This window comes from Anaerolineales bacterium (assembly GCA_015075625.1).
In the GTDB taxonomy this organism is placed as follows: Bacteria; Chloroflexota; Anaerolineae; order Aggregatilineales; family UBA2796; genus UBA2796.
The window spans coordinates 519,044-576,714 of the sequence record JABTTZ010000002.1 but is presented as its reverse complement, the minus strand read 5'-3'; the positions used below and the strand labels follow the sequence as shown (position 1 = coordinate 576,714).

Here is a 57,671-nt window from a genome sequence, read left to right as displayed (position 1 = left end):
GCTGAGGCAAGATGCTCAGATTGACCAGCGTCCGGGGGGGGGGGCGCTGCCGCCCGGGAACTGGCTGCCCGGTGGGTTTACGGAAACTTATCAGCGGAGACTGCCCTCCTCCATCGCGCCGGGGGTGTACCGCGTTGCCATTGGGATGTATGATCCGCTGAGGGGGCGGCTGCCTTTAGAAGGCGAGGGGGTGGACACCGATCTGCGGCTATGGGTTGGGACGATTACAGTAGAGTGATGGGATGACGATGAACGAACAGGCAGTCTTTCGAGCGTTGGCAGAGGCGGAAGGGAGCGGAATCCCCGTCGCACTTGCTACCGTGATTCGCGTTACAGGGTCGATTCCGCGCCATCCGGGGAGCAAGATGGTGATCTACCCTGAGGGGCGGATTGTTGGCACGGTGGGCGGTGGGGCGATGGAAGCGCGGGTGATTGCCGATGGGCAAGCGGTGATCGATTCGGGGACGGCGCGAATCGTCAGTTACACCCTGAACAACTTGCAAGATGGCGATCCCGGCGTGTGCGGCGGGACGGTGGAGATTTTCATTGAAGCGGTGGGCGTCCGTCCGACGCTCGTCGTGATCGGCTGTGGACATGTGGGGAAGGCGCTGGCAGAGCTAGGCAAGTGGGCGAATTTTCGGGTGATCGCCTGCGATGACCGTTCACAGTTTTGCAACCCAGACTACCTCCCCAACATGGACGATTACCTTGTCTGCCCGCCAGGGGAGGTTGGCGCCCGCCTGAGGATCACGCCGCTGACGTACATTGCAGCGGTAACGCGAGGCGTCCCCGTTGATGAGGCGCTCTTTCCGCCCCTCTTGGCGGCAAACCCGCCCTACATTGGCTTGATCGGAAGCCGGCGGCGGTGGCTGCTGACGGTGAAGGCATTGGAGGAAAAAGGCATCTCGCGGGAGGCGCTGCGCCGCGTCCATGCGCCGATTGGCTTGGAGCTGAACGCCGAGACGCCGCAGGAGATCGCCCTGAGCATCCTTGCCGAGATCATCATGATCCGGCGCGGCGGGACGGGGCAGCCGATGCAGTGGATGGGAGAGTAATCGGCAATAAGGAGATCAGCCGCTTCGCTCTAGGGTTAAAGCGCAAGGCACAACTTAAGTCCTCCGAAAATTGTTGTTCGTTTGGCACTCCAGCATCGGGATCATGGGGAATGCAGTACCACTGCAAGTCGAGTTTCCGGTACCACCCCCCGGATGGGCAATTGCTCAGAGGCATTGCCACAACTACAATAGATTGATAGACAATATGGATTGCTGCTTTCTACTGGCAATGAGTTAGGATGATGCATGACCGACCAATCACTACTCCCCGCCGCCGCCGAGAACACCCTTCTCGATAGCACGATTGCCGAATGGCGCGAGCGGGCAATCCGCTTGCTGACGGAGGCGGCAGGGGCAATTGCCCCTATTCCCCCTGATGGGGCGGCAGATCGCGGGCGACTCCTTGACGCGGCAGCCGACTTGCGCGAGATGTTCCTTCTGGTGACGATCATTGGCGAATTCAACGCCGGGAAAAGTACCTTCACGAACGCCTTGTTGGGGGAAGCACTCTTGCCGATGGGGATCACCCCCACCACTGATATGATTGAGGTCATTCGCTACGCCCCAACGCGGGTGACAACCCCCACCATCCGCGACAACGCCATCCGCGAATGGGGACACCCCAACACGGGCGGGGCGGGCGTTGCCATTGTCGATACGCCCGGCACAGGGTCAGTCTTTCAAAAACATGAGACGATAGCAAAATCCTACCTCCATCGTTCCGATCTCGTCATTTTCCTGCTCTCAGCAAAACACGCCTTTGCCGATACAGACCGTCTTTACCTTGAACTGGCGAAAAGCTACGGCAAAAAGATCATCCTCGTCATCAATCAGGCAGATTTGCTGGAAGAACGCGAACGCGCCGAGGTGCGGAAATTTGTCCAGCGGCAGATTGACGAACTGCTGAACATCCGCCCGCCACTCTTTATGGTCTCTGGCAAGAAGGCGCTCAGCGAACCGCGCACCGGCGGCATCAACCCACCCCCGCTGGAGGACGGCTTAGCGGAGACAGTGGTTTTGAACGCCGACAATGAGTATGGGATGCGCCCCCTTCGCGCCCACTTACGCACGGTGTTCGCCCAGATTCCCCCCGCCAAGCAAAAGCTGATCACCCGTTTGGCGCTGCTGAAATCAATCCTCGCCCGCTATCAGACCGTTGTCGGGGATCGTCTTGCCCTCATTGGCGAGGACACCAACGCGGCAGAGGCGCTCCAAACCGAGATCCAGAATCAGGCGGCAAATCTCGAAAAACAAATGACCGCCGCCCTAAACGCTATTCAGGGCATCTTAAAAGGGATTCAAGAGCGAGGCAACCGCTTCATAGAGGAAAATGTGAAGGTCTTTCGCGCCACTGTACGCGGCTTTGACAAAGAGGCATTCGCCCGCGATTTTGAACGGAATGTCATTGGCGACGCCGTAACCGAACTGAGCAGCGCCCAAGATCATTACGTGAACGCCCTCGTGGATGGCTCACGGGATTATTGGCGCGGAGTCATTGACCGCTTGGGAAAGTTGGATGCCCTGCTTCGCCAAGAATCGGTAACGATGGACGCCGCCTCTTACGCCGATCAGCGGGCGGCACTCCAAGCGGCGCTAACGCTTGCTGATGTCGAACTGCGGGCATATTCGGATAAGCGCGTGGCGGCGGATATTCAAGAGGAATTCGATGAGAATGTGCGCAACTTCACCTATGGATTGATCGGCGGCACAGGTGGGGCGTTCGCGGTCTTGCTCAGTCTGATTGGTGGGCTTGCCGTGCCGGGGGCGGCGCTCCCCCCCCTCGCCGTGATTGGGCTGATCCTCGGCGTGCCGGCGATGCTCGGTGGCAGCGCCATCGCCATGCGGCAAAGCCGGAAGGCGGTTCAGGATGCCCGCGATCAGTTGGCAAAACGGCTGCAAGGTCTAGAGGACAACTACCGAGGGGCGCTCGTCCGCCTGACGACGGACGAACGCAACCGCCTTGTCCAATATGGCGGGCGGATTCTCTCCCCGGTGTTCAGCCAATTACAGGTCTTGGCAGGGCGCTACAAAGATCAAAAGGCGCAGCTTGATTCCTTTGTGACACGGGCGGATGAAATTGAACAGGCGATGGGGTGATCGACACACTCACTTCGCCAAATCGCTGATCAAGCCCTCCATAAGGGCAATCTCTGCCGTCTGATCAGTCAAAATTGCCTCAGCCAATGCTCGCAGTTCGGGGTGACCGCTGCCCTCTGTTTGGCGCAGAATCCGCGTCGCCATATGGAGGGCATCATCGTGATGATCGATCATCGATTCCAGCCAAGCGATCTCGTAGTCACCCCCCTGCAAACGCGCTAAGCCCGCCATCATGCCCATCATCATGACGGGGTCGCTGTTGGGCATTCCCATCCCGCTGTGATCCATCTCCATCATACTGGTGTCGGTCATGCTCATCATGGAGATGGGCTGATAGGCGACGGCGTACCATGCCAAAAGCCACCCCTGCATCGTCTCAATCTCAGCGGTTTGCGCCGTGATGATGTTTTGACAGAGCGTTTTCACCGCATCGCTGGTGGCTTTGGCAAGGCAATCGTTCGCCATGTCCAGCGCCATTTGGTGATGATCGATCATCCCTTCCAAAAAGCGGACTTCAGCCCGTCCCGCCCGCCCCTCAGTGGGCGAATCGGCGTGGACAACGGACAACGCGCCAGCAGCGAACACAAGGCAGATCAATAGTAAGGTGCGGACTAGAAAACGGTACATAGGCGTGATTCCTCATGATTGGTAGAGCCTTAGCCGAGCTAAATGGGGGCAGCCCTCGTGTTTCCGATGGGAGAATGCCTGAGGGTATAGCCCCTAAAAGAGTCTACCCCACCCCCTCCGGGATGGGGTAAAGCGTATGATGAGAAAAATCACTATCTGACGTTACGCAGTAGTCCTTCCCCCTAGCCCCCTCAGCCTCAGCCTTCATGGGAGAGGGGGAAGCACCTCATCCTCACATCGCCCGCCGCAAGGCTAAAACACATGATAAACGATTACCTCAACGCAGCGTGGCGATCTCCCGATCCCGAAGGAGGACTGTCCCTGAGGTCATATCGGTCACCGTGACGAACAAACGCCGTCCCTCATCGACCCAAAAGGCGGCGCGAAGGCGGTCTTTCCCCACCATTCCGGGCGGGTTGAGGGCTGCCAAAATGGGAGGGGCAGCGCTGTTCAGGGCAATGGCGGCGGTCTGATCGGAATTCGTCAGGTCGGGTTGGGCAAGAAAGACCGGCTGCCCATCCTCATAGCGCACCCGCAAGTTCCCTACTGATTCGCTGTTTAGCAGCCCTACGATAATTTCCACCGCGTCTTGTTCGGGGTGTGCCACGCCGAGGATCACCTCCACCGCTTTGGGCATCGGGTAGCGTGTCCCCTGTGGGATGATCTCATCATAAGCGTGTGTGCCTGTTTCGGGGTGAAGGTGACGCAGCCCGTAGCTGTTTACCAAATAGTCCTCCAGCGCCACCCCAGAAGCGGCAAGCAGCGCTCCCTCAGCAACGGCAGTAAACGGTTTGTCGCCGCGTATATCCGCTTTGGGGAAAATCCCCCGAAGGATGCTCTGGACGATGGGCAGCAGCGATGTTCCACCCGTGAGTAGAACATACGCCACATCCTCCTTCTGAATGCCTTCCCGCCGCGCCACATGGAGCAGGCGATCCACAGTGCTGCGCAAATCATCCATGAACCCGTGCTGTTCTAAGACCTTTCGCATCTCTAAGCGCGTCAAGGGGAGTGTTCTTGATTCGCCGCCGAGGGTGATGGTTAGACGAGTTTCTTCGCTTGTGGCAAGGGCGATCTTCGCTGTCTCGCAGGCGGTCAGCAGGGGGGTGTACTCCTCGCCAAGCGAGGCGGGATCAACGTTTAAGCGGGCGCAGACCTCTGCCAGCAGCCAGCGATCAATATCGCCGCCGCCAAGCGTCCGTCCCGCTTTGGCATAGACTCGCGCTGTATGCGTTTCTGCCCCCCGTCCCCGCCGCAGCCTACTCAAGACGCCGCCCGTTTGTTCGCGGTGCGCGGGCAGTTGGACAAGCGAGAGATCGAGCGTCCCCCCGCCAAAATCAACGACGAGGACGAACGCCTCTGGCATCTGCACGGCATACCCAAGCGCCGCCGCTGTTGACTCATCCACAATATGGAGTTTTTCGCCCACCTCCCGCTCAAGAGTTTGGCTGACCCACGCAAGGTAAAACTCCAGTGCGGCGACGGGCGCGGTCAATACAAGCGGATCGATCAGGGCGATGGGTGTTGGCAGGGACGCGATGAGTCGCCGGAGGAAGGCTTGCCCCACCTCGTGATCGCGCCACTCACGCCCATCAATAAAGCGGCTTTGGGCGGTTTTGGGATTCACGATTCCCCGTTTGAAATCACGAAAGAGGCGCTTCGTCGGCTGTTGATCGTAGCCCTCGCTCCGCACCATCGCCCCGCTCAGCAGCCTATCGGGGGTGATATAGACAAGGGAAGGAATCAGCGGCGGAAGTCCACTAGCGGCGGGCAGGCTTAATTCCGGCAGGGCGACGATTTCAGCACCACCGTCCTCTGTTTGCCGCGCAATGACCGTGTTTGTTGTACCAAAATCAATGCTGTAGATGGGCATGGCGTTCCTTATGGGGTTTTGTCCTCACCTTTAGCAAATTCAAGTGTATTGAGGCAAGGAATTTGAGACAAGTTCTCGTGGGTTGCCCGCAAAATGGACTTCCATTAGACTACCTCTCGGATACATTCAGAAAGGATGCCCCTGTATGCCCACGAATGACTACCATTTCATCACCCATTGGCGGATGGAAGCAGCCCTTGAGGAAATCACCGCCATTCTCCGCGAGGCGAAGGATTTGCCTCGTTGGTGGTCGTCGGTCTACCTTGCCGTGAAAGAACTTGCTCCTGGTGATGCCGACGGCATTGGCAAACGGATCGACCTTTACACAAAAGGGTGGCTGCCCTACACCCTGCGCTGGACATTCACCGTCACTGAGGCGCACCCACTTGGCTTTAGCCTGACCGCCGAGGGTGATTTCGTCGGGCGCGGGGTGTGGACGTTCAAACCCGATGGAAATTTCGTAGACATCACCTACGATTGGCACATTCGCGCCGAAAAACCGCTCCTGAAACGGCTTTCCTTTTTGCTAAAGCCAATCTTCAAGATGAATCACCTTTGGGCAATGGCACGGGGCGAGGAAAGCCTGCGTTTGGAACTGCGCCGTGTGCGGGCGAAAACCTCGGCGGAACGGGAGGCTGTCCCCCCGCCGCCGCCGCCAACGCCGAATAATCCCTTCTCGTGGCTGGTCGCCGTCCTCTTTCAGCGGAAACGCTTCAGCCTGTGATGCGCGCCCCTACTCCCCGTAGGGCGTCCAGATATTCTTTACCTGTGTGGCGTGGCGGAGCAGTTCCGCCGCCCGCCCCGCTGCAAACCAATCGCGGGGTTTTGCCACCGCCCATGTCCGCTTCATGTTGCTCACCGAGGCGGCTTCTACCGCCGCCGCCCCTTCCGAACTGCCAAAATACCACACGGAATCAACGTTTTCATGCTCTGCCAAGACCTTCACCAAGCCTTCGCGCTTGCCCGTGATGATGTTGATCACGCCGGCTGGCATATCGGAGGTCTCAAAGACCTGATACAAATCCGTCGCCGCAAGGGGGTGGCGCTCAGAGGGGATGGCGACCACCGTATTACCCATTGCCACCGCACCAATGACCGTATCCACGAACGCCAACAGCGGCGCATCGTCTGGGCAGGCAATGCCGATCACGCCAATCGGTTCGGGGATCGCCATGACAACTCCGCGCAGCGGTGTGTTATGGACGACGCCTTCATATTTATCTGCCCACGCCGCCCATGTAAAGAGCCGCTCAATGCTTGCCTCTACCTCAGCACGCCCCGCCGCCCCCGTCATATGCTCCAAACGGGCGGCAAATTCGGCGGCACGGATGGCGAGATTCTCGGCAGTGTAGTAGAGGATTTGCGCCCGTTGATGCCCATGCGTGAACCCCCATGTGGCTGCCGCTTTTGCTGCCGCTTCAACAGCGTTCCGAATGTCTTTTCGATTGCCCTCGCCAACCTCTCCTACCAGCGCACCAGAGGCGTTCCGAATGAGCAGCGAGTAGCCGGAGTCAGGGCGTGCCTGTTTGCCATCGATGAACTGTTTCGCTGTGCGGTCAAGGGGGACTGGCGTCCCACCAGAAGTGCTACCAAGAGCGGTGGGTATTTGATCGGGGTTTGGTTGTGAATTGCCGCCAGATGGGGGGGTATGGGGGGGGAGCGTCATGTATTCATACAGCCCCTCGCGCCCGCCCTCGCGCCCGTAGCCGCTCTCCCGATAGCCGCCGAAACCAGACGCCGCATCAAAAAGGTTTGTGGCGTTGATCCAGACCGTCCCCGCCTTCACCTTTCGCGCCACATCAAGGGAGAGGTTCAGATTATCCGACCACACCGACGCCGCCAAGCCAAAGGGTGTGTTGTTGGCGAGGGCAACCGCTTCTTCCGGGGTGCGGAAGGTCATTGTGACGAGGACGGGACCAAAAATTTCGACTTGGGCAATCGTCGCGGCGGGGGCGACATTCGTAAAGAGTGTTGGCGGGAAGAAGTAACCCTCTTTGGGGACTGCCCACGAGGGTTGCCAACAGGTCGCCCCTTCCTGAATCCCTTGTTCCACAAGCTGCGCGATCTTTGCCAACTGGATAGGGGCGACAATCGCCCCAATATCCACCGCCTTATCCAGCGGGTCGCCCACACGGAGCGTTTCCATGCGCGTGCGGAGCTTGCTGATCAACCGTTCGGCAATGTTTTCTTGGACAAGCAGCCGCGATCCGGCGCAGCAGACCTGTCCCTGATTGAACCAGATCGCATCGACAACGCCCTCTACCGCGCTGTCAAGGTCGGCATCCTCAAAGACGATGAAGGGGGACTTCCCACCCAATTCAAGCGAGAGCTTTTTCCCGCTGCCCGCCGTCGTTTTGCGAATGATCCGCCCCACCTCAGTGGAGCCCGTGAAGGCAATTTTGTCGATTCCCCGATGGGCGGTGAGCAGCGCCCCCACCTTGCCATCCCCCGTCAGAATGTTCACCACCCCGTGCGGCAAACCGACCTCATGGCAAAGCTCGGCAAAGCGGATCGCTGTGAGCGAGGTGAACTCGGCAGGTTTGAGGATCACCGTGTTGCCCATCGCCAGCGCCGGGGCAATCTTCCACGCCAGCATCAGCAAGGGGAAGTTCCAGGGGATGATTTGCCCCACGACGCCGTGCGGCACAAACTCTGGGAATTCCGTTGCCATAAGCTGCGCCCACCCCGCATGGTGGTAGAAATGCCGCGCCACAAGAGGAATATCAATATCCCGCGTCTCGCGGATCGGCTTGCCGTTGTCCAGCGTCTCCAAAACGGCGAACATCCGCGAGTGCTTTTGTATTCCCCGCGCCAGCGCATAGAGGTAGCGGGCGCGGACATGTCCCGGTGTTTTCCCCCACGACTCAAAAGCGGCGCGGGCGGCGCTCACCGCCTGATTCACCTGATCGTCGCTCGCTTGTGCAATGTGTGCTAGGAGCTTTCCGGTGGCGGGATTGATGCTCTCGAAATGCGCTGCCCCAACGACGAACGCCCCATCAATATAAAGGGGCATCTTGTTCCCATCGCCGCGCCCTGCCAGCCATGCGCGGGCGGGGGTGTCGGCTTCGGGGGCGGGTCCGTAGTCCAGCGAGTCAAAAATGGCGGGGATGGTGGGTGGGGTGGTCATTATTGCAGTACCCTCACTGGTTGGGCTGCAACCAGCCTTCTTACAAGAAGGGCGGGCGTCGTTCGGTTACGCTTTAGATCAGCACCGCCTAGCCCATTGGTAAGTATATCGTGATAAGCGGGACTGTCAACCACTAAGGGGTCAATCTCCTTGAAAAATCCTGTAGGTGTGCTTTCATCTGGGATTGTTTTGAACGAATGCTTCTTTTCAATTCTGACTCCATAAGGATACCTGCGCCACAACTCACCCACTACCCGCCCGGCAGCCAGCCAAAGGGCGGTTCATCCTCAGCGCCCTCAGTGCGCACAACGCGGATGGGCGGCGCGTGGCGCGTGGGGACAATCTGCCGTTCGGCGCGGCGTCCGATCTGGCGCAGTTCACCCGCCCGAATAAGACGGTTCGTGTGTGAATCGCCAGTGAGCGCCAAGACCGCAATCCCCCGCGCCATCCGCAGGGCGGAAAGCGGCGCGTAAGGGCGGAAGGGCATTCCCAGTAGGGGGATGCGGGCAAGCAGCGAGGCAACAGCATAGAGCGGGCTGCGCTGCCCACCGGGGATATAGAGCGGCGGCGCACGGAGGATTGTCCATGCCAAGCCGGATTTCTGAAGGTAACGCTCAGCTTCGCGCTTGCTCTCGATGTAGTCGATGGGCAGACCGGGCGGGTTGGCGGCGGCGCTCAGAAAGACCATGTGGGGGACGCCATCGTTGACCGCCATCGCCGTGACATTGCGTGCCGAGACGAAATTCAACTGGCGAAAGGTGAGTCCGCGTTTGGGGTCGGGCTTCACTCCGCCCATCAGGTGGACGACAGCGGCATGTCCCCGCGCCCGCCCCCGCAAACTGCCCGGATTCCAGACATCCGCCGTGACAACTTCAATCTGATCGCGCAGCGCCGCAAGGCGTTCTTCGGTGTCGGGGCGCACCAAGAGGGTTACCGCCGCCCCGGCGTCAAGAAGTGCCTCGGCAACGCGAAGGGCAAGAAAGCCGGTACCGCCCGTGAGGAAGATGCGCCCTGAATTGCGAATCGGGACGAAGGAATCCCCCCGCCTGCGTTTTTCCTGATCGCTCATGAGGGAGGCTACAACCCCCATCCTTTCAGGGTGTCCATCATCGTATGTGCCGTCATGTCCAAGTGGATGGGCGTTACCGAAACATAGCCATGATGAACAGCCCAAATGTCCGTGCCTTCTTGGGAGATGTCGCCCGTTGGGGCTTCCCCGCCAATCCAGTAATAGGGGCGTCCAGAGGGGTCAAGGCGGGTGACCAACTCATCATGGTAGATGCTCGTCCCCTGGCGGGTGACCTGCACTCCTTTGATTTCAGCCAGAGACAAATGGGGGATGTTCACATTCAGCAGCGTCATACGGGGAAGTCCCTGTTGAATGACATGGGTGACGATTCGTTTCGCCCATTCCGCCGCCGCCGTGTAATCAGCTTCTAGAGAGCGATCTTGGTAGGAAAAAGCGACGGATGGTTTGCCGTGAATCGTTCCCTCAAAGGCGGCGGCAACCGTCCCGCTGTAGGTGAGGTCTTGCCCCAAATTCGTCCCCCGATTAATTCCTGAAACAATCATATCCACCGGCGTGCTGATCAACCCCAAAAATGCCAGCGAGACACAATCTGCCGGAGCGCCGTCGATGCTGTAGGCGTCAAAGCCCACCCCTAACTTCACAGGCGTGGCGCGGAGTGGTTTTGTCAGGGTTTTGCGGTGTCCATTCGCGCTTTGGTTTTCTTCGGGACCAATCACTGTGACGCGCCCAAATTCCTGCATGATGGTTGCCAGCGCCAGTAAACCGGGGGCAAAAATGCCATCGTCGTTTGAGACTAAAATATGCAAGGGAATATCCTTTTTGTTGATCGCTTACCATTGGCGGTGATTCTAGCGCGGGGGAGGAAAGAGGAACACCTCATTAACCATTCATGGTTGATGAAGGTCTGTTGACATTGTAATTCCCGTAGGGGCGCAATGCATTGCGCCTATCGCCCTGCGTGAGCGCCCGATGTTAAAACGTCGGGCGCTCACGCAGCTACCCCTTCGGGACTTGGAAACCCTAACCCCCACTCTGTAAACAGAGAAGACTCTCTCCCCCTTTCCCTGTCTACGGGGAAAGGGGGCAGGGGGGATAGGGGTTCTGCACCAAAACCGTCAACAGAACCGAGGTATCGGAAATTCAGCGTGACTTACGCCCAACGGATCAGGTTTTGCAAGAAGGGAGTCGGCAAATCCTCGTGGTTGGGGAGAATACGCACGGAAAGTCCTTGCTGTCCCGTGCTGTCGTAGGCAATCTCGGTGACGAATTCATAGACGGGCGAACCATCGCCATTACGGGCGTTCGTCGCCGTCATGTCCTTTGCCGTCCCCGAAAGCAGCAGCCCTTGTGTATCGAGCGTCCCATGATACGCCTGTACGCGAACATCTTTCGGGGTCAGACGCCCCAGATCAACAAGCGCCTTTACCTCTTGCAAATCCCCGATTTTTAGGTCGTTGGCGTTCGTTGTCACATGGAGGACTTTCACCTGTTCCCACAAGGCGTAGGTTTGCGTCAGCCATTGCGAGTAGGCGATTCCCCGCTTTAGGTCGGGGCTGGTCAGCCGTAGATAGCGTTCCTTCGCCGGCATGTAGAATTTCTCGGTGTATTCACGCACCATCCGATAGGTGTTGAAGAAGGGCGCCAAGTCGCGGATGCTGTTCTTCATTTTGGCAATCCACTCACGCGGCAAGCCGTCACGAGTCCGTTCATAAAACAGGGGGACGACATCCGTTTCCAAAATGGTGAGCAGCGCTTGTGACTCCACCATATCTTGCAAGGCGTAGGCGCTTTCGGGATATTCCTCGCCGCGCCCAATCTCCCAACCAACCTCGGCGCTGTAGCCTTCGTCCCACCAGCCATCCAGCGTGCTGAGGTTCAAGCCGCCGTTGTAGATTGCCTTCATGCCGCTTGTGCCGCTTGCTTCTTCGGGGCGGCGTGGGTTGTTCAGCCACACATCAATCCCTTGCAGCATCATCCGTGCCACCGCCATATCGTAGTTCTCTAGGAACACGATGCTGTTGCGGAATTCCGGCAGGCGGGAAAGGTTCACAATCTCGCGGATCAGTTCTTTGCCGGGGGTGTCGTGTGGGTGTGCCTTGCCCGCAAAGATCAATTGGACAGGGCGTTCGGAGTTGTTCAGCAAGCGTGCCAAGCGCTCCCGATCTCGGAAGATCATCGTCGCCCGTTTGTAGGTGGCAAAGCGACGGGCAAAGCCGATGGTCAACGCTTCTGGATTCAAGACCTCATCGGCATAGGCAATCTCAGAGGGAGACGCCCCGCGCTTTTGCAGTTGTTTGCGCAAGCGCTCACGACAGAAAGCAATCGAGCGTTCGCGGCGGCGTTCGTGCGTCCGCCATAGTTCAGCGTCAGGAATCTTCTCCACATCTTTCCAGACGTTCTTGTTTGTGGGGTCGGTGCGCCATTCGGGACCGAGGTAGCGATCATAAAGCTGCATCATCTCGCGGCTGAGCCATGTTTCGACGTGAATCCCGTTCGTCACATGGCTGATCGGCACATCGTCTTGGGGCAGGTTGGGGTAAATCCACCGCCACAGGTAACGGCTGACCTCGCCGTGAAGCCGCGCCACCCCATTTGCCACGCTAGAGAGCTTGAGCGCCAAAACGGGCATGGCAAAGAGATCATAGCCGCCCATGCTCTCCCGTCCGAGGTCGTGGAACTGCTCCCGCGTTAAGCCAAGCTCGCTCCACATCGCGCCGAAATGCTCATCGATTAGATCGAAGCCGAAACGCTCCAAGCCAGCGGGGACGGGCGTGTGCGTCGTAAAGACGTTTCCGGCGGCGCAAATATCCTTTGCTTGGATGAAGTTTAGCCCCGGATTTTCCTTCATCAGAAGGCGAATCCGCTCCAAGCCCATGAACGTGCTGTGTCCTTCGTTCATGTGATAGACAATCGGTTTATAGCCCATCAGCGAAAGTGCCTGAATACCGCCAATGCCCATCAGGATTTCTTGGCGAATACGCTGGCGGCGATCCCCCCCATAGAGCCGGTCTGTCAGGTTGCGATCCTCTTGGAGGGTGTTTTCGGGAATATTCGTATCAAGTAGGTAGAGCGGCACACGCCCGACCTTCACCCGCCAAATTTGGGCGTGAAGCATCCGCCCGGGCAGGGCAACCTTGACCAACAGGGGGCGTTTATCCTCACCGAGGACGCGGCTGACGGGCTGGTTGGCGTAATCGTTGATCGGGTATTCTTCTTGCTGATAGCCATCGGCGTTCAGGTATTGGGCGAAATACCCTTCCTGATAGAGCAAGCCCACGCCCACTAAAGGCAGCCCCAAATCGGAGGCGCTTTTCAGGTGATCGCCAGAGAGAATCCCCAGACCGCCGGAATAGTTCCGCAGACATTCGGTCAGCCCAAATTCCATCGAGAAGTAGGCGATCTCCGGTTTTTCGGGCGGCGCCCCAACGTTTTTGGTGTACCACGTTGATTTCTCGTTCATGTAGCGGTCAAAGGCGGCGCAGACGCGATCCAAGTGGGCGAGGAAGGCTTCATCCTCTGCCGCTTCTTGGAGCTTCGCCTGGCTGACTCTGCCCAGCAGCAGGACGGGGTTGTGAACGGTTTCTTCCCAAAGATCGCGGTCTAAACGCTGAAAGAGCAGCCGCGCCTCCACATCCCACGACCAATGAAGGTTATATGCCAATTCTAAGAGCCGTTCGAGGCTTGGCGGAAGATTGGGCGCCACCGACACAGTGGCGACAGGTTTAATCATGCCCATAGGTTCAGGTGATCCTGTGTAGATTGACCAACAACCGACATAAAACCCCATCCATCGATGGGGGATATAGTACGGTTACAGCAAGAGCAAAAGTTTTTCTCATCTTGTTTGGTAGTGTTTGGCAGCCCCTCGTATGATCCTTGTCATCTTTTGCCAAGCGGGGCGGATACCATCCCCTTAGGCGCTCAACAGTTGAACGGCTGCCTCGCACACTTGTTGAGGGATGCGATCTTCGCGCAGGAAATCTTCGCGCATCACCGGCAACAGGGTGCGAATATCGGCAAAGGGGATGCGTGGGTTGCTGGCAGAAAGCTGTACATCAGGATTGATGAAAATGACAATGCCATACACGGGAATGCTGGTCAAGCCATGTTTACCCAAATATTCGCGCAGAGAAAGAACATCTTGCAGGCACTCTAGACTGAATTTGTGACCGCTGAGGATGGGCGGTTTTCCGTTGCGGCTTTCCAACCAATCAAGGTCTTCGTTGCGAAATGTGCCGCTTTGCTTGCTCACCCGCATGACGAGCGCCCCCGGCGGACCGACCAAGACGGCATCAATATAATTCAAGCCGCGCTGCTTTACATTACCCACTAGTGTATAGCGGGCATCCAGAACAACCTTTAAGATTCCGGCGACGCTATCGGCTTCTTCGTTATCTTTCCGAAGGGTGACCCCACGAATCATGAGACCAATGCCAGCGAGGAAAACAAGACCGCCAAAGACGATGATCAACGAGCCAAAAAAGCCGCTCCCAAAAATGAGGGAGATAACAAAACCAAGCGCGGCGACCAAAACGCCGGACATCAACACCAACGCGCCAATGACCATCAATTGACGACCCCGACGTTGAACGCTGCGTCTGGGTTGCGTGGTCGTCATTTCGTTGGATTTCTGATTTTCCATAGGGTTAGCTCACTCTGCTGAGAAGGTGTAGGGCAAGGAAAGGGGCGTAAAGCTCAACACACAACATGGCATGATCGGGCATTAGGACGATGAACGTGGGGTGGGCGTCCCCCCCTCTGGCTTGATCGGTGTTGATGGTGCAGCCGAGGTTGTCGGGGAAGACGTTCCGGCCTTTGTCCCGTCTTTCGCCGTGTCTGCGGCGCTCTCTAATGGCGGCGCGGCGGGTTGTCCCAGGGTGGGGGCGGTGGGCGCTTTGCTGGTGGCAGCAGCGGCAGTGTTGTTCGTCGTTGGTACAGACAGTCCTGCCCCCGCTGGCGGTGTTTTTCGTTTCAGGATAATGGTATCAAGAATTTTACGTAGTTCCGGCATGGCGGGGAGCGGTTTATAGAGCAGCGCATCGGCTTGCGAAACCGCTTTGACTTCTTCTTCTTGATCACGGTTGAGGCGGTGGGCGGTGATCAGCACAACGGCGATCTGCCCCAGACGTGGACTGCGGCGAATCCGCGCCCCTACTTCCGGTCCCGGCACATCGGGAACGCGAATATCCAACAGCGCTAATTCGGGAAGTTCCCCCGTCACCGTTCCCCGATCTACATCATCGATCCAAGCGACGGCTTCGCCGCCATCGACAAAAGCAATGCCCTCGATCCCCCAAAGATCGAACATTGCCAACAGCACATCGTAAATATCGGGTTCGTCTTCGACCACGATCCACGTTGTCAACGGTAGCCCCTCGCTGTGTCTCGACATGCACCCTGAGGAGTGTACATCGAAATTGTTGTTTTCCCAACCGCCCCCTTTGACTTGGCACAAATGTTGGCACACTGGCGACAAATTGACGTAGGGGCATCATGCATGATGCCCCTACTACCTGACGCCCCGACAGGGAAACACATTGACAGCGCGGGATGTAGGTGCGACCCTACCGCACAACCTTGAAGTTAAACATGGGCGTTTGCAGCGCACCAAAGAGACTCAACCAAATCGGCAGCATCATCTCCGCACCGCGTGCTGTCTGAATATCCCCCAAATCAATGACGGATTTCCAACCGAAATTGTCCTTGAGAAATGCCGCCACCTGCGCTTTTGCCTCGGCGTCGTTTCCGCTGACGAACACATCATGCTCGGCTGGCAAAAGCGCCGGGTTGACCATCAGATAGGCATTCATCGTGTTGAGCGATTTCACCACCTTAAGCTGCGGGTAGGCGCGTTGAATTTGTTCGGCAAGGGAATCCGTGTTGGCAACGGAGAGCGTGGGGGGCATCCCCCGCGAGAAATCAAGCGTGTTGGCAATGTCAATCAGAATTTTACCATTCAGGTTGCTTTCGCCCACCGCCTTCAGCACCTCAAGAGAAACGCCGCCTGCGGTACAGTTGAAAAGAAGCTCCCCAAAAGCGCCCGCCTCGGCAAACGTTCCCAGTTTGATCTGCGAGTGCTGCTCATACCACACGTGAAAGGGTGGATTGCCCATCCCGTCTGGCTCGTTGTGAGCCAACGTCTTGCTGACCTCACGAGTGCCTAACATCACCTCATGCCCACATTCGGTCAGTTTTGCGCTGATTGCCCGTCCGACCATCCCTGTGCCAAGAACTGCGATTTTCATGTACGTTGTTCCTTTGGTTGGTTTTTGCTAGTTGTTTCTAAACTGTTCATTCCCTCAGCCCATGCAAGTGGAGCAAGGGGACACATACTCTGGGCGGCTGTGCATCCCAGAGCTGCCCTAGTGTTCCCGCTGTTCTAGGGTCTGTCTGCGACAAAATGCCTTACCCCCCGTGCTAAAGCACGGAGCTGAGACCAGCGGAAACCCCAAACCCTGCTTCCAGTCCGGCGCTTCAGCGCCGAGAACACTTTGCAGACACGCCCTAGTCCTCGCCATCCGTCTTTAGCCCCGCTTGGGCAGCGACGCTTGGCTAAGCGCTGCCACTTCCTCAGCGGTCAACGAGAATTTCAAGGTCTCGGCGTTCTCCATCGCCTGTTTGCCATTCTTTGCGCCCGGAATAGGAAGGACGAGCGGGTTTTCTACCAGCCAGCGCAAAGCGATTTGGCTAGGGGTCTTTCCATAGCGCTCCCCAATGTCACGCAGAAGCTGTATCAAGGGTTGTATGGCATCCAATGCGCGGCGGCTGTATTGGGGCAGAACGCGCCGGAAGAAGCCCCCCGCCCGCTTTTGCGCCGAATACTTACCGGTTAACCTGCCGCCCGCCAATGGCGAATATGCGATAAGGGTGATCCCCAACTCCCGACAGGCATCTAGAATCCCATTCGTCTCTGGTTGGCGGTGAAGGAGCGAATATTCAACCTGATTCGATGCCAGCGGAATACCCCGTTTGGCAAGCGCCGCGTGCGCTTCCCGCATTTGTTGGGCGGAATAGTTACTGACGCCCACTGCCCGGATTTTGCCCGCTTCAACTGCATCCGCCATGTGATTCATCAAGTCTGGAATGGACACGCTCCGCATCGGAAAGTGATGCTGGTAGAGGTCAATCGTCTCTCGTCCCAGATGGGCAAGACTTGCCTCTAATGCGCTTGGAAACCCTTCGGCGCGGAACGAAAACCCCGCTGGAAACTTGGAGGCGATCAGCGCATCTTGTCCGCGTACCAATTCTCCTATGCGACGCTCCGATGCGCCGCCGCTGTACATGGCAGCCGTATCAAACAAATTGACGCCCGCCGCTAGGCTTAACTCGAAGGCACGCTTTTCCTCCTCAGCGCCGTGTGCGCCGCCATAAGCGGTCTTGGCGGGGTGAAAACGGGAAAGCCCTTTGGCGTCCCCCCAGGTCATTGCCCCAACGCCTAGACGAGGCACTTTCAGGCTGCTGCTCCCTAAGGATGTGCTGTGTTCCACAACTTATGTTCCTTTCTCATCGGTGTGTGCCGATAACGCTACCCCTCGGCACTCTGTCATGGAGTGCGCCAGCGTCGTCGTATTGGATGCCCATCAATTCCGTATACAGTTGAAAATGCACCCTCAACATGTAATTCGAAAAGAATGAACGTCTCGTTACGGGGGTAGGCGGTGGCGGCATTGGCTATCTGATACATGGCGGGGTCATTTACGAGTATTCCCCGACCCTCGACATAGAACTCGTAGAATTCCCACGGCCCCCCATCGGGGTTGGTAATTGTGCCGTGCAGAACATACCGCCCGTCTCGAACCATATCGTGCTGTTTGGGTGAGGTCGATCCCATGAAGACGAAAAGATGCTTGTCGCTAACAATTGGTCTGACCGGATGTAAGCGCGGTGAGCCGTCCTTGCGAATCGTGGCAAGATAAGCACCCCGGTCATGTAACCGTTCTTTGCCAAAGGCTGCTAATTCAGGATCAGCTATAGCTAATCGGTGCCAACTCATGAGTACCTCTTTGAGTGTTATCTAAATTCTGCAACTGCCGGGATGATCTCGCGCCCGATCAACTCCAACGGTGTCAGGTTGTGGACGTTGGAGACGCCGGAAAAAATGACGTGCTGAATACCAATAGCGGCTAAGCCTCGGCATTTCTCAATCACGCTGGCAACATCCGTACCCCCTTCGCCGGCGTTAAAAGAGGTAAGGACGGTGCGTTCAATGTCCTCATAATTGCGCCCTACCTCATCACAATGGCGTTTCAAAACATCCAGTTTTTGGACGAGGGCTTGGCTATCGCCAAAGGCAAACAGATTACAGGCATCAGCGTACTGGGCGACCAAGCGCAGCCCTTTCTTTTCGCCTGAACTCCCAATCAAAATAGGGGGGTGGGGTTTTGTCAGGGGTTGGGGGGTGTTGATCGGTTCGGCAAGCTGATAATGCACTCCGTTGTATGGGGACACATCGCCCGACCACATCTGTTTAGCAATCTGAAGGGTTTCTTCCAGACGCTCAAACCGTTCTTTCAAAGGCGGGAAGGGCAGCCCAAGCCCCACTGCTTCACGCTCATACCAGCCTGCCCCAATACCTAGCCAAGCGCGTCCACCGGAAAGGACATCAAGGGTGGAGACCTGCTTGACTAAAAAGCCCGGCTGACGGTAATTGACGCCTGTCACCATCGTGCCAAGCCGTACCTGCTTTGTCACCCCCGCCAGAAAACTGAGGGTGGCATAGCCTTCTAGCATCGGGTCTTCGGCGTGACCCATACCCCCGCCGTCAATTTGGAAAAAGTGATCCATCACCCACAGGCTGGCAAACCCCACTTCATCAGCGGTGCGGGCGATTTCAGCCAAACGTGCGCCAATATTTTGCGGGCTGCCTTGCCAATCAAAGCGAACGACCTGTAACCCGATTTTCATAGAAATGTCCCTTTTGTGGTCGATAGTTGCGTTCCGCACATCATTCTTGTAGAATGATACAGATCTGTCTACCTTAATTGATCATAATCATACAGACAGGTCTGTATACTGTCAACTGGCTCTTTTGCACAAACCCGTTTTTGGCGGCAGCGTAAGGGAAGCCGCCGATTAACCATCAAAACCAACACGAAATTAGGGCAGACACACAGGCGACCTGTGGGGAGCAAACCGGCATGGGTACAAAGGGTGAGGGGAAGAAGTCCGCACGCGAATTGATCTTGGAAAGTGCCGCCGCCCTCTTTTTTCGGGATGGCTTTCGGGCAGTAGGAGTCGATACGATCATTGAGCGTTCCAACGTCGCTAAAATGACCTTGTATCGCCACTTCCCCTCCAAAGATGATTTGATCGTTGCCTATCTGAAGCAAACCGACGAATTATTCTGGGTGTGGTTTGAGGAATCGGCGGCGAAGGGGGGCGACGACCCGCGTGAACAGTTGATCGCCTTCTTCAAGGCACTGGAAAAACTGGTGACAAGTCCGCAGTGTTATGGCTGTCCCTTCTTGAATGCCGCTGTTGATTTTCCCAACGAGAGCCATCCGGGGCATCAAGTGGCGCTGGAACACAAGGGCGTTGTGCGTACTCGGTTCGCTGATCTGGCGCGGGGGGCGGGCGCTCGTGCGCCAGAGACGTTAGGTGACCAACTGCTGCTGCTGATGGACGGGGCGTTCATGGCGGTGCGCATGTTTGGGGCGAATAACCCCGCTGCGCATGTCGCTGAGGCAGCGGCAGCGCTCATTGCCGCTCAGCTAACGGAATAAGCGTAAAACGGCGCTAGGCGTTTTGGTGGGGGAATTCTGTGGAACTGCCCGCCAAAACGGTATACTCATTCGTGTTTCCCCACACAGGTGAGATCATTAGAAGGACAGTAGGCTTTGTGGGACGACCCTGTGAGGTTGCCCCGTCAGCAGCGCATGAACACACGCATATCTCCCTTGCCGATACGCCTTCATACAGCAATCGCCCTCGCCCTTATGGGCGCTGCCTTCATCGCCTCAGCGCTGATCAGCGCCGCCACCTTTGAGCGGCTGCCACACCTTGAAGATGAATTTGCCTACCTTTACCAAGCGAAAATCTTCGCTGGCAGGCGGGTGTGGCTGGATCGCGGCAACGACCCGCCAAAATATTTTTGGCAGCCCTTCATGCTGCAAGAAAAAGCGCCCGATGGCGATTACCAGCGCCAATATAGCAAATACACGCCGGGGTGGTCGCTCGCCCTTGCGCTTGGTGTCCTTGTTGGGCAGCCATGGCTGATCAATGCGCTGCTTGCCGCGCTCAATGTGGGGCTTACCTACCGTCTGGGACGGGAGGTCTTTGATCCGACGGTGGGCGTTGTGGGAGCGCTCTTGCTGGCGATCAGCCCGATGGCGCTGCTCTTAAACGCCTCCCTGATGAGCCACACATGGGCGATGGCGTGTACGCTCCTTTTTGTCTATGGCTATTGGCGGACGCTCCCCCGTAACTCTCCCCCTTCAGAGTCTCCCAACGCCCGCCCCTTCGCAATTCCCGTATGGCTGTTCGCCGTCATGGGCGGCTTGGCATGGGGGGCATTGGCGGCAACCAGGCCGCTGACGGCGGTGGCAATGGCGCTCCCCGTCGCCGCCCATATGCTGTTTCGACTGTGGGCGCTGCGGGGAGAGCGCACGGCACAAGGGGCGCTCCTCCGTATGGGTGTATTCATGGCGCTAGGGGCGCTGCCCACAGCAGCGCTTTACCCTCTCTACAATTACGCCACAACGGGCGATCCGCGCACAAACACCTACGCCCTGCTCTGGAGCTATGATGTGATCGGTTTTGGCGAGGGAATCGGGCTGAACAAGGGGGGACATTCCCTCTACTATGGCTTTCGGAACGCCCGTGCCGATCTTGCCGCGTGGTTTCGTGATCTCTACGGTGTCGTCATGCCTCCCCCCGCCGCCGACTATCTGCGGCTTACGGTGGGCTGGGGAGCGGGGGCAGGGCTAAGTTGGCTGATTCTGGGTATGGGCTGGTGGTATGGACGAAAACACGAATGGGTATGGTTTTTCACCCTGTTCCTGATCGCCCTCATCGCCTCTGGGCTGCTCTATTGGATCGGCTCAGTGGTCAATGGGGCTGCCGCCTACAGCACACGCTACTACTACGAGGCAACCTTTGCCGTCTGTCTGGTAAGTGCCTATGGGGTTGTGACGTTGGCGCGGACGCTGAAAATCCGACCTTTATGGGGACGCTTTCCCATTCACCCTGTCTATCTTGGGCTGTGGGCGGTGTGCGTCGCCAGTGTCGTGTTTTATACGCCAGCACGCCTGCGCGAGCCGCTCCCGCCCGATTGGATGAACGGCTTATGGCGCTACAACAAGGCAGGCGTTGACCAAATTGAGCGGCTAAACGCCATGCGCGGGGATGATCCGCGTCCGGTGACAGTGATCATCTTGCGCAGCCCGCTGCCAGATGTCCGCGATAACTGGCGTGATTATGCCGGACTGTTAGGAGTCAGCGATCCGTACCCTGAACATGGTGCTATAATAGTTGTCAGGGTCTTTGATTCAGAGGAAGTTCCTGCCATTGTGCAACGCTTTTCCAACCGTTTGGTGTTATACCAAATAGGCGAGCGACTCTACCGTACAATGGAGGATGCCCTGCAAGGTGCAGCCGAATCTGGCGGGTAGCAGCAACTCCAGCCTGTTCACTCTCGTAATCACCTTAAACGCTGTTTGTTGCTGCACAGGCGGAAAGAATTCAGCATGAGTGCTATCTCGGTACAGCAGGAAAAGCGCGATGCCGCACCTCCTGTCTATATTCTTAAAGTGCATAATTCGCCCTATACACTCGATCCGTACCGAGACCGCTTGGAATCGCAAGGGTTTAAAGTCGTTGATGCCGACACCTACGATGCGGGGCTGAATCTTGCCGGGCGGTATCGCCCATCCCTTGTGCTGGTCAATGATGATCCTGATACGGGGATCAACGCCTTACGCTGGTTGGAAATGCAGCACACCTCGCGTTATGGCTGGTTGGCGACAACCCCATTGATCATCCTTGCTGATGAAACCCGCTTACCATTCTTGCGCCCCGAACAACTGCCGGATCGGGTTGTTGTGCTGCAACGCCGTGCCGACACGCTGAATCGTTTGGCGCAAACGGCACGCTATTTGATGCATGTGTGGGGTTTGGCACGCCCATAGGCGGCGTTTCGTACCCAAATTAACGGACAAAACCCGCATAAGGATACGCCACACGATGACCCTGAAGGGCAATACACTGCTTCGCCTAGCCCTGTTCATTCTTATTCTGACTGCGATGGGATGTTCATCGGGTGGGGGGGCAAGGCAGCCTGTCCCCACAGCGCAGGTCTTTGTCACTCAGATTGTCACTCGCGTACCACGCTCTACCCCTACCCCAACGTCACCTCCCTTGCCAACATTGCCGACAACCGCTGTTGCTGAAGGGGTGAGCGTTACCCCCGCCCCCTCACAAACACCCCTTGCCGAAGGCGACGCGCTCACCTTTGATTCGCTGACCTCCAAATACGCCGCCAAACGAATCACCTTTGTAGCGCGGGTGACCCCCCGCACACAGAAAATCACCGGAATCCAGCTTCGTTATACCTTCCCCCAAAGCAACACAGGCGGCGAGGTGAAAGCGGCAGTCCCCGTCCAGACGATTGGCGAACCCCTCCGCCAGCCGATCCAATATACGATGGGCGTTGATAAAATGCCCACCCACGAAGATCGCGTCCTTTACCGCTGGCGGCTAACGCTGGCGGATGGCTCTGTGGTGGAAAGCGCCGAACAGACCTTCAAGGTGACTGAGGCGGTCACCGCCGAACGGCGCGACGATCTCCCCCTCATGGTAGCCGAGCAATCGTTTGAGAGTGATTTTCCGACAGAAGCGATTTTTCGGGTGAGTCTGACTCCCGATGTTCCCATTCAGGACGCACGCTTTTACCTGACCCAGAACAATGGCATTTTGCAATACGATTACCGCGTTCGGGTGGCAACAAAAAAAGTGGGCGAACCGCTGGACTTGGAATTCCGCTGGAATCGCCAGATGGGGCTGCAAATCCCCTGGCAGCAGTTCGCCAGTTGGTGGGTGTTTACAGATCGCAACGGGCGGCAGTGGCGGACGGACATCGCCTACAACGAATATACCGACGCGAAATTCCATCAATGGACGCGCACCGCAACGAAACGAGCCGTTCTGTTTACCTATGACCAGTCAGCGGCGAACATTGCGGCGCTGGCAAAGGCGACGGACGATAGCTTTGCCATTTTGGAGAAGGCATTTGGTTACAGGCTCCTTTACGAGCCGCGTATTGTCGTTTATAACCGTCAACGGGACTTTGACGATTGGTCGCCGCCGGAATTCAGCGATGAATTTATTGGTTTGGCAAGTGGGCAGTGGGGCGGGGCAGTAGTCATGATCTATGATTCGATTGCCTTCACGGGGCAGTCAATCATCCGCCACGAATTGACGCACCTCTTTCAATACCAAAGTGTGCGCGAACACGCCCCAAAATTTTGGATGGAGGGAAGCGCCCGCTTTTTTGAGGGCATCCCCGAAAGCGACCCCGAAACATTGGTTAGATCGTTTATGATCGCTTACGATCCGCCCGATCTCGCTTTTGGCGTCCCGCCGCTGCCCCCTGATGGAAGTGGCTATCCGTATCCCTATTATGTGGGGGCGACCTTCATCAATTGGCTAAAACTGACCTATGGCGACGAGGCGTTTATCCGTGTGCATACCGCCCTCGCCCGCGATCATGATTTTCCGAAGGCGCTGGAAATTGCCACTGGCAAAAATCTGAAGACACTCAGCAAGGAATGGGGGGGGTGGATCAAGAAGTAGGGGCGCGCTATAGGGCGTCCGCACCACCGCCCGTAAACGGCTGAGGGAGAGTGAGTTCTCCCCCTTTCTTCGCGTGCGGGGAAAGGGAGCAGGGGGGATAGGAGGTCTTTGACTCACCGTCCCATCAACCACCCCCAACGAATCGTTTGCTTGTACTTAGTTGCACCAAACGGCTATTTCTGTACAATCTAAAGCATTGTGTAAACACGCTCAAAAGCCTATATTGATTCATCCGCAAGCAGAGGCAAGAACACAGTGCAGCGACATCCCACAACCGGCGAACCCTTGATCTGTTTGCGCTGCAATACCTTAAACAGTGCCGATGCGCATGTCTGTGAAGCATGTGGCGCACCGTTGATCATCCCCGATGACGATTTTGGGATCATGGCGCGGGCGGGCGCTCACACAACGGTGGGGCAAGTGCGCACGAACAACGAGGACAACGTAGGGGTTTTTGCCTACAATGGCGTGGTTATTGGCTTGGTGGCGGATGGGATGGGCGGGGCGGCGGCGGGAGAGGTTGCCAGCCAACTGACCGTTGATGCCGTGCGCACCTTCTTTCATCAGGAGTCCGATGGGGAGGAAAACAGCGCCGTTGATCTTCAGGCGCTTCCCGAAGATGAACTACACACGAAGCTGCGCGATGCCATTTTGTTGGCGAATCGCTCTGTCTTTGAGGCGCAAAAAGACACCGCCAAAAAAGGGATGGGGACAACCTCAACGGTTGCCCTTGTGCGGGGAAACCGCGTCCTTCTTGCCCATGTGGGGGACAGCCGCGCCTACCTTGTTGCTCATATCGACGGGACGATTGCCCAAGTAACCGTCGATCACTCCTTTGTCGAAGCGCTGGTTGCCTCAGGACACATCACCCGCGCCCAAGCGAAACATCACCCGATGGGACATGTTTTGTATCGGGCGTTGGGGCAGGGTTTGGATGTTGATATTGATCTCTATGCCCGCACGATTCGCCCCGGAGATCGCCTCGTCCTCTGTTCGGATGGGCTAACCCGCCATATCTCACCCGAAGAAATTGCCGAGATCGTCTTGCAAACGCCTGACCCCGACGAAGCAAGCCGTGAGTTGATCACTCTTGTCAATGCACGCGGGGCGGAAGACAATGCAACGGTGGTTGTCATCGCCGTGCAGCCCACTGATCTCCCCGCCTAGACCAACCTGTCCTCTCGGGATCGCTCGCTCAAGCAAAAGGGGCGGGCGGTTGCGCCTCCTTCAATCCCGATCTATGATCGAGGCTGTGCCTCTAGAATGGACGATGCCCACAGGGTGGGAAGGAAATCGCCATGTCTCGTAAAGTGATTCTCTTAAGTGTTTTTGCCTTTCTTGTTGCCCTCGGCGTGGCGGCTTTTCCCTCACCAGCGGCAGCGGTTGGTCCGGTGAGCGTCAGGGCAACGGTGAACGTCCCCGAACTGCATATCCGGCGGGGACCCTACGCCATTGGGACAATTCTTGGCGTGTTGACAAAAGGGGAGACGGTCAACGCGGTGGGGCGTGATCTGCGGGCAACCTGGTTGCAAGTGCGCACCGCCTATGGCGTCGGTTGGATCAATACCCGCTTTGTCACGCTCAGCGGGGATGCCCGCGACCTGTCAAACACCGAAAACGATGCCCCGATTCTCGCCTTTTTTCTAGAGGCGACAGCGTACATCCGCTTGGGTCCAGATAAGGCATACCCGCTCGTCTACACTGCCACCGATGGCGAAGTGATGGATGTGATCGGCGTGGATAGGCAGCGCGGGTGGTATGAAGTGCGCCTACCAAAAGGGGCGGAGACGGTGTATGGGTGGACAAATTTCAAGAACATTCGCCTTTACGGACCCTATCTGAAACTCCCTGATACGGGAACAGCCTTCCCACCCTTTGCGCGGATCAACAACTACCGCGTGAATCTGCGCAGCGCCCCAATGGAAGACGCCCAGAGCGTCCTTCTTGCCGAACTAGGGCAGCTTTATGTGATCATCGGGCGCAACAAAGCATCGACGTGGTATTTCGTCCACGCCTATGAGACGAAAGCCATTCAGGGCTGGATGCGTGCCGATTTAGTCAAAACCATAGGGCGCGGCGCGATACCGGTAATTCCGTAGCCACAGCTAAGCCACCGATCACTCTACCTATCACAGACGGGCGCATCTCCATGCGCCCCTACACAAAGACTCAGCACTATTTATCATGCCCAAACTTTTCCTAAAAAACGCCCTCCTCCTCGCCACTTTTGACGATGCCGAACGGGAAATCCCTGATGGGGCGCTCATCCTCCGCGATCACCTCATTGAGGCGGTGGGAACAACAGCCGACTTGATCCCGCTTGCCCATGATGCCGATCAGGTCATTGATCTTCGTGATCATGTTGTCTTGCCCGGATTGGTGAACACCCACCACCACATGTACCAAAGCCTGACGCGAGTCACTGCCCAAAACGCCGAACTGTTTGATTGGCTACGGACGCTCTACCCCATGTGGGCGCGGCTCACTCCCCCCATGATCACCACCTCGGCGCTGGTGGCAATGGCGGAATTGATCCTTTCTGGCTGCACCACAACAACCGATCACCTTTACATTTACCCCAACGGTGTCCGCTTGGATGATGCGATTCAAGCGGCGCAGCAGATTGGTATCCGCTTTCACCCCACACGCGGCAGCATGAGCGTTGGCGAGAGTCAAGGCGGGCTACCACCGGATCGCGTTGTCGAAGCTGAGCCAGCCATTCTGCGCGAAACACAACGGCTGATCGAGACCTACCACGATGCCGATCCCTTTGCCATGCTGAAGATCGCCGTCGCCCCTTGTTCGCCGTTCACCGTCAGCGAAGGCTTGATGCGCGAGGCAGCAGTGCTGGCGCGGAGCTATGGCGTCCGCCTGCACACCCACCTTGCCGAGACGGTGGGCGATGTTGCCTATAGTCTTGAACGGTTCGGGAAAGACCCTGCCCACTATGCCGAATCGTTGGGGTGGGTGGGGGAGGATGTGTGGCACGCTCATTGTGTATGCCTCTCTACGGAGGGGATTGCTCTCTTTGGACAGACGGGGACGGGTGTTGCCCACTGTCCGGGGAGCAACCTTCGCTTGGCGTCGGGGATCGCGCCGATTCGGGCGATGCTTAAGGCGGGCGTGCGCGTCGGCTTGGGGGTGGATGGCTCTGCCTCGAACGACGCCGCCCACCTGATCAACGAGGCACGGCTGGCGATGCTTGTGGCGCGGGTCAAAGAGACCCCGGGTGATCCAGCCGCGCTGAGCGCACGGAACGCCCTGCGAATTGCCACGCGGGGTGGGGCGGCAGCGCTTGGCTATACGAAGATTGGGCAGCTTGCCCCCGGCATGGCGGCGGATGTCGTCGCCTTTGACCTCAACCAGATCGGCTATACGGGGGCGCTTCACGATCCGCTGGCAGCGCTTGTTTTTTGCGCCCCAACACAGGTTAGCTACAGCCTGATTCACGGGCGGGTGATCGTGGCAAAGGGCGTCCTCACGACGCTTGATCTGCCACCCATCATTGAGGCACATCAGGCATTTGCGCGGCAACTAGCACGCGGCGAATAGGTAAATAACTCACCTTACGCAGTTGGATTTGTTCACCTCGTATTCATCGAAAGGGGAAGTTTGAGGGGAAGCCCCCTCAAAAAATGGATTCCCCCTTCTCCCAGTGGGAGCGGATACACGCCGAAGGCGGGTCGCAGGGGGTGAGGGTTTGCCCTAAACGTTACCTATAATTTACGGATAGATACTAACTACATAAAGGGGGGTGGTTATGATGCGTGTGGGTTATATTGGTTTGGGGTTGATGGGTGCGCCAATGGTGCGCAATCTCTTAAAAGCGGGCTTTGAGGTAGTTGTTCACAACCGCAGCCGAGCCATTGTGAACGAGCTTGTGGCAGCGGGGGCAGCCGAAGCCCATTCCCCCGCCGAGCTTGCCGCGCAGGTGGATATTGTCTGCACAAATTTGCCCGATTCGCCCGACGTGGAAGCCGTTGTGTTGGGCGAAGGGGGAATCATCACGGCGGCACGTCCGGGGATGATCGTCATGGATAACAGCACGATCAAGCCGGAAACAGCGCGACACATTGCGGCGGCGTTGGCAGCACGCGGCGTTGATGCCCTTGATGCGCCCGTGAGCGGCGGTCAGCTTGGGGCGGTGAATGGGACGCTCGTCTTTATGGTGGGCGGCACAGAGGGGGCGTTTCAGCAAACGATTCCGCTCTTTGAGGCGATGGGCAAAAGCTGGACATTGGTCGGCGGGGCGGGGGCGGGGCAGATTGCCAAAGCCTGTAACCAGATTATGGTTGCCGCCCAGATGGTGGCAATGGGTGAACTGCTCGTTCTTGCCGAAAAAGCGGGCGTCGATCCCTTCCGCGTGGTGGAGGCGATCAAAGGTGGCGCGGCGCAGTGTTGGACGCTGGATGTCAAGCCGCAGCGCTTGCAAGAGGGCAACCGTGAGCCGGGCTTTAAGGCACGGATGCAGTTGAAAGATTTGCGGATTATTGGCGAGACGGCAGCCGCTTACGATGTCCCGCTGCCGCTGAGCGCCGTAACCCAAGACCTTTTTCAGGCGATGATTGAGGCGGGCGAAGGGGAACTCGATAATTCCGCTGTGCTAAGTGTCTTAGAGCGCCGCGCTGGAGTGCGGGTGGGGAAGTAAGGTCATCGGTGGGGGCGCGTGGTATGCGCCAGCCGTACCGCGTCTTTTGTCTTCTAAGCCCCGTAGGGGTGGTTATCTTTAGCCCGCCGCTTTCGCGGTGGGCGGGGATCGGTGCGGACGTCCTACAGGGGCGAGGTATACAGCCCTAAGGCGAATTTGCGCCAATAGTTACTAAGCGCCTATCCATAAATTCGGCAGAGAGGGGTGAGGGAGGGGCAGCGCCCCTCCCGAAAAAGACGTTATCCCCCTCTCCCACGCAGCGGGAGAGGGGGATAGGGGGTGAGGGCTTGCCCCTATGGTTAACCAGTTAATTTATGGCTAGATACTGAGGTGAGCCTATAAGATCATCTGATGGGCGTGGCGGACACCATCCAGTTTGCGAAAATCGTCCAACTGCGCTTCGCTAAAAGGTTGATCAAGAGTCAAGACGGTCAGTGTTTGCCCGCCCTTTTCGGCACGCCCCGTGCGCCAATCGGCAATATTAATGCCCAATTCGGCAACATGCGTGCCAATCCGCCCAATCACGCCTGGGCGGTCATACCCCCCGAAAATGAGCAGCACCCCAGAGGGGATAAAATCGGAACGGTAGCTGTTGATCTGGACGATGTGTGGCTCACGGCGGTTGAACAGCGCCCCACTGATCACCTGCTGCCCGCTCCCTTCCCAATGCGTTTGACAACTCACCAGATTCGTGTAATCCATCACATCCAAGCCCTTTGTTTGGGTGACATGAATCCCGCGTTCCATCGCCACAAGGGGGGCATTGATGTAATTTACAGCGTCGCCTAAGACAGGGGAGAGCAAGCCCTTTAGCAAGGCGACGGTGAGCGGCTTCACCAGCCCCTCAATCTCATCCCCTTTGTATTCCACCGCCACGCGCCGGATGCGCCCTTTGGCAAGGTGATGGTGAAGTGTCCCGATGCGCTCTGCCAAAATCAGATAGGGGGCAACGCCCTCAAAATCCCGTCCGGGGATGAAGGGCATGTTCACCGCGTTTCGGTAATCCGTGCCGTTTAGGGCATCGATCACTTGGCGGACGATCTGCATACTGAGATCGTGCTGTGCCTCGACGGTGGAATCCCCCATATGGGGAGTGTGAATGACATGGGGCAAGCCGATGAGGGGGGAATCAGTCGGCGGCTCATGGGCAAAGACATCCACCGCCGCCCCCGCCACATGCCCACTCTTGAGCGCCGCCGCCAATGCCTTCTCGTCAAGGATGCTGCCATGCGCGGCGTTGATGATCCGCGCCCCGGACTTGACCATGCGCAGCGTTTCTTCATTTAGAAGGTGATAGGTCTCTGGGGTGACGGCGCAGTGAAGCGAAATCCAATCGCTGCGGGAGAGGACTTCATCCAGCCCAACGAGTTTCAGGCGCGGGTCGGTGATTTGCGCCTCGGCAATGTAGGGGTCGAAGGCGAGGACGTTCATCCCAAACGCCACCGCCCGCGCCGCCACGTGTTTCCCCACACGCCCTAAGCCAACCAGCCCCAACGTTTTTCCATACAGTTCGCTGCCGAGATGCGCCTGCCGCGCCCAGACGCTGCGGGCAACTTCCTGATGGGCGGGGATAACCTGTCGGCAAAGCGCCAACATGAGGGCAAAGGTGTATTCGGCGGTGGAGATGGCGTTTGCGCCGGGGGTATTCATCACGATCACCCCCCGCGCCGTCGCCGCCTCCACGTCGATTCCGGTCAAGCCAACACCCGCCCGCCCAATCACCTTCAAGCGTTTTCCAGCGTCGATCACTTCGGCGTCAATGATCATCTCGTCGCGGGTGATCAGCGCATCTGCCGTTGGAAGCGCCCGCAAAACACGATTTCGTTCGGGGGCAACGATCTGTGCCTCAATATTTTTTGCCTTGTCCAGGGCATCGAGGGCAGTTTCCGTCAGCGCCGTTGCCACCACAATGGTATGCTGCATAGGCGGGTTTACTGCGCCTCATGAACGGTTAGGTTCTGGAAGTAGCCTTTTTCTGGGTCGGTGCTGTTGAACGAGCTAAAGACCAAGACGGGGAAAAATTCCGTCTGCGTGCTTAACTGGCTATGCTGCGCCGTGCCCACCAGCTGATTGTTGTAGTACAGTTGGAAGGTGTTCCCCTTTGCCACAATGCGCAGTTTCGCCTCTCCTGCTTGATTCCAATTGGGGAGCGCCGTCGCCCCGATGAGCGTCTCTTGGACGGTGGCACGCTCTTGGAAGGTAAAGGTGAATCTGCCTGTGCCGCGCACCTCAAAGAGGTAATAATACAGCTCGCTGCCATTTTTGTAGCCGCGCACACCAAGCCCATAGCTCCATTGCGTTGAGGTGGCGGTGGTCGCTGCCGTCGAAACCTCCACATCCACATCGCCCGGCAAAACAATGCCCGTCGGGTAGCTCCAACGCATGAAATTGGGCTTATTCACGCCAAAAACAAGCGTGTTGGCAATAATTTCAGCACTGCTATCCGAATTCTTCCCCACGATCCACTTGTTGGGATTCGCCTCTGGAAAGGTTTCACGGAGCAAGGCATTGCCCACAACGGTTTCTGAAACCGTCTCGTAAACGCGCAAATTGCTGTATTCAACCATGCTGCGGTTGGCGCTTTGGAACGTCCCCGCCATGAGACCGATGTAGGTTTCAGTGCTGAAATCCGTCCCTAAGGACGTATCTTCAAACGTGCCGACCACCTCCCCATTCACGGTGAAGGTGAAGCTATCCCCCTGAGCGCTCACCGAGAGGGCTTGAACGGACTTCGCGTTGAAGCTGCTCAACTTCCCACTGCGCACGCGGTCTGTATAGGATTCCAAGCCTTTGGTTCGGCGGCGAAATTCCCATGTCCCCGTGCCATTGATCCCAAAGTGATAGAGCGTGCTGCTGATGTTCTGCGAGCTTGCCCGCAGCAGGATAGCAGCATTCCACGCCCCATCATCCGGCACACCGACGGGGTTTAGCTCTACTTCAACAACGACATTGCGGGGGACAGTTACATTGGGAACAACCCACCCCGCCTGATTTGCATCGGTGATCGTCAGGCGCAGGACACCATCCCCTACCTTTAACTGGGTGTAATCGCCGGTGACCACCGTCCACCGCGCCAGATTGTGATCGAAGTTATCGGCATAGATCAAGTGCCGTCCGTCTTGCGCCTTTGCTGGCACGCCGACAGGGCTTGCCATCGCTAAGATAACGGCAAACCACACCATTATGTACATTGTCCGCCGTAGGATTTGCCTGTGCATCGCCTCGCCTCCACTGCTGGATAATCTCAGAAACGATTGTACCCCAAGAAAGGCTCACCCATAGGATACATGGGGTGGCGTTCCCTCATTTCAAACCTCTACCCTAGAACCATGTGATCAGGGCGTCCCGCTCCGCCCCCGTCGTCACCATAAGCGGTTGGACGGCTAACGCCCCGCACAGGAAGGCAATATACTGCATGGCGGCTTTAGGCAGCCCATCAAGGCGCTTTACGCCCGCAACGGCACTTCCCGCCCATGAGGGTAGTTCGCGGTAGATGGGCGTCACCCCATCAAGGTAGGACTGATCGGGACGGTAGCCAACACGCCTTCCCTGTTTATCAAGGTAGTGGGTGCAGACTTTAATCGGTAGCTCTGGATAGGCGATGTCCAAATGAGTGAGAATTAGGTGGCTTGCCCCGCCAACACGCATGAAAAAGCGCAAGCAGGGCAAATCGATATGGGCAATATCGCGGGGGCGGCGGGTGGTTGCCCCATATTCATGGGCGTCGTCACGGATGCGCCCCGCCAAGCCCGCCTCCATCATCGTGGGCAAGCGGCGCGTTCCCACACTCGAGGTATAGGTTGCCTTGATCACCGCTGCCCGCACGGCGATCTCGTGTGGCAATACGATTCCTTCCGTACTCCCCGTGATTCCCCCAAAGGTTGGATCGCTGGCGGTGATGTCTGGGTAGACGCCAAAACGGGAATCAAGACCCACCGCCTGCGCCCCTTCAAAGATCACCGGCGCATCACCCCTCCACCACGCTGCCACATCAAGGGCATCGTCACCCCCATACGCATCAATATAGGGCAGAAGCTGCGCCCGATAGGGGGCTAAACGGGCGAGGAACTCCGCCCGCGCTCCGACAGGAAGTGGAGCGCGGTGGAGCGCCGGCACATTGACCGTTGCCAGTTCGTGATCCAGCCCCCCCAAAAGTGCTGCATAGAGATCATAATGATGCCCTAAGCGTACCTCCCAGTCCTCACTGGCGAGATCACGCATACGCATGGCGTGGCGGTACAACACATCAGCATAGGCGGGCGATATGCCCCGTCCTGTTGCCCCCTGCCCGCCCTGTTCCGTCGTCTTGAGCGCCACCTCATAGGCGCGGTGGGTGTCCAGCGCCAAAACCGCCATCTCATCAATTTTGATCTGTGGGGGGTGATCGCGGAGGGACTCTAATTCCGCCACGAGATCGGCGGGGTGGATCACCATCCCTTTGCCCAACAAACCTACCGCGCCCGGATGAAGCGCCCCGGAAGGCAACTGATGAAGGGCGATCTTCTGCCTGCCAACAACCACTGTATGTCCAGCGTTTGCCCCGCCGTTCCAACGGTAAACGAGGATGGGGGTTTGTCCTGCTGCGGCAAAACGCGAACACAGAACATCGACAATGCGCCCCTTGCCTTCATCGCCAAACGCGCCGCCGCCAATGGCAACGCTGTTCGGACGCGCCCCCCTCGCTGGCTGGCGAAGGGGATCAACGGCTAGGGGACGATCCAGCCCATCAAGGTCGTTTTGTTCGTAAATCCGCGAAAAAAGGGCATCGAGATCAGGGTGAAAGGTCATCGTTTAATTTCCGTGCCGCCGTGCCAGTTCAGCCCGTATATCGTCGGGAGTTAAGCCCACCTGTGCCAGCAGCACAAGGGCATGGTAGGTCAGATCGGCAAGCTCGCTGATCAGCCGTTCGCGCCCCTGGCTGTGCGCAGCGATCACCACTTCTACCGCCTCCTCACCCACTTTTTTGGTGATCTCATCCAGTCCGGCGCTGAACAGTTGATTCGTATACGACCCCGCTTTAGGGGCAGCCTGTCGGTCTTTGATCGTTTGGAAAAGGCGTTCGATGGTATCCGCCACTGGTGTACTCAGTCTCCCTCGCTGGCGGCTTGGAATTCCGCCAAAGATCGGTAAAAACAAGAACGCTCCCCGGTGTGACAAGCAGGACCCGCCGGATCAACGATCAACAGCAGGGTATCCCCATCGCAATCGACGCGGATCAGTTTCACCCGCATCACATTGCCAGAGGTCGCCCCCTTGTGCCAGAGTTCCCCCCGGCTGCGACTCCAAAAAACCGCTTCGCCTTTCTCTTGAGTCAAGCGCAGCGATTCGGCGTTCATCCACGCCACCATGAGGACGGCGCCCGTCGCCGCATCTTGAACAATGGCGGGAATCAATCCCTGTGAGTCATAGGCGAGGTTCATACGGGAGATTTTAGAGGGAGCAGAGGCGGAAAACAATCCCAGAGGGTTGGGAAGATTCCCCAAGACACACCCAAACTTCAGGAGGGACGCGCTACAGCGCATCCCCGGCTATACACCTACCTCACCTACATCTTCTTAAAGACATCCGACGCCACAGCGGGCAGGACACCTTCCTTCAAGGGCGATGTTCCCACAACCTTCGCCACCGCCTCATCGCCGGGGAAGGACACCTTCGCCTTGTCAAAGCCTTCTGCCTCGCCGCTGAGGAAGGGTGTCAGGGTTGGCACAGCGTCGGAGACTTGTAGTAGATCGCTTCCATAAGCGCCACATTGTTCGCCGGAGATTGCCCGCCAATGCCGCGCATAAAGGCAAGGTGCCATAGCGCTCTGCTTCAACATGGTACGACGGGAAATCTTCGACATAGGTCTTTTCCTCCCAAAAGATCAACGAGAACACCCTGCACACTAACACAATACGTAGCTATGCGGAGTGTCTGTAAGGGAGTTGCGGCGGAAACATACCCACTAGATGGGTGTAATTCTAAAAAAGTAAAAAATAGCATACGAAATCCTGTAAACGAATCGGGCGACGTGTCCTACGCTATACTAACAACCTATTCGACACGCGACATCGGCGGGCGACGACAGGGGGTTGCCCCCACAAGAGCGCGACAATGGCATTTTCCAAGCCCCGCAGGGGCGTCTGATCTCAGCCCGCTGCTTTAGTGGCGGGCGCACTGCGTAGAATAGACGCGAAAGGATATATTCCTCATGCCCAATCTTCCCGTTCGGGAGATGGTACTCTACAAGCACGGTGTGGGCTTTTTCATCCGCGCCGGAGCGCTCACAGGGAATTCACTTACCCTCACCTTCCGTCAGGATGAGATCAACGACATCCTGAAAAGCCTGACGGTGATTGACAATGCCAGCGGGGAGGTGCGCGGAATTCACTACCAAACGCCAATGGATTACCAGACGCGCATGGCGAACACCTCGATGCAGTTGGGGGAGGATCAGGCGCTAGGGGATCTGATCAATGCCCTACGGGGGACTCTGGTTGACATTCAGGCTGTGGGCGAGTCCGGCACGGTGGAACGCGTGCGAGGGCGCTTGATCGGGATGGACAATCACGCCGAGATCATGCGCGAGACGAAAGGGACGGCGCGGATTTTAGTGCAAGGCGAAACGGATGCTGTTCATGTTCTCTACACTGCCGATCTGCGCTCGATCCATCCCTTGAATGAGGTGAGTCTTCATGATCTCGCCTATTTTCTCGACACACAGCAGCATGAAGATTCGCGGCGAGTTGTCCATGTTGCCCTTTCGGAAGGGGCGCACGATCTCGTTGTGCGCTACGTTGCCCCCAGTCCGGTCTGGCGCGTGAGCTACCGCTTTGTAGGCGAAACAACGCCAAACAGCGAAGGGGGCAAGGCGCTTTTGCAAGGGTGGGGCTTGTTTGACAACCGTTTTGAGGAAGATTTGGAGGATGTGCAGGTGACGCTTGTCGCCGGACAGCCAATTTCCTTCGTCTACGATCTGTATTCCTCAGAAATTCCCGAACGCCCCACCATCCGCGACGAGGCGCGGGTTGCCCCGCAGCCTGTTGAATTTCTCGCCAACGAGATGACGGCATTTAACGAACCTTATCAGGACGATGATGACCTTGTTGAGGCGCGATTGAGTCCGCCTATGGCAGCCAGCTTTTTCAGCGGTGGGGGAAAGGCGAAGCGCCAGTTTGAAGCCATTGATATGGCAAGCGCGGCAAAAGCCGCGCCCGCCGCCGCCACCGGCAAAGACGCCGGAGAATTTTTTCAGTATGTGGTAAATGTCCCCGTCAGCGTCAAGCGCGGGGAATCCGCTCTCGTCCCCATCCTCGGCACAACGCTGCGTTTCGAGCGCGAACTGCTTTACAACGGGGAAAAAGCAGCCCGCCACCCCGTCGCCTCGCTGCGCTTCAAAAACACCAGCGGCTTAACCCTCGAACGCGGTCCGATCACTGTGATCGTTGATGGCGATTATCAGGGCGAGGCAGTTGTCTCCTTTGCCAAAGCCGATGGCGAGGTTTACTTGCCCTATGCAGTTGAACTAGGGATCAGCATCACCGAGCGCTCTACGCCCGACATGGTGACGGAGGGGGTAATCCTTGAAGGGCTGCTGATTATCTTTCAGCAATACCAGACGGAGCGCGTGATCTATGTGATTGAGAACACAACCCCCAAAGCACGCACGATCACCGTTGAAGCGCCCATCCGCGCCGGATGGGAACTTTTTGAAACTCCTGTTCCCACCGTGACGACGGCACAAGAACGCCGTTGGCAGGTGCGCGTTCCGGCAGGCGGGGCGACGGAGTTCACCCGCAAAGAGCGATTCTTGCGCCAGCACAGCGTCGCCATCCGCAACCTAGAGGCGGCGAATCTGAAGCAGATTATCGAAAAGCAGTGGCTCAATGAAGCGACCAGCGGCGAACTGGGTCGGCTGATTGCCCTGAAGGGGGAGATCGAAGCGGCGCAAAAAGAGATTCAAAAACGGATGAAAACCCGCGATGAGCGCTACAAACAACAAGAGCAGTTCCGTGCTAATTTAGAGGTGTTGAAGGCAGAAGGTGATGAGGCATCCCTGCGCGGGCGTATCCTAAAGGGCTTGGAAGGCGCTCAGGACAAACTCGATGCGCTTGAAACTGAGATCGAGGCATTGAACGGGCAAATCGCCGCGGCAGAAGAAGGGATTAGCGCGATTCTAAAAGGGTTTGGTGGCTAATGCCTCTCATGCCTCCTTGCCCTCTATGCCAAAGCCCCCTCCAACCAGCGGGTGATGCGCCCTTCAATGTGGGGCGTTCAGAAAACTTTCGGACGCCTATACACTATTGCGCTGCCTGTCGGGTGTTCGTCCGTCAAATTGAGGAGGACACCCTCACCCGCCACTTTGAGGCAGCCAGTTACACAAACCCCGTCAACGAGGATCGATTCCGCGGGGGGCGCGTGACGTTTTTCCGCTACCTGCTGCGCCTTGTGATGCACCATCTGGATAAGCACTCAACACCCCTTACGCTCATTGATTTTGGCTCTGCTTATGGGCATTTGCTGGAGATCACCTCGGAATTCGGCGTGTGCAGTATTGGTATTGAGATCAACGCCGCCCTCGTTGCCGCCTGCCGCGAACGCGGACTGGAGGTTTACTCCCACTTGGCAGATATGCCCCCTGAGTTGAATGGGGCGGATGCGGTGACAATGATCGATTCGCTCTATTACCTTGCCCAACCGCACCCCGTTCTGGCTGCCCTAACCGAACGGCTGAAGCCCGGTGGGATCGTCGCCGCACGGGTGACCAACCGCCTTCCCTATGCCCGCTTGGCGCGGTGGCTGCGGCGGCGTGATCCAATGGCGCTCCTCGGCGATGCGACGATCAGTTATTCGCGGCGCGGAGTGCGCCGCCTTTTTGAGCGGGCGGGTTATCGCATCCTCAGCATCCTTCCTGAGGCAGGAACGGGCAAACGCAGCGAGGGGATCGCCGCCCTTGCCTATGGGCTGACAGGCATCCTTGCCCGCCTGACGGGGGGGAGGTTGCTGCTGACGCCGGGGATGATCATCCTCGCCCGTTGGGAGGGGTGAGCGCGGCATATATATTGCGAAACCTTTCACAAATCGGGATAATAAAGGGTAAGCTTGTGAATTATCAAATAACGCTACCTAACCAATCCGAGAAAGGGTTTCTGTTATGTTGAAACGCGCCTTTCGTGCTGCGTCCATAGCCTTTGCTGCCATTGTTCTAAGCGCTTGTGGAACGGCGGCAAAAACCGCCCCAGAATTTCCCTCTACGCCGGTGCGCCCCACCCGGCTGCCCGTGATCGTCCCCACTGCCGAGGGGCAAAGTCCAGCGACCCCAACGGCGGCTGCCCTCCAAGCGACACCGACGCCAACCGTCGTTCGCCAGCGCCCCACCCTAACACCCACGATGACGCTCATTGCCGCCTCCCCAACCCTCGCCCCCCCAACAGAGGCGCCCACCGCCCAACCAACCCGCGCCGCCAATGCCGAAGCGGGCAAGGCGCTGTTCATCAACCACATCAACGGCGATGAGTTGATCCCTACCTGTTTGTCGTGCCATATCATTGAGTCGGTATCCGAGGAAGAAGCCCTCGTGAAAGTTGGTCCGGCAATGATCGCATGGAAGGGCGAACCGGCAATTGCCATTCGCGCCCGAACGCGGGTTGCCAGCCAAACCCCTACCCAATATTTGCGGCTATCAATCCTTGCCCCAAACGATCATCTCGTCCCCAATGTGGAAGGACGCGCTCCCTATGGCTTAGGCGAGCAAAGCCTGATGTATCAGGACTATGCGGCAGTGCTTACTGAGGAACAGGTCAACGATTTGGTTGCCTACCTCTTGACCATTCGGGAGTAACCGACGCCGAAATCTGATATGATTCAGGGAGATATGTTTATACACACGTCCCAAATCGTCAGAACTATACGGTATAAATAGCTTTCGTATGACGCCACAAAATCCCTTTCAGCCGATTGTTCAAGCGATCAATCGCCTTTTTAATGGGGGGACACGGCTCTCCCCTCAAGACGCTGAACTCCAGCGCCACCTCCATCACGGGGATGACGCCCGCCGTCAACAGCATTTTGACAAGGCACTTGAACTCTATCATGAGGGGCTAACGCTTGCCCGCCGCTACGACAAACCCTTTGCCCAAAGCGCCTTTCTAGGGCAAATTGGGGCGCTGCACACCGCCCGCAAAGCCTATGAACAGGCGGAAGAAGCCTTTGCCGAGGCGAAGGCGCTTGCCGAGCGTTCTAACGATCCCTCGCTCATGGCGCGGGCGCTCTTGAATCAGGGGGCATTCGCCCTTCGTCGCGGCGACCTTCCCCAGGCACACAAACTGCTGAATGATGCCCTTGAATTCGCCCGCAAGGGCAATGACTCGCACGTGATTGGTTTGGCTTTGGGCAACCTTGCTGATGTTCACCTCAAAGAGGGTAACCCAACCTATGCCCTTCGGCTGCTGCGCGATGCCGTCCCACAGGCGATTAGCACCCCACAGAGCGCCTCATACCTCATCGGACGGATGGGGCAGGCGCATCTTCAGGTGGGGGAAAGCGATCAGGGAAAAAAGTTCCTTGCCCAAGCGACACAGCTTGCCGGGCAGCATGGGCAGTCCGAATTGGAACTTCTATGGGGGGTGGTCATGGCAGATCAACTCTACAAAGAGAACCGCCTTGAAGATGCCTTGACCATGTACGACATGGCGGAACAGCTTTCCACGCGCTTGGTAAACCCTCCTGAAGAATGGGATTTGCTGCGCAGTTTGCAACACCGCGCTGATGCGCTCTACCGCCTGAACCAAGCCGAAAAAGCCACCCAAACCGCAGAGCGGGGGCTAACCCTTGCGCGGGCGGCGGGTAACAAAGCGGCGGAAGCAAGCATCCTCATGACCCTCGGTGGGATTCACCAACTGATGGGGCGTAGCGAAGATGCCATCCAAGAATTCAACAATGTCTTGTCCCTTCTTTCCGATGGGGATCGCGTGGAGCAGGCACGGGCGCTGATCCAATTGGGAAGTTTGGAATCCGAGCGCGGCAATAACGAGGCGGCAATGGCGCACCTCCAAAAAGCGCTGACCGTCTCTGGCAGCGACGACCCCCTTGGGCGGGCGCACACCCTCCGCCGCATTGGGATGATTGTGCAGGGGGCAGAAATGCCCGAAAAAGCCCTCGAATATTGGTCAGAAGCGCTGACACTCTTTGAGAGCGTCGGAGATCACACCCAAGCGACACGCCTGCTATGCGATATTGGCACGATGCGCCGGGCAATTTCTGGCATCAACGCCGCTATGAAAGATTTTGAGCGGGCGACGGTCATGCTTAGCCATGTGAAAGATGCGGCGACGCGCGGCGTTGTCCTCTCCAACGTCGCAAATTTGTATACCGACCTTGGTGAGGTGGAAACGGCGCGATCCTTTTACAAGGAATCGATTGAACTTGCCCGTCAAACGACGAACCGCAAGGCGGAAAGCCTCCGGTTGGGGAATTTCGGGTGGCACTACATCATGACTGGCAACGCGCTGGAAGGGGCAAACCTTCTCGAAGAAGCCCTCATGATCTCGCGGGAGGTGGGCGATGCAAATTACGTTGCCGTCCAATTAAACAACCTCGGGTTGGCACACCACGAGATGCGCCACTATGACAAGGCAGAAGCGCTCCACCGTCAGGCGCTGACGATGATTGAGAGTGACTCCAAATGGGGGGGCTTGTTCCGCTCTAACTTAGGGCGAACCCTCTTGGCGCGGGGCAATGCTCAGGAAGCCCTGAGCGTCTTGACCGAAGGGTTGGCGATCAGCCGCAAGTACAGCGATAGAGAAACGATGACCCGCACTCTGGCACGTCTTGCCGATGTTCATCTTCAGATGGGCAACCTTGAGGAAGCGGAAAAACTCGCCGCTGAGGGGCAGCAGCTTGCCGGAAAACTCGCCTACCGAAAAGGGCAGGCAGATGCGCTGCTAGTACGGGCGGGCGTGGCAGCAAAACAGGGCAATAACGAAGGGCATACACGCTTTTTGCGTGAGGCACAGCGGCTCTATAACATCCTTCATGACCCTATCGCGGAGGATTTGGCGCGGACGTTGAAAATGACAACGGCATAGGGGCAGGCGATTGAATGGGCGGGCGACCATGTGGAGGTCCGCCTCTACGGGGTGCAGAGAAACGGGCTGATCTCAGCCCGGCGCTTTTGCGCCGGGGCGACAGTTCCAACCCCACACAATAGCCGTCGGGGTTAGGCTTTCAAGACCTTTGGCTTGGCGGCAACTGCCGGGGCGGGCTTGCGCGTCTTGGCAACGACGGGCGGACGCTTGGCGGCTTCGGCGGCGGCTTCCTCAACAAGGGTTGCCATCGCCTCACCCTTCCGCAAGCGCTCTAACCGTGCCAGTGTGCCGTTGTTCTTCAGCAGCCGCTCAACGGCTTCGCTCGGCTGTGCGCCATTGCTCAGCCAATACAACGCCCGATCTTCCTCAAAATTCACCGTTGAGGGTTCGGTACGGGGGTTATAGAAGCCAATCACTTCAATATACGCGCCATTGCGGGGGCTTTCTTTTTCCGCCACGACGATCCGGTAGCTTGGCTGTTTTTTCAGCCCAATACGACGCAAACGAATACGAACCAAGGTCAAGTCTCCTATGTATGTCTGGAAAAGGCAGCGGCAGCGGGTTAATTTCGCCCACCACCCCCTAGCAGGCGGCGCATATCCATGTTGCCGCCCTTGATCATTTTCATCATGCGCTGCATTTCTTTGAACTGCTTTAACAGCGCGTTGATTTCTTGGATGCCCTCTAACTCGCGCTCCGGCTTTTTCGCCGTGTTCACATAGCCCGCCCCCCGTGCGATGCGTTTCTTGCGCTTCGCATCTAAAAGTTTTGGGTTACGCCGCTCCTCTATCGTCATGGAGCAGATAAGCGCTTCGATTTTGCGAAAGGTGAGATCGGCTTCCTCGTTATTGATTTGATCCCTCAGCCGCCCCATGCCAGGGATCATCCCCAACAGCGAACTGATCGGACCCATCTTTTTCACCTGCCGCATCTGCTGGAGAAAATCTTCGAGGTTGAATTCTGCCCGAAGGAATTTTCGCCCTAGCCGTTCCGCCTCTTTTTCATCGAACGCCTCTTGCGCCTTTTCGATCAGCGACATGACATCGCCCATGCCCAAGATGCGATCCGCAAGGCGATCCGGGTGAAAAACTTCCAGCGCGTCAGTCTTCTCGCCAACGCCCATGAACTTGATCGGGACGCCCGTCGCCGCCCGCATGGAGATTGCCGCCCCACCGCGTGCGTCGCCATCCAGTTTCGTCAAGATCAGCCCTGTCACGCCGATGCGCCCATGAAAGCCCTCGGCAATTTTCACCGCTTCTTGCCCGGTCATGGCGTCTGCCACCAGCAGAATTTCAGCCGGCTGCGTCCGCGCCTTGATCTGCGCCAGTTCGTCCATGAGACGGTCATCAATTTGCAACCGTCCGGCGGTGTCAATGATCACGACGCCCGCGCCTGCCTCCCGCGCCGCCTTCAGCCCTCGTTCGGCAATCTCCGGCGGGGTTGCCCGCGTCCCTTCCTCATAGACAGGGACATCCAACTGCTTGCCCAATGTTTTCAATTGGTCAACAGCGGCAGGACGATAGGTATCAGCGGCAATCAAGTAGGGGCGGCGTCCGTCTTTGCGAATACGGACAGCAAGTTTCGCGGCGGTGGTCGTCTTGCCCGATCCCTGAAGCCCCACGAGCATGATCACGCGGGGGGACGGTCCATTCAGGTTCAGTTTGCCCGGTTCGCCAAGAGTCGCTAGAAGTTCTTCATGAACGATCTTGATCACCATCTGTCCGGGTTTCAGCGCTTTCAGCACCTCTGCCCCAACAGCGCGTTCCTTCACGCGGCGGATAAAATCCTTTGCCACAGCAAGGCTAACGTCCGCTTCCAGCAGCGCCAAACGCACCTCGCGCAGCGCTGTATCGACATCCCCTTCAGTGAGGACGCCGCGCTGTGCCAGACGGTCAAAAATGGTCTGAAGTTTGTTGCTGAGGCTTTCAAACATGATTTTAGGGTTTCCCTACCGCGTCCGCGCATTGTAGTGGAGAACCCGCCTGCCGTCAAGAATCGGACGAAAGTTTGGCTGCCCACCAAGAACGATTAGCCTCCCCGCACCCCTGTAGGGACGCCCTACAGAGCGTCCGCGCCGATGATCCCCCCTCCTCGGTAACCAGGTCAATAAAGTGGCATGAGCGGTGGTGCGTCCAACGGCTTGAAACCGACCGCTGCGCTGCAAAGCGCTCACGGGCATCCCCTTAGGCGTTACGCACTTGCCCTCATCCCCCCCGCGACCTGCCTTCGGTGCGTACCTGCTCCCACTGGGAGAAGGGGAAATCCATTTTTCGAGGGGGCTTCCCCCTCAAGCTAGCTCTTTCGATCAATACGGGGTAAACACGTTCAACTAGGTAAGTCCTATTCGTCGTTGAAGTTGCAGCGGACACTGCCCTTAATGGGCAAACCAGATGCTCGCCCCACCATCAACGACAATCGACTGTCCGGTGATATAGGTGGACATGGGCGACGCCAAAAACAGAACCACCTGTGCAATCTCCGTTGGATCGCCCAACCGCCCCACGAGGATAGAGCGGGCGATCTGACTGTAATCGCGGACGAACGATCCTTCTGAGGCGGCGCTCATGTCTGTGTTGATCGCCCCCGCCGCAATGTCGTTCACCAAAATGCCGTAAGACGCCCATTCCAGCGCCATGTTCCGCGTCAGTTGGATTAGCCCCGCCTTCGCCGCTGAGTACACCCCTTTCCCCTTCAGGGCAAACTGCCCCAAATTCGAGGAAATGTTGATGATCCGTCCCCATTTTTTCGCCATCATATCGGGGACAATCAGGTTGCACAGGCGGCTAATCCCGATCAGGTTCACCTTCAGGACGTTCAGCCATGCCTCTTCCTCCGTTTCCAGCAAATCCCCGGTGGCATTCATCGCCGCGTTGTTGACGAGAATATCAATGCCCCCAAAGCGATCACGGGCGCTCTCCAAAATGTGCCAGAACGCCGCCGCATCGCCCACATCCGCCTGCGCCACGATGGGCTTCCGCCCATAACGATCCTCGTACCGCGCTGTCGTGCTTTTCACGTCGATGTTCCGGCTGCACAGGATCAGGTTGGCGCCCGCCGCCCCCAAAAGTTCCGCTGTCGCCGCGCCGATCCCTCGGCTTGCGCCCGTGATCAGCGCTGTCTTGCCCGACAGATCGAGCATGGAGTGAATCAATTTTTCGGTATTTGCTGTCATGGTGATTTATTGAGTGCCTGTTAGAGTGCCTTCGTGCCAATGATAAAGGCTGCTGTCGCCGGGTTCGTCGCCAATGGCACGTCATGGACGTTGCAAATGCGCAGCAAGCCTTGAATGTCGGGGTCGTGCGGTTGGGCGGCAAGCGGATCAATGAAAAAAAAGACCGCTTCAATCTTGCCCTCTGCCACCATCGCCGCGATTTGCGCATCGCCGCCTCGCGGTCCCGAGAGCATCTTTTGGATGGTCAGCCCCGTTATCGCCTCGATCCGTGCGCCGGTTGTGGCGGTGGCAACCAGTGTGTAGCGGGCAAGTTGGTCGCGGTGCGTCTTAGCAAACGCCTCCATCTCGTCTTTTTTGCCGTCGTGGGCGATCAGGGCGATTGATTTGGTGGGCATAGCGATTTGAGCCATCCTTGTGATGCATCCTGATCCAACTTGACGGCGTTAACGGGCAATCGTATAATGCAGGGGTGTACGGACGTTTAGCTCAGTTGGCAGAGCATCTCGTTTACACCGAGAGTGTCGGGGGTTCGAGTCCCTCAACGTCCACTCCCCAAACAAACTCGCCATATGATGCAGCTTATTTAACGGCGTTAACTTAACACCGTTAAGCGAGTGGCGGGATAGGGTGTTAGCGGTGTTTCGCCATCGCCCGTTCATAGACGGCAATGTATTCCCCGGCACTTTTGTCCCAACTGAAATCCATCGTCATGCCGCGCTGCTGCATTCGGGCAAATGCCTTCGGGTTGTTGCGGTAGGTGGTCACTGCCCACCGCGTGGTGTTCAGTACGGCATCAGGCGTTTCCCACAGAAAGATAAAGCCCGTCCCTTGCGCTCCATCCCCACCGTCGTAATTTTGGACGGTATCCGCCAGCCCGCCCGTCTCCCGCACGATGGGCAGTGAGCCATAGCGCATCGCCAACATCTGACTCGTCCCGCACGGTTCGTAGCGGCTTGGCATGAGGAACAAATCCGTTCCGCCATAAATGCGCTGGGCGAGGATGCCGTCATAGCCGATGATGGCGCGAAGTTTGTCGGGGAAGCGGTTATCCAGCAGGCGGAACTCATATTCTTGGGCACTTTCGCCGCTGCCCAAGACAACGACCTGAATATCATCTTCTGCCAGCATCGTCCACAGGGCAGGAAGGGCTAGATCAAAGCCCTTTTGTGCCGTCAGACGGGAGACAATCCCGATGAGGGGGACATCGGGGCGGATGGGTAAGCTCAACTGGGCTTGGAGCGCTGCTTTGTTCAGCGGGCGCTCTTTGGCAACACTTGCCGCGCTGAAGTGATGGGGGAGCGCCGGATCGGTAGCGGGGTTGTTGCGTTCGGTGTCCAAGCCGTTCAGAATGCCGATCACATCGTCGGTGTAGTTGCGAACTTTGACAATGCCTTCCAAGCCCTCACCGAAGCGCTCATATTGAATCTCAAGGGCATAGCGCGGGCTGACCGCCGTGATCACATCGCTATAGGCAAGCCCAATGGCAAGCAAGTTATCGCTCTTGTTTTGGTAGAGCAGGTCGGGGTGTTGGGCGGGGGGAATACCTGCATCGGCAAGGAAGGGTCCCGCGTAGGGACCTTGGTAGCCCATGTTATGGATGGTGAGGACGCTGCCCATCTCCCGCCAGGCGGGGTCGCCTCGGCTGGTGCTGAGCAAGAATGACGCCAACGCTGTGTGCCAATCGTGAATGTGAATCACATCGGGAAACCATGGACGTGTGCCGCCCGCACCATAGCGAAGCTGCCACGCGAGGGATTGAACGAGTTCACCGAGGTGAATAAAGCGCTGGACATCCCACGCCCAATCAGTGTAGAGCGAGCCACCCTGCCCAAAAAAGGGAAAGGTTTCGACAAAATAGTAGGGAACACTGTCGTAATAGGTGTGGTGGACGTGAATATCGGCAACGCCGCGCCGCCGAGGGTGACGGAAGGAAAAGGCGTAGTCGATCCCATATTTGGCGCGGGAAATTGAGCCGTGCAGCGGCATCATCACCCGCGCATCAACGCCTTGCTTGCGGAGGTATTTTGGCAGACTTCCAACTACATCGGCAAGACCGCCGGCTTTGGCAAAGGGGGCGGCTTCTGCCGCTGCAAACAAGACATTCATAATTGCAGTACCCTCGCTGATTGGACTGCAATCAGCCTGCTTACAAGAAGTTACGGGCTGAGTTGTTTTTTTAGTTCACGACGACAGCCTGCCCCATCAACAAGTATAGCCTGATGAGGGGGACTGTCAACCAATCATGGCGAAATCGCTTTGAAAAATGAGATACGACAGACCTTCTCGGTGGTGGGTGGGTTTGGCTGCCCACCCTATAAGGACACCGCCGTTTAGAGATCGTCGTCGTCGTCCTCGTCGTCATCGAAATCGTCGTCGTCATCGAAATCATCGTCGTCATCATCGAAATCGTCATCGTCATCGAAATCGTCATCGTCATCGAAATCGTCGTCGAGGTCGTCGTCATCCTCATCGGCATCATCATCATAGGCGCCGGATAGGGCAGCAAAAACAGGCTTTAGAGCCTCCTCCTCCAGGGCATCGAGCCATTCTTGAAGGTCGGGGGCGTCAGCGGCTGCCAACAGGCTGCCCACTTCGGCATCCCCATGCGAGAATGGTTGCGAATCGCCCCTTCCGAAACGGTCTGCGGTATAGTTCGCCGTCATGTGTACTTCAAGCCCTTTCTGAATGTGCGCATCGTGGGCATTTTAACCGCACTTTCTTTTAAGCGTCAACCAACAAATGAGGGAGTTTTTCAGCAATGCGTTACCGGACATTTGGACGAATGGGCTGGCAGGTCAGCGAGATGGGCTATGGAATGTGGGGAATGGGCGGTTGGACGGAATCGGACGACGCTGAATCGTTGGCATCGTTGCGCCGTTCGGTGGAGTTGGGTTGTAACTTTTTTGATACCGCCTTTGCCTATGGCGAAGGGCATAGCGAGGGTTTGCTAGGGCAGATTGTGAAGGCATACCCCAACCAGACGCTCTACACGGCGACAAAAGTCCCCCCGAAAAATAGGCAGTGGCCCGCCCGTGCGGACTATGCTGTTGAGGAAGTCTTTCCCTACGATCATATCGTTGCCTACACCGAAACATCCCTGAAAAACATGGGCGTTGAACACATGTCCCTAACGCAGCTTCACGTGTGGCATGACAACTGGGCGAGCGATGAGGGCTGGCAGCGTGCCGCCCAAGACTTAAAGGCAGCGGGGAAGATTGCCGCCTTTGGGATCAGCGTCAACCGTTGGGAGCCGGAGAACGTCTTGAAGGCATTGGAAACGGGCTTGGTCGATGCCGTACAGGTGATCTACAACATCTTTGACCAGAACCCCGAAGATGCGCTCTTTCCAGCGTGTGCGCGGCACAATGTGGCGGTTATTGCCCGCGTGCCGTTTGACGAGGGCAGTTTGGTAGGAACTCTGACGAAAGAGACAACCTTTCCAAAGGAAGACTGGCGCAGTACCTATTTCGTGGCAGAAAACCTGATTCCCACCATAGAACGTGTGGAGGCTCTGCGTCCGCTTGTGCCAGTGGGCATGACAATGGCGGAGATGGCGCTGCGGTTCATTTTGGCGAATCCGACGGTCAGCACGATTATTCCGGGGATGCGCAAGCTGAAAAATGTGGAGGCAAACTGCGCCGTGAGCGATGGAACGGCGCTGCCAGAAGCGCTGATGGCGGAACTGCGGAAACACCGATGGGTGCGGCGTCCTACCCATTGGTCGGATTAGGGAAGGGGTCGCTCACTGCTAAAAGGCTTGTCCGGTAACCAGGGTCTGTTGAGGGTGTGATCCCTATAGGAGCGCAATGCTTGCGCTCATCGCCGCCCGTGAGCGCCCGCCGCTAAAGCAGGGGGCTAGGAGTAACCACCCCTTCGGGGCTTGGAAACCCTCCCCCCCACCACCTCGTAAACTAGAGACAGGGACTCTCTCCCCCTTTCCCTGCAAGCGGGGAAAGGCGACTGCTGCGCAGTAACCGGGGGGGATAGGGGTTCTGAACCAAAACCGTCAACACCGCCAAGTTGGTCACTTTTGAGGGTTACCCTTTTTAGTAGATGTTCCTTTTTCTAATTGCGGACACGTCTTGAAGCCCCCACGCCTATGGTTGGACAACCTTTTGCCGCTTGCTAGGCGGGAAAGCCGTCAGGTATAATTTAGCGACTACGCGAAAAGACCCCCCGTTTCCAAGAGATGGAGATTCCCTTATGTCTGGTCATAGCAAGTGGTCAACAATCAAACGCAAGAAGGGCGCTTTGGATGCCAAGCGCGGCAAACTATTTACCCGCTTGGGGCGTGAAATCACCATTGCTGCGCGGGAAGGCGGCGGCGGCAACCCCGACATGAACCCCCGTCTGCGCCTTGCTGTTCAAAAAGCAAAGGCGAGTTCGATGCCCAAAGAAAACATTGACCGTGCCATTGCACGCGGCACGGGCGGCGGGGATGATGGCGTCGTTATGGAAGAACTGACCTACGAAGGCTATGCGCCGCACGGGGTCGCCGTCCTGATCGATGTCCTGACGGACAACCGCAACCGGACGATCTCGCAAATTCGCGCTGCCTTCACCCGTTCTAACGGTAGCCTCGGCTCGGAAGGGGCGGTCTCGTGGCAGTTTGATCGCAAGGGCTATGTGGAGGTCACTGCTGAGGGGGTCGACTCTGACGAATTGTTCCTTGTGGCGGCGGATGCTGGCGCTGATGATGTTGTCCCGGGCGAGGAGACGATTACCGTCTATACCCCACGCGAATTGCTGCGTCCGGTAGAAACTGCTCTTGCCGAACATGGCTATCCCGTCACCGATTCCGGCTTGTCCTGGGTGGCGAAAAACGAGATGGATTTGGACAAAGACGCTGGTGTGCAAGTGATGGGCTTGCTGGAAAAACTGGAAGAATTGGACGATGTACAGAACGTTGCCAGTAACCTGAGTATCTCTGAAGAAATGGCAAAAGCTCTCGAAGCCGAGTCTTGATTCGGGCATGATCATTTTAGGGATTGACCCCGGCACGGCGACGACAGGCTACGGAATCATCCGTGAGGACGAACACGGCGATCCCGTTGCCGTTGCTTATGGGGTTATCACCACCCCGCCAACGGAGGCGATGCCCAAACGCCTCCAACACATTTACCGTGAGGTGACGCGCCTGATTGCTGAACACAATCCCGATGAATTCGCCATTGAGGAGATGTTTTTCGGGAAAAACGTGACGGCGGCTATTACCGTAGCCCAGGGGCGGGGCGTAGTTTTGCTGGCAATGGCAAACGCCGGAAAGATCATCCGCCCCTATAAACCAGCGGAAATCAAACAGACGATTGCTGGCTCTGGCAACGCCGCAAAACCCCAAATGCAAGAGATGGTACGCACGCTCTTGAACTTAGAGAGCATCCCCAAGCCGGATGATGCCGCCGACGCGCTCGCCATTGCCATTACCGCCTTGCAAAGTGCGCGTTGGGAGCGCCTCACCGGGGAGGGATGATCCCCTACCTTACCGTTCTCATCATCTTTTTAGGTGCCCCTGTCGTTATGCTGGCGCGGGCGCTACGTCCCTACCTATGGATCGGCTTTTACCTGCGCCTTACGGGTATTGGTTTTCCTATCCTTGCCTATGCCCTCCTCATTGATAACCTTGCCTATGCCGCACGGCTTGCCTATTCCAATCCAACGCTTGTCATAGGGCTTGCCTTGCTTTACCTTCCGGTGGAACGTTACTTCGCCTTTGGGCTGCACATCCTCTTTGTCTGTTTACTCACAGTTGGGGTCTGGCGTTGGGCATATCCAAATGATTTTGGTTCGTCGGATGAAGGAGATCAATTCGAGTAAACGCCAAAACTCATCCAGAATCCATCGCACTCTCGTATAATTGTCTATAAGACACATCCAGTGTCGGTGAGACCGTTTTGAGGGGATGGATTCATGTCGATCAATGTGCAACATATGGCGCTTGTCATCGCCGATATTAGCGGCTATACGCGCTTTACAAAATATCACTCCATGGCGCTTCTCCATGCCGAACAGATCATCTCCGATCTCATTGAGGCGGTGATCGATTCCTCTGACCATCCGCTGAAGGTAAACAAACTGGAAGGGGATGCGGTGTTTTTCTACGCTGAGTCGCAGGGGGACAATTACGCCCTATGTGCCGCTGTCAAAACACAGGCGGTCAAATTTTTTGAGGCGTTCCAAGCGAAAGCAGAGGAGGTTTTGCGTAACCCTGTCTGCTGGTGCAGCGCTTGTCAAAATGCAGGGGAACTTCACCTGAAGGTGGTTGCCCATTTTGGCGAAGTTGCCATGAAAAAAGTGAAAACCTTTGAAGAATTGGCGGGCGAACCGGTGATCCGCCTCTACCGCTTGCTGAAAAACAGCCTGAAAAGCTCCGAATACTTCATGATGACCAATGAGTTTCACCGTTTGGCAGGGGATGTAGGCGATATGCGCCGCGAATCGCGGACGGAAAACGCCGAGGGAATCGGAGCGGTGAGCGTACAGGTTTTTTATCCACAAGGGCAGATTTTGGCTGATGTTTCCGCCGCCCCCAAAGCGGGATGGGGTAAACGCCTTGCCCAATATTGGCGGGTGAACTGGTATGCGATCTTGCGCTTTTTCCGTTTGCGCCCGAAGCAAACCTTTGCCCACTTGCCCTACAAGACGGCACAGACGACCCAAACGGTGGAACTTCCGAAGGTTTAGCGGGGCAGACGCCCCCAGGGGGTGTCTGCCCGCCCGCACTCCTCAGCGGGCGTCTACCATTGCCGCATCAAGGACTTGCCCCCGAATGTATACCCTGATTCGTGTCTTAAACAGGAATATCCACACGAGGCACGTCCCTGTCAGGAATATCTCTAGTGCCACAAAATTAAGTGCGCCCAGGATAAACAAGACGACGATCAGCACGCAGATTCCGCCAAAAATGAGCGAGAGGGTGTCGAATTCGTGAGGGAGCATGGGGACAACGCGAGAGACGCTGAGCATGAGCAGGACGATCAAGCTGACCATGCCGTTTGCCGCCACCTGATGGAGAATATCGCTGACAACGGTCACCGCGCTTGGAAACAAGCCAATCCCGCTGAGGCAAAGGCAGATCGTGTACAACCACACCCGCACGAGATCGAAATTTCGGGTGGGGAAGCGTCCGGCATCGCGCAGGACACGCAGTTCGTTGGCAATATCTACGGCGACGGAGAGCATGAGCATCCCACCGAGGATCAAGCCCATGTTGAAGAACATCGCCGCCCCATTGTCATGCCCCATAAAACTAAGGGAATTTTTCCACCATTCTCGATCCGCCGCCGTCATTGCCCCCACCCCAATGCCGACGAGGATCATCGCGATGCTGATCCGAAACACTTGATCCGTCGTCACGGTGACGATCCAATAGGAAAGCCCAAACCCCAACGCGCCACTGTAAACAAGGGCAATCAGCCAGACGGTTAGGCGCGTCAGCGTAACACCGGGGAACATGTTTTCCAGCAGCCAGATTGCCAGAATACTTGCCCCAAACGCCAGCAGTCCAACCGCCACTGCCACCCCCAGACGTCCGATGTAGTTTCGGCTGCGGGCGGCGGCTTCCCGTTCGACAGGGCTAAGGTCTTCGTCAAATTTCACCAGCCGTCGGTAGCCAAAGACAGGGGCGACCATTCCCACCAACAGGGAGATTGCGGCGATCACCACCCCGATGCTTTCCGGCGAATCAGCAACGACGAGCGGCACCGGATCGGTGTGGGTTGTACTGAACAAGGCAAAGGCAAGCCCAATCAGCGCCGTTAGCGCGGCAACCAACCCCGAAAAGCGCACACGCCTCTGTTCATAGCTCCGGGCGTGTGTTGCTTGCACTTGCGTGGCGGCGGTAGGTGGGGGTGGTGCGATCACATCGGGTGGGGTTACGCCCTCCGTCATGAGGCTTCCCCTTTCCCGGTCTCCAAGCGATTCCAATAAAGTTGTTCGCGGATGCGCAGATCGGTATTGCGGATTTTCATCGCCAGATCAATGGCAAGGTTGCGCATCAGGCGGTAGCCCAGCTGCGGGTAGGTTTCGCACAGCAGCATCAACTTATCGCGGGGGACAACGATCAGGCGCGTATCGTGGGCGGCGGCACGTGCGCCAGCAGAACGCACCCCTTCATCGACAAGGGAGATTTCCCCAAAAGATTGCCCCCGCCGCAAGGTGGCCACCTTGTATGGCTCGCCCATACCCGCCTTGCCAACGAGTGCCGGATCAATGTCAATCTCAACCTCACCATCAACGATCACGTAAAGTTCTTTGCCGGGGGTTTGCTCTTTGAAGATGACCTCCCCCTGAGAATATCTCCGCTCCTCGCAAACCCCGGCGATCAATTCGATCTGGGTGGGAGTCATTTCGTAGAAAATATCAGCGCGTTTTAGGAGTGTCCCAATCGACATAACGAGTACGTCCCCCCTAGGGGCGTGAATACATGGCGTCGGGAGCAATCTTACCCTTTTTGGGGAGCGGTGGTCAACCTCGGCATCGGGGCGACCCTCTCGCCGCGTAGGGAAATCGTCACGCAGATGATATACTTAGAACCTGTCCGTAAATTCGGGTTTGGCTGTAATCAGGGCAGTGCTAAGAAAGATACTTTTGGCAAGCACCGCATCTTTCCCTCAATGCCATCACCAAAAAGGGTGGTGAGGGACGCTGCCCCTCACCGGAATGATTCCCCCTCCCCGCTAGGCGGGAGAGGGGGTGAGGGTTTGCCCTAAACCTTACCTATAATTTACGGATAGACACTTAGGTCAATAAGCGTGGCGGGCAACCACACCGGGTCGCCTCTATGGGGATGCGGTAGGGAATTTTCCACACCACAAGGGGCGAACATGGTTTCAGACGACAATTTGATCTCCGATATTTCCGATGATGACGAGGACGAGACGCCCATCGAGGGTTACTGTGTGCGCTGCCGAGCGATAGTAGAGATTGAAGACCCACAGCCCGTGTGGACAAGCAAGGGCGCACCCGGCACGCGGGGGGTGTGTCCCGATTGCGCCTCAACGGTCTTTCGGATGGGGATGACTGATGCCCACCGCACCCTAACACGCCCCAGCGCCATTCGCGTTGAACCGCTCACAAAAGTGGCAACCACCGGACGCAGACGGACACTGCCCGCCACCTATATCAACCACACCCCCGCCGATGCCCCTTTTGCCCAGAAATTAGCCGCCGATCTTCAACAAGCGGGGATACACACCTGGATTGAGGCGAACGAAGCGAGCGAAACGCCAACGCCTGCCATTCAATGGGCGGCGGGCGTTCACCCCGCTCTGAACGATTCGGCGCGGATGATCCTCATCCTGTCTCCGGCGGCACTTAGTGATGGCAAGGTTACCGGGGCGTGGGAATTCTTCAGACGGCAGAAAAAACCGATCACCATCGTTGTTTTAGCGGAAGCAACCATCCCCGACGATTTACGCCGCTGCCCGCGCATTGTTTTTGCCGAAGGCGACCCACGCACACAACAAAAAGCCTTTCACGAGTTGATCAGCGCCTTAGAATCCTGATTTTAGGGCGTCGCTGTGTCTGTTGGGGTTGCCGTCGGGGTGGGAGTCGGCGTCTCCGTGAAGGTTGGCGGTGGGGGCATATCCGTTGCCGTCTCCGTCGGTGTTTCCGTTGGGGTGGCGGTGGGGATCAAAATTTCTGGCGTTGGTGAGGGAAATGGCGTCTGTGAAGGGGGTAAGATGAAATCGGTTGCGGTCGGGGGCAAGACAAAGGGCGTTGCCGAGGGAAAGGGTGGGAAGGTCGGAAGGATGAAAACTGTCGCCGTTGGAAAGGTAAAGGGCGGCAGTGTGGGGATAATCAGTGGGGACGTGCCAACGGGTAAGACCAACTGCGTGGGTGTCGCCTGCAAGGGAGAAAGAATTGTTGCCCCAAAGGGGAGTGTGGCGCGTGGCGTGGCAGAGGTGAATAAAACCGTTGGGTTCAAATTCGATGGTGAGGTCGGCGCTACCCGCCCGGTGGTGCGCGTTCGTGCTACCGCCAACAAGCCGAACCCAACACAATAACAGGGGAGAGTCGCCAAAATAATCACGACCAAAATCATCTGGATCGTGCGTTGACGGCGGGCGGCGGCTTCCGCGTACATGACACTCCTATTGCAGTACCCTCACTGGTTGGACGACAACCAGCCTTCTTACAAAGAGGACGGGCGTCGTTCATTCACCCCGTGATCACCACCGCCTAGCCCATCAGTGAGTCTATCGTGATAAGCTGGGCTGTCAACTACCAAGGAGTCGATCTCTTTGAAAAATGCTGTAAGCGTTGGTCCAGGATAACCACCTAAACTGTAGCATCAAGCGGGGTTTCCGTCAATTCCAGTCTCGTCCGCGTCCTCGCCGCCGTTCAAAATGAAGGGATCGCCCGCCTCGTCCCGACTCGGATCACTCCCCCCCCGACGGAGCGCCCGTCCCGCCAACAAGCCCATCGCCGCAAGCGTTGCCGCCGCCCCGACCCACACCCGCGTTCGGGGGTCAATGGGCGCCATCCGGCGGTTGATATGCCGCCGCACACCCATCCGGTATTCCGGCACCAACAGCAAGTTGCTCCATGCATCGGAGAGAAAATAGGCAAGCGGCGAGGTGCGCATGGCGGGTTGTTTCTCGGTTGGTTCAGGCGGCGACTCCGCCAGCGGGAGCGAGGCATAGGTTAAGCCATCGCCATTTGCCATCACCCGCGCCACGACGTTTCCCGTGTGATCAATCACTTTTGTCTGAAGGTCAAACCCCGCCTCTATAACCACCTCATGAGCGCGAGGAAGCCATTTCCACAGATCAGGGCGGGCGCTGAGATAGGCGGCGATAGAAACCGACGAGATGGGAAGGGGCGAGCGAAACTGCCCCCCCGCCGAGGCATGGATCACGGGGACGCCCAACCATGCGGCGTGGTCGTCCATATCGGCGCCGGGGAAGTGTTCGATTTCGGTATGCAGCAGACGCCAAATCCCGCCCAAATCACGGGTATTCACTCGACTGCCATCGGGAAAAACAAGATCGGCGGCGGAGACCTTTGGCGGGCAGCTTAAAATGAGCATAGCATCAACTCTGCCCGCATAACGCGCCCACAGGTCGGGGTGTGCCGCATCCCAACAGATCATCAGCCCGATTTTTCCCAAATCGGTATCAGCCACCGTGATGTGACGGTTTTCACGGTAATATTTGCGCTCCCAAAGGAAAGGATACTGCTTGTCATAGCGCCACATACGCCCATCGGGGGCGACAAGGAGTGCTGTGTTATAGGTATCTTCTTCGTCAAGGAGGAGGAGTGTCCCCGTCAGGTGAATGGCGTGTTGTTTTGCCTGCGCCCGCAGCCAAGTCGCCGTTCGCCCATCGATTCGTTCGGCGCGGGCGTAGTTGCTATCGTCGTAGAGATAGCCTGTGTTGAAAAATTCGGGGAGGGCGACGATTTGCGCCCCGGCGCCTGCCGCCTCTGCGACCAAATCGGCAGCGCGGGCAAGGCGTGCCTCCAGTGGGGCGGGGGTGGCGTCCATCTGAACGGCGGCGGCGCGGAGGTAACGTGACATGAGGTAAATTCCCCTCCAAACACGATCACTACACGATATATCTATCCGTAAATTATATCTATGAACGGTAAGCGCCACCCCTCACCCGCTCGTTTTGTGGGTTGAATGGGCTAGGAGATGAGGGCATTCTAAAGCCCCGAAGGGGTGGTTACTCCTAGCCCGCGGCTTCAGCGGCGGGGGCATATTGTGCCGCGCTACAACCCGTAGACCTCTTTCCCTGATTTCAGCCCCGTGCTTTAGCGCGGGGCTAACGCGCCTCGATACGATAAAAATCTTCAGACGAAAAACGTATCCACAATCCGTAAAAAGTCCGGTAAACGTTCCTGATAGGCAAAATGCCCCGCCCCCTGAAAGACGACCAAGCCGGCATCGGGTATCGCCTTTTCCAGCGCCTGCCCCTGCCAAAGCGGGGTATCCTGATCCTGATCCCCCCAAATCAAGAGCGTTGGGGCGGCAATGCGCCCGGCATGGGGGAGTAAATCTTCTTGAATCACCCGTCGGAAGGTGGCTTCTAAGACACCCGCCGTTTTTAAATCCGCCGATCCAAGGCGTTCCCGCCCCCACTGGCGAAGTTTCCCCTCGAAGGCGTTCACACCGGGGAGTTTCAATGCCGCCTTGCCCATCTGCAGCAAGCGATCCCGTGCTGTGGGTGGGGCGATCACTCCGGCACTGTCGGCAAGGACGATTTTTCCCACCCGTGCCGCGTGATCCGCCCCCAAAACAAGGCTGATCCGCCCGCCGAAGGAATGCCCGATCAGGTTCACCCGCTCCACGCCCGCCGAGTCGAGGTAGGCGAGAACGATCCGCGCATAATCGTCAACGCCCCACGCCGCCCCTTCTGGGGGCGGGGCGCTGCGCCCAAAACCGGGAAGGTCAAGCGCATGGATGTAATGCCCCCGCGCCGCCAGCCCTTCGGCAGCGCCGATCATGCTCTCGATACTCCCACCCCACCCATGCAGCAGCAGGATGGGATCGCGCTCTGGGTGCGGCTGACCAAACACGGCGACGCCAAGCATTTGCCCGGCGATTGGGTAGGTTTGAATGGGTGTCACGCTCACGAATGTGCTGTTCCTGATGATTCCAGCGGTTTTTCCTGATTTCCGACGCGGCGTTCCGTCCCCGCCAACAAGCGTTGAATATTCTCTCGATGGCGGTAAAAGAGCAAGAGCAGCATGATCACCCCGAACAAAGCATAGGGCTTGGGGAGGATTCCTTGCAGCCCCGCCACTGCCCCCCCAAGTGCCGCTACCGCGCCAGTGACCAACACAGAAAGGGAGACATAGCGCGTTAGGGAGATCATAGCAAAAAACATTAAGGCGGGTCCGGCAATCAGCCACCACCATGCGGCAACGAGGGCAATCCATGCCCCAGCACTCGTCGCTGCGCCTTTTCCGCCGCGAATTTTCCGTGTGATCAGCGTGGCAAAGAGCGACCAGTTATGCCCTATAATCACCGCTAGACCACCGGTGAACGCCCCTAAGACAAAATACGTCCCGCCAAGCATCCGCCCAATCAGGACGCCCGCCACGCCCTTCAAGAGATCAACGATCAAAACGAGAGCGCCCCACCGAAAACCAAGCGTTCGGCTGATATTCGTCGCACCCATGTTCCCACTGCCCACGCTAAAAATATCGATCCCGTTCACCCTTCCGACAAGGTAGGCGGTAGGGATGCTCCCCACAAGGTAGGTGCTAAGCGCAATAACAATCAAAATGCCAATTAAAGCAGTATTCATGGTCGTTTCATCCTATGCAAACGAGGTGCTGTTGAGATTGTAACCCTACAGCATTTTTTCATGGAAATTACCCCCTTATTGGTTGACAGCCCTGCTCATCACGATAGGCTTATTAGTGGGGTATGCTGCGGTGATTAAGGGTTAAACGAACCTACGCCCGTCCTTCTTGTAAGAAGGCTGGTTGCCGTTCAACCAGCGAGGGTACTGCAATAATGACCCACCCCGAAAGCACCCCCCGCCCTAAAGCACAGGGCTGAGATCAGGGGGAAAGACAATCCCCTGCACCTATAGGGGCGACCACACGGGGTCGCCCGCCTCCCCGTATTCCGTTTTAACCCCGCGCCCTGCGTAAGTTTACCCTAACGCCGTCAGACTGATGCCCGCCACGCTGAAGGTTTGGCGGGCAGGAATGGCGACCAGACCAAACCCAATCTGCCCTTGTGGGGTGAGAATCGCATATTGATTGTCGTGCCAGATTACGCAGCCCATCCGCCCGCGCAAGCGCAACGGGGATTCCAACACCAGCCGTCCATCGATATACCACTGAAGGCGGTCTACCAGCCAATCAAGGCGGTACTCATGCGGTTCGCGCCAATCGATAACTTCAGGATCAAGATGTGCCTCGCGGACACCAACTGCCCACTGCCCAATCCCCCATAACGCACGGTAAAGGGGCGGAACGCGCATAAGCAAGAAGCCAAGTGGGGCGGTGGGCGCTAACGCCAAAAATGCCGGACGCTGAAAGCTCCCTACCGCTGCCTTCCAGCCGCCACCCGGAACGCCCCGCGCTAATGCCATGTTGTGCGGCGCACCACCAAAGAAAAACCATGCATAGCGAGGAAGGCGCGGAAAGCGCTCACCGGGCATATAGGGATGATTCCAAAACCCGAAGCCTGCCGTCCCCCGCATGTCCGCCGCCGCGTGCGATGCCCACGC

General features: G+C 57.3%; 53 protein-coding genes and 1 tRNA gene (2 of these 54 running past the window's edge). 23 read left to right on the top strand and 31 right to left on the bottom strand.

Annotated features, from left to right (window positions below; all coding sequences use genetic code 11):
* The 3 genes from HS103_11135 to HS103_11125 all read left to right on the top strand — a co-directional run.
* A protein-coding gene (locus tag HS103_11135) for a hypothetical protein (protein MBE7513349.1) crosses the window boundary here: on the top strand, positions 1-238 show its end. The gene continues 2,240 nt to the left of window position 1, outside the view; the window shows 238 of its 2,478 coding nt (coding positions 2,241-2,478); its start codon lies off the left edge, out of view; it ends in the stop codon at positions 236-238.
* A gap of 4 nt (positions 239-242) precedes the next feature.
* Positions 243-1,055, top strand: coding sequence for an XdhC family protein (locus tag HS103_11130; GenBank protein MBE7513348.1), 813 nt, complete (start codon positions 243-245; stop codon positions 1,053-1,055).
* A 246-nt stretch (positions 1,056-1,301) separates the two neighbouring features.
* Positions 1,302-3,152: a dynamin family protein gene (locus HS103_11125; GenBank protein MBE7513347.1), complete on the top strand. Its 1,851-nt coding sequence runs from the start codon at positions 1,302-1,304 to the stop codon at positions 3,150-3,152.
* Between the two features lie 9 nt (positions 3,153-3,161).
* Here HS103_11125 and HS103_11120 read toward each other — a convergent pair whose 3' ends face one another.
* Positions 3,162-3,779 (bottom strand): DUF305 domain-containing protein, encoded by a 618-nt coding sequence (locus tag HS103_11120; GenBank protein ID MBE7513346.1) that lies wholly within the window; start codon positions 3,777-3,779, stop codon positions 3,162-3,164.
* 277 nt (positions 3,780-4,056) lie between these two features.
* Positions 4,057-5,652: an Hsp70 family protein gene (locus HS103_11115; protein ID MBE7513345.1), complete on the bottom strand. Its 1,596-nt coding sequence runs from the start codon at positions 5,650-5,652 to the stop codon at positions 4,057-4,059.
* 145 nt (positions 5,653-5,797) lie between these two features.
* On the opposite strand from HS103_11115, the gene HS103_11110 reads away from it, so the two are divergent.
* On the top strand, positions 5,798-6,376 hold the full coding sequence (locus HS103_11110) for a polyketide cyclase (GenBank protein MBE7513344.1): 579 nt from the start codon (positions 5,798-5,800) through the stop codon (positions 6,374-6,376).
* Positions 6,377-6,385: 9 nt separating this feature from the next.
* Here the strand turns inward: HS103_11110 and HS103_11105 are convergent, their stop codons facing one another.
* From HS103_11105 to HS103_11060, 10 genes are all read right to left on the bottom strand, one after another.
* The gene (locus HS103_11105) at positions 6,386-8,779 is read right to left on the bottom strand and encodes an aldehyde dehydrogenase family protein (protein MBE7513343.1); all 2,394 of its coding nucleotides are present in this window, start codon (positions 8,777-8,779) and stop codon (positions 6,386-6,388) included.
* Positions 8,780-9,029: 250 nt separating this feature from the next.
* The gene (locus HS103_11100) at positions 9,030-9,848 is read right to left on the bottom strand and encodes an NAD(P)H-binding protein (protein ID MBE7513342.1); all 819 of its coding nucleotides are present in this window, start codon (positions 9,846-9,848) and stop codon (positions 9,030-9,032) included.
* 8 nt (positions 9,849-9,856) lie between these two features.
* A complete protein-coding gene (gene surE / locus HS103_11095) occupies positions 9,857-10,615 on the bottom strand; it encodes a 5'/3'-nucleotidase SurE (protein MBE7513341.1) in 759 nt (252 codons plus the stop codon).
* A 344-nt stretch (positions 10,616-10,959) separates the two neighbouring features.
* Positions 10,960-13,536: an alpha-glucan family phosphorylase gene (gene glgP, locus HS103_11090; GenBank protein MBE7513340.1), complete on the bottom strand. Its 2,577-nt coding sequence runs from the start codon at positions 13,534-13,536 to the stop codon at positions 10,960-10,962.
* A 186-nt stretch (positions 13,537-13,722) separates the two neighbouring features.
* Complete coding sequence (locus tag HS103_11085) at positions 13,723-14,427, bottom strand: hypothetical protein (GenBank protein ID MBE7513339.1); 705 nt, start codon at positions 14,425-14,427, stop codon at positions 13,723-13,725.
* A gap of 105 nt (positions 14,428-14,532) precedes the next feature.
* Positions 14,533-15,174 (bottom strand): response regulator, encoded by a 642-nt coding sequence (locus HS103_11080; protein ID MBE7513338.1) that lies wholly within the window; start codon positions 15,172-15,174, stop codon positions 14,533-14,535.
* 199 nt (positions 15,175-15,373) lie between these two features.
* Positions 15,374-16,054 carry an NAD(P)-binding domain-containing protein gene (locus HS103_11075; GenBank protein MBE7513337.1) on the bottom strand — a complete coding sequence of 227 codons (681 nt, stop codon included), beginning with the start codon at positions 16,052-16,054 and terminating at the stop codon, positions 15,374-15,376.
* A gap of 279 nt (positions 16,055-16,333) precedes the next feature.
* Positions 16,334-17,233 (bottom strand): aldo/keto reductase, encoded by a 900-nt coding sequence (locus tag HS103_11070; GenBank protein ID MBE7513336.1) that lies wholly within the window; start codon positions 17,231-17,233, stop codon positions 16,334-16,336.
* Between the two features lie 119 nt (positions 17,234-17,352).
* Positions 17,353-17,802, bottom strand: a complete 450-nt coding sequence (locus tag HS103_11065) for a pyridoxamine 5'-phosphate oxidase (protein ID MBE7513335.1) — start codon at positions 17,800-17,802, stop codon at positions 17,353-17,355.
* 17 nt (positions 17,803-17,819) lie between these two features.
* Positions 17,820-18,713, bottom strand: coding sequence for an LLM class F420-dependent oxidoreductase (locus tag HS103_11060; GenBank protein MBE7513334.1), 894 nt, complete (start codon positions 18,711-18,713; stop codon positions 17,820-17,822).
* 233 nt (positions 18,714-18,946) lie between these two features.
* On the opposite strand from HS103_11060, the gene HS103_11055 reads away from it, so the two are divergent.
* The 8 genes from HS103_11055 to HS103_11020 all read left to right on the top strand — a co-directional run bounded on the left by HS103_11055 (position 18,947) and on the right by HS103_11020 (position 28,245).
* Entirely contained in the window at positions 18,947-19,531 is a 585-nt protein-coding gene (locus tag HS103_11055) for a TetR/AcrR family transcriptional regulator (GenBank protein ID MBE7513333.1), read from the top strand.
* A gap of 153 nt (positions 19,532-19,684) precedes the next feature.
* Complete coding sequence (locus HS103_11050; protein ID MBE7513332.1) at positions 19,685-21,418, top strand: hypothetical protein; 1,734 nt, start codon at positions 19,685-19,687, stop codon at positions 21,416-21,418.
* A 75-nt stretch (positions 21,419-21,493) separates the two neighbouring features.
* On the top strand, positions 21,494-21,934 hold the full coding sequence (locus HS103_11045) for a hypothetical protein (protein ID MBE7513331.1): 441 nt from the start codon (positions 21,494-21,496) through the stop codon (positions 21,932-21,934).
* A gap of 55 nt (positions 21,935-21,989) precedes the next feature.
* Positions 21,990-23,597, top strand: coding sequence for a hypothetical protein (locus HS103_11040; GenBank protein MBE7513330.1), 1,608 nt, complete (start codon positions 21,990-21,992; stop codon positions 23,595-23,597).
* A gap of 255 nt (positions 23,598-23,852) precedes the next feature.
* Complete coding sequence (locus HS103_11035) at positions 23,853-24,764, top strand: Stp1/IreP family PP2C-type Ser/Thr phosphatase (protein MBE7513329.1); 912 nt, start codon at positions 23,853-23,855, stop codon at positions 24,762-24,764.
* Positions 24,765-24,895: 131 nt separating this feature from the next.
* Positions 24,896-25,696, top strand: a complete 801-nt coding sequence (locus HS103_11030; GenBank protein ID MBE7513328.1) for a hypothetical protein — start codon at positions 24,896-24,898, stop codon at positions 25,694-25,696.
* 85 nt (positions 25,697-25,781) lie between these two features.
* A complete protein-coding gene (locus tag HS103_11025) occupies positions 25,782-27,149 on the top strand; it encodes an 8-oxoguanine deaminase (protein MBE7513327.1) in 1,368 nt (455 codons plus the stop codon).
* Positions 27,150-27,360: 211 nt separating this feature from the next.
* Complete coding sequence (locus HS103_11020; GenBank protein ID MBE7513326.1) at positions 27,361-28,245, top strand: NAD-binding protein; 885 nt, start codon at positions 27,361-27,363, stop codon at positions 28,243-28,245.
* A 336-nt stretch (positions 28,246-28,581) separates the two neighbouring features.
* Here HS103_11020 and HS103_11015 read toward each other — a convergent pair whose 3' ends face one another.
* The 6 genes from HS103_11015 to HS103_10990 form a co-directional block, all read right to left on the bottom strand.
* Complete coding sequence (locus tag HS103_11015) at positions 28,582-30,168, bottom strand: phosphoglycerate dehydrogenase (GenBank protein ID MBE7513325.1); 1,587 nt, start codon at positions 30,166-30,168, stop codon at positions 28,582-28,584.
* 8 nt (positions 30,169-30,176) lie between these two features.
* Positions 30,177-31,463 carry a hypothetical protein gene (locus tag HS103_11010; GenBank protein ID MBE7513324.1) on the bottom strand — a complete coding sequence of 429 codons (1,287 nt, stop codon included), beginning with the start codon at positions 31,461-31,463 and terminating at the stop codon, positions 30,177-30,179.
* Between the two features lie 103 nt (positions 31,464-31,566).
* Entirely contained in the window at positions 31,567-33,033 is a 1,467-nt protein-coding gene (locus tag HS103_11005; protein ID MBE7513323.1) for an adenylosuccinate synthetase, read from the bottom strand.
* 3 nt (positions 33,034-33,036) lie between these two features.
* Entirely contained in the window at positions 33,037-33,321 is a 285-nt protein-coding gene (gene hisE / locus HS103_11000; protein MBE7513322.1) for a phosphoribosyl-ATP diphosphatase, read from the bottom strand.
* Positions 33,322-33,329: 8 nt separating this feature from the next.
* The gene (hisI, locus tag HS103_10995; GenBank protein MBE7513321.1) at positions 33,330-33,665 is read right to left on the bottom strand and encodes a phosphoribosyl-AMP cyclohydrolase; all 336 of its coding nucleotides are present in this window, start codon (positions 33,663-33,665) and stop codon (positions 33,330-33,332) included.
* Between the two features lie 125 nt (positions 33,666-33,790).
* Positions 33,791-34,087, bottom strand: a complete 297-nt coding sequence (locus HS103_10990) for a hypothetical protein (protein MBE7513320.1) — start codon at positions 34,085-34,087, stop codon at positions 33,791-33,793.
* A 348-nt stretch (positions 34,088-34,435) separates the two neighbouring features.
* Here HS103_10990 and HS103_10985 point away from each other — a divergent pair, with 348 nt between their 5' ends.
* The 4 genes from HS103_10985 to HS103_10970 all read left to right on the top strand — a co-directional run bounded on the left by HS103_10985 (position 34,436) and on the right by HS103_10970 (position 40,310).
* Complete coding sequence (locus HS103_10985) at positions 34,436-36,421, top strand: hypothetical protein (GenBank protein MBE7513319.1); 1,986 nt, start codon at positions 34,436-34,438, stop codon at positions 36,419-36,421.
* Complete coding sequence (locus tag HS103_10980) at positions 36,421-37,272, top strand: methyltransferase domain-containing protein (protein MBE7513318.1); 852 nt, start codon at positions 36,421-36,423, stop codon at positions 37,270-37,272. The genes HS103_10985 and HS103_10980 overlap by 1 nt, the downstream gene beginning before the upstream one ends.
* A 106-nt stretch (positions 37,273-37,378) precedes the next feature.
* Positions 37,379-38,065: a hypothetical protein gene (locus HS103_10975; protein ID MBE7513317.1), complete on the top strand. Its 687-nt coding sequence runs from the start codon at positions 37,379-37,381 to the stop codon at positions 38,063-38,065.
* 88 nt (positions 38,066-38,153) lie between these two features.
* Positions 38,154-40,310 (top strand): tetratricopeptide repeat protein, encoded by a 2,157-nt coding sequence (locus tag HS103_10970; protein ID MBE7513316.1) that lies wholly within the window; start codon positions 38,154-38,156, stop codon positions 40,308-40,310.
* 131 nt (positions 40,311-40,441) lie between these two features.
* Here the strand turns inward: HS103_10970 and rpsP are convergent, their stop codons facing one another.
* The 4 genes from rpsP to HS103_10950 all read right to left on the bottom strand — a co-directional run bounded on the left by rpsP (position 40,442) and on the right by HS103_10950 (position 43,877).
* On the bottom strand, positions 40,442-40,828 hold the full coding sequence (gene rpsP / locus HS103_10965; protein ID MBE7513315.1) for a 30S ribosomal protein S16: 387 nt from the start codon (positions 40,826-40,828) through the stop codon (positions 40,442-40,444).
* 44 nt (positions 40,829-40,872) lie between these two features.
* Positions 40,873-42,243 carry a signal recognition particle protein gene (gene ffh, locus HS103_10960; GenBank protein MBE7513314.1) on the bottom strand — a complete coding sequence of 457 codons (1,371 nt, stop codon included), beginning with the start codon at positions 42,241-42,243 and terminating at the stop codon, positions 40,873-40,875.
* A 441-nt stretch (positions 42,244-42,684) separates the two neighbouring features.
* Positions 42,685-43,482 (bottom strand): SDR family oxidoreductase, encoded by a 798-nt coding sequence (locus tag HS103_10955; protein MBE7513313.1) that lies wholly within the window; start codon positions 43,480-43,482, stop codon positions 42,685-42,687.
* 20 nt (positions 43,483-43,502) lie between these two features.
* On the bottom strand, positions 43,503-43,877 hold the full coding sequence (locus HS103_10950) for a methylglyoxal synthase (GenBank protein ID MBE7513312.1): 375 nt from the start codon (positions 43,875-43,877) through the stop codon (positions 43,503-43,505).
* 80 nt (positions 43,878-43,957) lie between these two features.
* Between HS103_10950 and HS103_10945 the strand changes: the two genes are divergently transcribed.
* A tRNA-Val gene (locus tag HS103_10945) sits at positions 43,958-44,030 on the top strand.
* Positions 44,031-44,112: 82 nt separating this feature from the next.
* Here the strand turns inward: HS103_10945 and HS103_10940 are convergent.
* Together HS103_10940 and HS103_10935 are read right to left on the bottom strand one after the other, a co-directional pair.
* Positions 44,113-45,588, bottom strand: coding sequence for a glycogen synthase (locus HS103_10940; protein MBE7513311.1), 1,476 nt, complete (start codon positions 45,586-45,588; stop codon positions 44,113-44,115).
* 224 nt (positions 45,589-45,812) lie between these two features.
* Positions 45,813-46,145 (bottom strand): hypothetical protein, encoded by a 333-nt coding sequence (locus HS103_10935; protein MBE7513310.1) that lies wholly within the window; start codon positions 46,143-46,145, stop codon positions 45,813-45,815.
* A gap of 95 nt (positions 46,146-46,240) precedes the next feature.
* Here HS103_10935 and HS103_10930 point away from each other — a divergent pair, with 95 nt between their 5' ends.
* The 5 genes from HS103_10930 (at position 46,241) to HS103_10910 (ending at position 50,163) form a co-directional block, all read left to right on the top strand.
* Positions 46,241-47,212 (top strand): aldo/keto reductase, encoded by a 972-nt coding sequence (locus HS103_10930; GenBank protein MBE7513309.1) that lies wholly within the window; start codon positions 46,241-46,243, stop codon positions 47,210-47,212.
* A 473-nt stretch (positions 47,213-47,685) separates the two neighbouring features.
* A complete protein-coding gene (locus HS103_10925; GenBank protein MBE7513308.1) occupies positions 47,686-48,447 on the top strand; it encodes a YebC/PmpR family DNA-binding transcriptional regulator in 762 nt (253 codons plus the stop codon).
* A 7-nt stretch (positions 48,448-48,454) separates the two neighbouring features.
* Positions 48,455-48,952 carry a crossover junction endodeoxyribonuclease RuvC gene (gene ruvC / locus HS103_10920; GenBank protein MBE7513307.1) on the top strand — a complete coding sequence of 166 codons (498 nt, stop codon included), beginning with the start codon at positions 48,455-48,457 and terminating at the stop codon, positions 48,950-48,952.
* A complete protein-coding gene (locus tag HS103_10915; GenBank protein MBE7513306.1) occupies positions 48,949-49,296 on the top strand; it encodes a hypothetical protein in 348 nt (115 codons plus the stop codon). The genes ruvC and HS103_10915 overlap by 4 nt, the downstream gene beginning before the upstream one ends.
* Before the next feature lie 93 nt (positions 49,297-49,389).
* On the top strand, positions 49,390-50,163 hold the full coding sequence (locus HS103_10910; protein MBE7513305.1) for a DUF2652 domain-containing protein: 774 nt from the start codon (positions 49,390-49,392) through the stop codon (positions 50,161-50,163).
* 42 nt (positions 50,164-50,205) lie between these two features.
* Here HS103_10910 and HS103_10905 read toward each other — a convergent pair whose 3' ends face one another.
* Together HS103_10905 and HS103_10900 are read right to left on the bottom strand one after the other, a co-directional pair.
* Positions 50,206-51,369, bottom strand: coding sequence for a hypothetical protein (locus HS103_10905; protein ID MBE7513304.1), 1,164 nt, complete (start codon positions 51,367-51,369; stop codon positions 50,206-50,208).
* Positions 51,366-51,872, bottom strand: a complete 507-nt coding sequence (locus HS103_10900) for a cyclic nucleotide-binding domain-containing protein (GenBank protein ID MBE7513303.1) — start codon at positions 51,870-51,872, stop codon at positions 51,366-51,368. Before HS103_10900 ends, HS103_10905 begins: the two co-directional genes overlap by 4 nt.
* A gap of 432 nt (positions 51,873-52,304) precedes the next feature.
* Here HS103_10900 and HS103_10895 point away from each other — a divergent pair, with 432 nt between their 5' ends.
* Positions 52,305-52,985, top strand: coding sequence for a toll/interleukin-1 receptor domain-containing protein (locus HS103_10895; protein MBE7513302.1), 681 nt, complete (start codon positions 52,305-52,307; stop codon positions 52,983-52,985).
* Positions 52,986-52,987: 2 nt separating this feature from the next.
* On the opposite strand, the gene HS103_10890 is transcribed toward HS103_10895, so the two are convergent.
* The 5 genes from HS103_10890 to HS103_10870 form a co-directional block, all read right to left on the bottom strand.
* On the bottom strand, positions 52,988-53,566 hold the full coding sequence (locus HS103_10890) for a hypothetical protein (protein ID MBE7513301.1): 579 nt from the start codon (positions 53,564-53,566) through the stop codon (positions 52,988-52,990).
* A gap of 207 nt (positions 53,567-53,773) precedes the next feature.
* On the bottom strand, positions 53,774-55,000 hold the full coding sequence (locus tag HS103_10885; protein MBE7513300.1) for a carbon-nitrogen hydrolase family protein: 1,227 nt from the start codon (positions 54,998-55,000) through the stop codon (positions 53,774-53,776).
* A gap of 275 nt (positions 55,001-55,275) precedes the next feature.
* Positions 55,276-56,058 (bottom strand): alpha/beta hydrolase, encoded by a 783-nt coding sequence (locus HS103_10880; GenBank protein ID MBE7513299.1) that lies wholly within the window; start codon positions 56,056-56,058, stop codon positions 55,276-55,278.
* Positions 56,055-56,735, bottom strand: a complete 681-nt coding sequence (plsY, locus tag HS103_10875) for a glycerol-3-phosphate 1-O-acyltransferase PlsY (GenBank protein ID MBE7513298.1) — start codon at positions 56,733-56,735, stop codon at positions 56,055-56,057. The genes HS103_10880 and plsY overlap by 4 nt, the downstream gene beginning before the upstream one ends.
* Positions 56,736-57,089: 354 nt before the next feature.
* Positions 57,090-57,671 carry the 3' portion of a hypothetical protein gene (locus HS103_10870; GenBank protein ID MBE7513297.1) on the bottom strand. 249 nt of this gene lie beyond the right edge of the window, so the window shows 582 of its 831 coding nt (coding positions 250-831); the start codon falls outside the window, past its right edge; it ends in the stop codon at positions 57,090-57,092.

Excerpts from the sequence above, each read along its gene's own strand:
- HS103_10970 (MBE7513316.1), top strand. The coding sequence starts at position 38,154 with ATGACGCCACAAAATCCCTTTCAGCCGATTGTTCAAGCGATCAATCGC.
- HS103_10895 (MBE7513302.1), top strand. The coding sequence starts at position 52,305 with ATGGTTTCAGACGACAATTTGATCTCCGATATTTCCGATGATGACGAG.
- HS103_10990 (MBE7513320.1), bottom strand. The coding sequence starts at position 34,087 with ATGTCGAAGATTTCCCGTCGTACCATGTTGAAGCAGAGCGCTATGGCA.
- HS103_10975 (MBE7513317.1), top strand. The coding sequence starts at position 37,379 with ATGTTGAAACGCGCCTTTCGTGCTGCGTCCATAGCCTTTGCTGCCATT.
- HS103_10900 (MBE7513303.1), bottom strand. The coding sequence starts at position 51,872 with ATGTCGATTGGGACACTCCTAAAACGCGCTGATATTTTCTACGAAATG.
- HS103_10985 (MBE7513319.1), top strand. The coding sequence starts at position 34,436 with ATGCCCAATCTTCCCGTTCGGGAGATGGTACTCTACAAGCACGGTGTG.
- HS103_11075 (MBE7513337.1), bottom strand. The coding sequence starts at position 16,054 with ATGAAAATCGCAGTTCTTGGCACAGGGATGGTCGGACGGGCAATCAGC.
- HS103_11010 (MBE7513324.1), bottom strand. The coding sequence starts at position 31,463 with ATGCACAGGCAAATCCTACGGCGGACAATGTACATAATGGTGTGGTTT.
- HS103_10935 (MBE7513310.1), bottom strand. The coding sequence starts at position 46,145 with ATGACGGCGAACTATACCGCAGACCGTTTCGGAAGGGGCGATTCGCAA.
- HS103_11050 (MBE7513332.1), top strand. The coding sequence starts at position 19,685 with ATGAACACACGCATATCTCCCTTGCCGATACGCCTTCATACAGCAATC.
- HS103_10955 (MBE7513313.1), bottom strand. The coding sequence starts at position 43,482 with ATGACAGCAAATACCGAAAAATTGATTCACTCCATGCTCGATCTGTCG.
- ruvC (MBE7513307.1), top strand. The coding sequence starts at position 48,455 with ATGATCATTTTAGGGATTGACCCCGGCACGGCGACGACAGGCTACGGA.
- HS103_11040 (MBE7513330.1), top strand. The coding sequence starts at position 21,990 with ATGACCCTGAAGGGCAATACACTGCTTCGCCTAGCCCTGTTCATTCTT.
- HS103_11120 (MBE7513346.1), bottom strand. The coding sequence starts at position 3,779 with ATGTACCGTTTTCTAGTCCGCACCTTACTATTGATCTGCCTTGTGTTC.
- HS103_10910 (MBE7513305.1), top strand. The coding sequence starts at position 49,390 with ATGTCGATCAATGTGCAACATATGGCGCTTGTCATCGCCGATATTAGC.
- HS103_10885 (MBE7513300.1), bottom strand. The coding sequence starts at position 55,000 with ATGTCACGTTACCTCCGCGCCGCCGCCGTTCAGATGGACGCCACCCCC.
- HS103_11105 (MBE7513343.1), bottom strand. The coding sequence starts at position 8,779 with ATGACCACCCCACCCACCATCCCCGCCATTTTTGACTCGCTGGACTAC.
- HS103_11125 (MBE7513347.1), top strand. The coding sequence starts at position 1,302 with ATGACCGACCAATCACTACTCCCCGCCGCCGCCGAGAACACCCTTCTC.
- HS103_11005 (MBE7513323.1), bottom strand. The coding sequence starts at position 33,033 with ATGACCTTTCACCCTGATCTCGATGCCCTTTTTTCGCGGATTTACGAA.
- HS103_11110 (MBE7513344.1), top strand. The coding sequence starts at position 5,798 with ATGCCCACGAATGACTACCATTTCATCACCCATTGGCGGATGGAAGCA.
- HS103_10980 (MBE7513318.1), top strand. The coding sequence starts at position 36,421 with ATGCCTCTCATGCCTCCTTGCCCTCTATGCCAAAGCCCCCTCCAACCA.
- HS103_11015 (MBE7513325.1), bottom strand. The coding sequence starts at position 30,168 with ATGCAGCATACCATTGTGGTGGCAACGGCGCTGACGGAAACTGCCCTC.
- HS103_10940 (MBE7513311.1), bottom strand. The coding sequence starts at position 45,588 with ATGAATGTCTTGTTTGCAGCGGCAGAAGCCGCCCCCTTTGCCAAAGCC.
- ffh (MBE7513314.1), bottom strand. The coding sequence starts at position 42,243 with ATGTTTGAAAGCCTCAGCAACAAACTTCAGACCATTTTTGACCGTCTG.
- HS103_11100 (MBE7513342.1), bottom strand. The coding sequence starts at position 9,848 with ATGAGCGATCAGGAAAAACGCAGGCGGGGGGATTCCTTCGTCCCGATT.
- HS103_10925 (MBE7513308.1), top strand. The coding sequence starts at position 47,686 with ATGTCTGGTCATAGCAAGTGGTCAACAATCAAACGCAAGAAGGGCGCT.
- HS103_10905 (MBE7513304.1), bottom strand. The coding sequence starts at position 51,369 with ATGACGGAGGGCGTAACCCCACCCGATGTGATCGCACCACCCCCACCT.
- HS103_11065 (MBE7513335.1), bottom strand. The coding sequence starts at position 17,802 with ATGAGTTGGCACCGATTAGCTATAGCTGATCCTGAATTAGCAGCCTTT.
- HS103_11070 (MBE7513336.1), bottom strand. The coding sequence starts at position 17,233 with ATGACCTGGGGGGACGCCAAAGGGCTTTCCCGTTTTCACCCCGCCAAG.
- HS103_11055 (MBE7513333.1), top strand. The coding sequence starts at position 18,947 with ATGGGTACAAAGGGTGAGGGGAAGAAGTCCGCACGCGAATTGATCTTG.
- HS103_11060 (MBE7513334.1), bottom strand. The coding sequence starts at position 18,713 with ATGAAAATCGGGTTACAGGTCGTTCGCTTTGATTGGCAAGGCAGCCCG.
- hisI (MBE7513321.1), bottom strand. The coding sequence starts at position 33,665 with ATGAACCTCGCCTATGACTCACAGGGATTGATTCCCGCCATTGTTCAA.
- HS103_11030 (MBE7513328.1), top strand. The coding sequence starts at position 24,896 with ATGTCTCGTAAAGTGATTCTCTTAAGTGTTTTTGCCTTTCTTGTTGCC.
- HS103_11025 (MBE7513327.1), top strand. The coding sequence starts at position 25,782 with ATGCCCAAACTTTTCCTAAAAAACGCCCTCCTCCTCGCCACTTTTGAC.
- HS103_11085 (MBE7513339.1), bottom strand. The coding sequence starts at position 14,427 with ATGACGACCACGCAACCCAGACGCAGCGTTCAACGTCGGGGTCGTCAA.
- HS103_11020 (MBE7513326.1), top strand. The coding sequence starts at position 27,361 with ATGCGTGTGGGTTATATTGGTTTGGGGTTGATGGGTGCGCCAATGGTG.
- HS103_11115 (MBE7513345.1), bottom strand. The coding sequence starts at position 5,652 with ATGCCCATCTACAGCATTGATTTTGGTACAACAAACACGGTCATTGCG.
- HS103_11130 (MBE7513348.1), top strand. The coding sequence starts at position 243 with ATGACGATGAACGAACAGGCAGTCTTTCGAGCGTTGGCAGAGGCGGAA.
- HS103_10950 (MBE7513312.1), bottom strand. The coding sequence starts at position 43,877 with ATGCCCACCAAATCAATCGCCCTGATCGCCCACGACGGCAAAAAAGAC.
- HS103_10915 (MBE7513306.1), top strand. The coding sequence starts at position 48,949 with ATGATCCCCTACCTTACCGTTCTCATCATCTTTTTAGGTGCCCCTGTC.
- plsY (MBE7513298.1), bottom strand. The coding sequence starts at position 56,735 with ATGAATACTGCTTTAATTGGCATTTTGATTGTTATTGCGCTTAGCACC.
- HS103_10890 (MBE7513301.1), bottom strand. The coding sequence starts at position 53,566 with ATGTACGCGGAAGCCGCCGCCCGCCGTCAACGCACGATCCAGATGATT.
- HS103_11045 (MBE7513331.1), top strand. The coding sequence starts at position 21,494 with ATGAGTGCTATCTCGGTACAGCAGGAAAAGCGCGATGCCGCACCTCCT.
- HS103_10930 (MBE7513309.1), top strand. The coding sequence starts at position 46,241 with ATGCGTTACCGGACATTTGGACGAATGGGCTGGCAGGTCAGCGAGATG.